The organism is Geobacillus sp. PK12, from assembly GCF_004123125.1.
Classification (GTDB): Bacteria; Bacillota; Bacilli; order Bacillales; family Anoxybacillaceae; genus Geobacillus; species Geobacillus zalihae.
This window is the reverse complement of record NZ_SDKL01000020.1, coordinates 114,214-171,884: the sequence shown is the minus strand read 5'-3', so window position 1 is coordinate 171,884 and position 57,671 is coordinate 114,214. Positions and strand designations below refer to the sequence as shown.

Here is a 57,671-nt window from a genome sequence, read left to right as displayed (position 1 = left end):
CAGCGGCTGACGGCATAACGGCAGATGGCGCCAAAAAAACCCCCCATCATCACCAATAGCGGTGCGGTCATCATGCTATTTCCTCCTTTCGCTTTGGATGGGCGGCAACATATCCCGCCCATGCGGCGGCTAGGCCGCCGAACAGGCTGGCGGCGATATACACGGCCGCCATGCCAAAGCGCCCTTGTTCCATCCATTCCACACATTCGACGCTGAGCGTCGAAAACGTCGTATACGAGCCGATGAACCCGGTCGTCGCCGCTGTTTTCAGCCACGGCGGCCAAGACGGGCGGCGGGTGAACACCACCGTAAGCCAGCTGAGCAAAAACGAGCCGGTCCAGTTCACCAAAAGCGTTCCGAGCGGAACCCCTCCCAACCAGGCAGCGGGCACGACAAGACCAACGACATAGCGGACAAGCGCGCCGATCATGCCGGCTGCGCCGACGGCGAGATAGACCAATAACCATCCCTCCTTCGTAAAATAAACAGACTCCTGCCGCTTTTCATTTGCAGCAGGAGTCATCAGCCGGAAGCCGGCGGTTATGGCGAACTCCATCGCCTATAACGTTTTCTTGTTTGTTATTTTACCATATGTCCCCTTCCCATGTGAAGGACAGCAAACAGGCGGCATTTTGCCAAAAAAGAAGGCTGATTGTGCTAGGCTTCTCTAGTTGAGAAAAGACAGGATTCAGCGGTATTTTTACTCGCCCACCAGTCTTCTAGCGGGCGCGGCGAAATCCGTGCTCTTCGAACATTTGCAACGCTGGACCGCTTGTCAAATACGAGTAAAACTGTTGCGCCTCCTTGAGATGTTTGCTCGTCTTGACGACACCAAGCGGATAGACGATCGGGTCGTGCATGCCGCTTGGCACTGCAGCGACGATATTGACGTTCTCCGAGGCGAGCGCGTCCGTCCGGTACACAAATCCGGCGTCGACGTTGCCGGTTTCCACATACGTCAACACTTGGCGAACGTCTTTCGCGTACACGAGCTTCGGTGCCACCTTCTCCCACAGCCCCGCCTTCTCCAATGTTTGTTTCGCGTACATACCGGCCGGCACCGATTCGGGGATGCCGATGGCGATCCGTTTGGCGCGGATGATGTCATCGAGCGACTGAACCGCTCCTTCCCCTTGTTTTGGCGCAATGAGGACGAGTTCGTTCGCCAGCACTGTTTTTTCGTGTTTGGAATCGATCAACCCTTCTGCTTTCAATTTTTCAAACGGCACAGCGGCCGCCGAAAAGAAAAGATCGACCGGCGCCCCTTCGGAAATTTGCTTTTGCAACGCGCCCGACGCACCGAAATTGTATTGGATGCGGATGTTCGGATGCTTTCGTTCAAACGCCGTTTTCGCTTCTTCCAGCGCTTCTTGCAGACTGGCGGCGGCGGAGACGGTGAGCTCCACTTTATCCGCCGGTTTCGTTTGCCCCTTCCCCTCTTTTGAGCCGCTGTCGCAGCCATACAAGCCGAACAGCAAGAGCAATGCGGCAAGCCATGCGATTTTTCGCATCTGTCTCCCCCTTATCTTTTTATATGTAATGATATCTAATTATAAATAATAATAAGTAGTTAGGAAAGAAAAATTTTTCCCCATGCGTTCTTTGCGCTACAATGAAAGAAAGGAGGATGGCATGATGACGGAGCCGCAGTCATACACGATTGAAGAAATCGCTTCCTTATTAAAAGTGTCCAAACTAACGGTGTACGATTTAGTGAAAAAAGGGAAGCTGCCCGCCTTTCGCGTCGGGCGGCAAATGCGGATTACCGCGGATGATCTTCGCCGGTACATCGACGGGCAAAAAGGGGAGACAAGTCCCGTTTCTTCCGCCGTTTCACGGCCGGTCGAAGCCGCCGTTCGCCCCATCATCATCAGCGGCCAAGATGCGGCGCTCGATTTGCTTGGCGTCCATCTGGAAAAAAACGGCCCTTATCAATCGCTCCGCACCTACACGAGCAGCCTCAATGGGCTGATCGCCCTGTATAAAGGGCAATGCGACATCGTCAGCGTGCATTTGTTTGACGGGCAGACAGGCGAGTACAACCGTCCGTATGTGGAAAAGCTGTTGACAGGCCATGCGTACATCATGGTGAACGTCATGCGCCGGCCGATTGGATTTTATGTGTCAAAAGGCAATCCTCGCAGCATTCAAACGTGGCGCGACTTAGGAAGGAGCGACGTCGTGATCGTCAATCGGGAGAAAGGGGCCGGGGCGCGCGTCCTGTTAGATGAACAGCTGCGCCTGCATGGATTGTCGCCGTCCGCCATTCGCGGCTATGAGCGTGAGGAAACAAGCCATTTGAGCGTCGCCTCCGCGGTGGCGTCAGGTCTCGCCGATGTCGGCATCGGCACGGAAAAGGTGGCGCGAATGGCCGGCGTCGAGTTCATTCCGCTAATGAACGAACAGTATGATGTCGTCATGCTGCGGACGCCGGAGAATGAATCGCTCATCGCTTCCGTGCTCGACGTGCTCCGCTCCGATTCGTTCCGCACCGAACTCGAAGCGCTCGGCGGGTACGATGTGTCGCAAACCGGGCAAATCATCGCCGAACGCGGCTGACAGGGCAGCACAACCGCATCTGTATCGACGCAACGAAAACGTTTACCATCTCCTTAATGGAAAAGCCGCTTGTCCATTTTTTCGACTGCCAAGGCTTGCCTCCATCACGTCTTGGCAGTCGATCCAATGCTTAGGAAAAGCGACGAATCTTAAAGCTTCAAATGGCATCTATATGCATGTTTTGGACATCAGGCGATGATTCAGCGGAACCTTCCAAATCCTATTTCCTTGCTCCGATTCTATGCCATCCATCCAAAAAAAGCTGTTCCAAAAGCGAGTCGCTTTTTGGAACAGCTTTTCGTTTTACCCGCGCAGCACCGCGCCAAATTGTTTCTCGACCGCGGCGAGCACCCGCTCGTGGACGGCGGCGACTTCTTCATCCGTGAGCGTCCGCTCCGGATCGTAGTAGCGGAGCGAGAAGGCGAGCGATTTTTTCCCGTCCGGCAGGCGGTCGCCTTTGTAGACGTCAAAGAGGGAGACGTCTTTAACAAGCGGTTTCCCGGCTTCGGCAATCGCCTGCTTCAAGGCGCCGGCTTCGACCATTTCGTCAACGACCAAGGCAATGTCGCGCACGACGGACGGGAATCGCGGAATCGGCTCGTAGCGGATCGCTTCACTTTCGGCGTTCAACAGCTCGGCCAAGGCGAGCTCGAACACGTACGTTTCTTTTAAATCGTACTCTTTTTGCACGGCCGGATGGAGCTGGCCGACAAAGCCGATCACCTTGCCGTCAAGCGCAATCTCCGCCGTCCGTCCCGGATGCAAATCGGCGCGTTTCGCCGGGCGGTACGCGATGCGCTTGGACAGCCCAAGCAAGTCGAACAACCCGTCAAGAACGCCTTTGGCGACGTAAAAATCAGCCGCTTTTTTCTCGCCTTGCCACAAATGGGCGTGCCATAAGCCGGTGAGAACGCCGGCAAGCCGCTCGTTTTCCGCCGGTTGGACGTGTTCTCCTTTGGACAAGTAGACAGAGCCGATTTCGTACAAGGCGACGTTCTCGACTTGGCGGGCGCGGTTGTAGCTCGCCGCTTCGAGCAGATGCGGAATCAAGCTTTGTCGAAGAACGCTCCGCTCTTCGCTCATCGGCAGCGCCAAGCGGATCGGTTCGGCCGTCTCAAGCGCAAAGCGCGTCGCTTTGTCCGGGCTCGTCAACGAATACGTGATCGCTTGGAACAAGCCGGCTCCTTCCAAATAGCGGCGGACGCGGCGGCGCTTCGCCTGGTACGGCGTGAGTCCGCCCGGTTTCGCCTCGGCCACCGGCAGCGTCGCCGGCAGGCGGTCGTAGCCGTACAAACGGGCGACTTCTTCAATGATATCTTCTTCAATTGCAATGTCGCGCCGACGCGACGGGACGTGGATCGTGAACGTTCCGTTGTCTTCCGTAAACGGAAATTGCAAGTTCGAAAGAATCGCGGCCACTTCCTCTTTCGACATTGCCGTGCCGAGGACGCCGTTGATGCGTTCGAGCGTGACCGTCACCACCACTGAGTCTTGGCGCCACACGCTCGCTTCGACGATGCCGCCGACGACCTCGCCGCCGGCGTATTCCGACATCAACGCCGCGGCGCGATCGAGCGCTTCTTTCGTCCGCGCTGGATCGATCCCTTTTTCAAATCGGGTGCTCGCCTCGCTGCGCAGCCCGTGGTCTTTCACCGCTTGGCGGATGACCGGGCTTGTAAAGTACGCCGCTTCAATGAACACGGTCGTCGTGTCGTCGCGCACTTCCGAATTCGCCCCGCCCATCACGCCGGCTAAGGCGACCGGCTCGCGGCCGTTGGTGATGACGAGATGTTCTTCCGTCAGCTTCCGCTCGACATCATCAAGGGTGATGATCGTTTCGCCCGCTTTTGCACGGCGGACGACAATCTCCTTCGAACCGAGGCGGTCGTAGTCAAACGCATGAAGCGGCTGGCCGTACTCAAGCAAAATGTAGTTCGTAATGTCGACGACGTTGTTGTGCGGGCGAATGCCGGCCGCCATCAAACGCGCTTGCATCCAAAGAGGCGACGGGCCGATCCGGACGTTTTTCACAATCCGCCCGGCGTACAGCGGATTGTCTTCCGGCGCCTCAACGCGCACGGAAATGTATTCATGGACATGTTCGCTGTTTTCCTTGACCGCCGCTTCCGGCAGTTTTACATCGCGGCCGAGAATGGCGGCGACTTCATAGGCGACGCCGATCATGCTTAAACAATCGGCGCGGTTGGGCGTCAAAGACAGTTCGAGCACTTCATCGTGCAAGCCGAGCCATTCCAGTGCATCGGCGCCGACCGGCGCATCGCTCGGAAAGACGAAAATGCCGTCTGCATACTCTTTCGGCACGACTTTCGTTTCGACGCCGAGCTCTTGGAGCGAACAAATCATTCCGTTCGATTCTTCCCCGCGCAGCTTCGCCCGTTTGATTTTGAAATTGCCCGGCAGCACCGCCCCGACTTTGGCGACGGCGACCTTTTGCCCTTTGGCGACGTTCGGGGCGCCGCAAATGATTTGCACCGGCTCGCCTTCGCCAAGGTCAACGAGGCATTTCCGCAGTTTATCCGCGTTCGGGTGCGGCTCGCACTCGAGCACATGGCCGATGACGACGCCGTTCATCCCGCGGTCGAGCGCCTCAACCCGCTCGACTTCAATGCCGCTTTTCGTGATGCGATCAGCGAGTTCCGCGGCGGTGACCCCCGTCAAATCGACGTACTCGCTCAGCCAACGGTAAGACACGAGCATGGAAAACCCCTCCTTTTTCTGTTACACACGCAAAAATTGCCGCAAGAAACGTAGATCGTTTTGATAGAAATGACGGATGTCGTCAATGCCGTACTTCAGCATCGCGATCCGCTCCGGCCCCATGCCGAACGCAAAGCCGGTGTACGTTTTCGAATCAAAGCCGGCCATCTCAAGCACGTTCGGATGCACCATGCCGGCGCCTAAAATTTCGATCCAGCCGGTGCCTTTGCAGACGCCGCAGCCCCGCCCTTCGCATCGGAAGCAGGACACATCGACTTCGACCGACGGCTCGGTGAACGGGAAAAAGCTCGGCCGGAAGCGGATGTCGCGCCCTTCCCCGAACAGCTTGCGGGCAAATTCGCGCAGCGTCCCTTTCAAATCGCTCATCCGGATGTTCCGATCCACAACCAATCCTTCAATTTGCGTAAACTGGTGCGAATGCGTCGCATCGTCCGTATCGCGGCGGTACACTTTGCCCGGACAAATGATTTTCACCGGGCCGCGCCCGCGGTGTTTTTCCATCGTCCGCGCCTGCATCGGCGATGTGTGGGTGCGAAGCAAAATCTCCTCCGTGATGTAAAACGAATCTTGCATATCGCGGGCCGGGTGGCCTTTCGGCAAATTGAGCGCCTCAAAGTTGTAATAGTCGGTCTCGACTTCCGGCCCTTCGGCGACCGTATAGCCCATGCCGATAAACAAATCTTCAATTTCTTCAATGACGCGCGTCAGCGGATGGGGATTGCCAAGACTCACAGGTCGTCCCGGCAGCGTCACATCGATCGCTTCGGCGGCCAGCTTCCGCTCGACTTCCTCCTGTTCCAGTTTCGCTTGTTTCGCCTCGAGCGCCTGCTGAATCGCCGCTCTCACTTCATTGGCCAGCGCGCCGAGTTTCGGGCGCTCTTCCGGCGGCAATGCCCCCATGCCGCGCAGCACTTCGGTGATCGGCCCTTTTTTGCCCAAGTAAGCGACGCGCACGTCATTCAGTGCTTTGACGTCTTTCGCCTCATCGATTCGGCGAAGCGCTTCTTGCTTCAGCTCGTACAGCCGTTCTTTCACTTGAGTCCCTCCTCTATCCAAAATAAAAAACCCGCCCCCCCGGTAAGGGACGAGTTGTTGCTCGCGGTACCACCCTTGTTAACAGCCGAAATGCGCTGTTCACTTCATTGCGATAACGGCCGAAAGCCGGAACACCTTTACATCCCCTTTTGGGATGGTCCCGGTGTCAACTCGGGAGGTGAACTTCACTTGCGTCAGCCATAAAAACGCTCCCAGTCTCCGGCGTTTTCTCCCTGGATGGCGAGCAGCAAGCTACTTTTCTCCGTCATCGTTGTTGTCCGTATGGGAAATTGTCGCTATTCATTATACGCAAATGAGTGGGCAAAGGCAAGGTCAGGCCGAAATTTCTTTGCGCAGCTCATCGTTTACCGCACCGCCTGCAAGGAATAAAGCAAAATTCCGGCCGCGACGGCGACATTCAGCGACTCGGCTTGGCCGTAAATCGGGATGTAGATGGTTTCCGTCGTCATCTCGAGCCATTCGCGCCGGACGCCGCTTCCTTCATTGCCGACGAGCAAGGCGAAGGAAGACGAAGGCGGAACGGTGCGGTAATCGACGGCATTCTCCAAGGCCGTTCCGTACACCGGAATGCCCTGCTCCTTGAAACGCGCGATCCATTGCACCAAATCGCCTTTGACAACCGGAAGATGAAACAGCGACCCTTGCGTCGCCCGCACGACTTTCGGATTGTACACATCGGCGCACCCTTCGCCAAGGATGACAGCATCGATCCCGGCGGCATCGGCGGTGCGAATCATCGTCCCGAGATTGCCCGGGTCTTGCACGGCGTCAATGAGCAAGGCGGTCTTCACACCTTCAAGCTCGGCTGGCAACTTTCGGCACACCGCGGCGATGCCTTGCGGCGTCTCCGTGCTGCTGATCGCCCTCATCACCGCTTCGGTCACGATCACAACCGGGACGCTGACGTCCCAGCCGGGCGGGATGGCTGTCCGCTCGTCCACCATCAGCTCAACAAGCGGCGCGTTGCTTTTTACAGCCTCTTCGACAAGATGAAACCCTTCAAGCAAAAACAATCCGGTCTCATCGCGCCCTTTTTTGGTCAGCAGCTTTTTCCATTGTTTGACGCGCGCATTTTTCGGCGATTCGATCCGCTTCACCGTTTCGTCCCCCAATGTTTGGCGATAAACTCGTCGCGCCCGGACGCGGCGCGGTCTTGTTTGTAATGCTCCGGATTTTTCTTATGGTAGTTTTGATGATACTCTTCCGCCGGGTAAAACGTCGTCGCCGGCAAAATTTTCGTTACAATCGGCTTCGAGAAGCGCCCGCTTTCCTCGAGCGCCCGCTTTGACTGCTCGGCGAGCTGGCGCTGTTTTTCGTTATGGTAAAAAATCGCCGTCCGGTATTGCGGCCCGCGGTCGTGAAACTGGCCGCCGTCATCGGTCGGGTCGATTTGACACCAATACAGCTCCAACAGCCGCTCATACGGAAAGACGTCCGGGTCAAACGTGATTTGCACCGCTTCGTAATGGCCGGTCGTGCCGGTTTTCACTTGCTCGTATGTTGGGTTTTCGACATGCCCGCCCGTATAGCCGGAGACGATGCCGTAAATGCCGTCAAGCTCCTCAAACGGCGTCACCATGCACCAAAAGCAGCCGCCGGCGAATGTCGCTTTTTCCATTGTGTCGTCACCTCATTCGTCAAGTTTCTTCATTTGATTATAACAAAATGTGTGCCGTTGTCATCTTTCACGACCAAAGCCAAGTTCCTTCACAAAGCCAGGCTCGTTCCGTTCCGCACGCCGGCCGCTCATGTCACTGAGTCAAGCTGTCGTTTCATTTCGTCAAGCAAACGGTCAAACAGCGGGATATAGTGTGTACGGATGCGTTCGTAAATGTCCATCGCCGTTTCTTCGTCATACGTATGGGACGTCCGGTTGCGGTCTTCGAGCATGCGAAGCCATGTCTCTCCGTCTTGAATCAACCCTTCCCGAAACGCCTCGCGAATCGTTTTCCTCGGACTCGTCACTTCAGCGTATCCCTGATGCTCCAAATAAAGTTTCATCCATTTCCATGCTAGTTCGTACGTGAATTCAAAGCGTTGAATGGTCGCATCAACAACAAGGTCATCCGTTTGAGCGTCTCTTGCGGCACTTTGCCGGAGTTTGGAGAGCGCCCGTTCGAAATCGTAAAATCGATCCATCAGCCGGCTCATGGTGACCATCACCTTCCCGTGCTCGTTCGTTTGAAAAATCGTCTTTCCTTCTTGGTCAATATTCATTTTTAGCTGTTCGTTGTGAATTTGATTGTAATCAACAACATCGATCGGATAAATGATCGGAAGTTCATCCAAGTCCGATTGCAGGAGGTACAGCGGGCCTCCCGGTTTTCGAAATTGGATCGCCAAATCGATATCCGATCCTTCCTTGTAATCGCCTCGTGCTCTTGAGCCGAACAAAATGACTTTTTCAATGACATCAGCATAACGGGAAAATAGATGGAGCAGTTGGCGAAATACCGTTCGTTCCAATCCATAGAGCGGTTTCTCGTCCATCGTCGCCATCACTCATTTCGGTCTAGTTTTTCCTCTATTATACCATATACGAGAGCCGCTCCATGTATAAATCCGCCGCCATTGGCAAACGATAACGGTGTACAATACGGCCAATGAGGTGAGACAAATGGATTTGAACTTGCGGAAAGCCATTATGCACAACGTCGCCAACAACTCGAAAGAACAGCTCGAGAATACAATCGAGGACGCGATCCAGCGTGGCGAGGAAAAATATTTGCCCGGCCTCGGCGTCCTCTTTGAAGCCATTTGGACGCACGCCAATGAACAGCAAAAAGACATGATGCTCACCACGCTCGAGCAGGCGGTTAAACAATGACGAATACCGGCCGAATTGGCCGGTGTTTTTATTCGTCAAACGTCAGTTGTTTCACTTTGTCGGCGTCAAGCCGTTTGATCACCTCAACAAGCAGCTTGACCGTGTTCTCGTAGTCGTCGCGATGCAAAATGGCGGCGTGCGAGTGGATGTAGCGCGTCGGGATGGCGATCGTGAGCGACGGAACGCCGCTGCCCGTTAAATGAATCGCTCCCGCATCCGTACCGCCGCCCGGCATGGCATCAAAATGGTACGGAATGTTCAGCTCTTCCGCCACTTCGATGACGAATTCGCGCAAGCCGCGGTGCGACACCATCGTCGCGTCGTACAGGACGATGTGCGGGCCGGCGCCGAGTTTGCCCATCGCTTCTTTTTCCGACACGCCCGGTGTATCGCCGGCAATGCCGACATCAACAGCAAACGCGATATCTGGCTGAATGAATTGGGCGGCCGTGCGCGCGCCGCGCAAGCCGACTTCTTCCTGCACCGTGCCGACGCCGTATACCGTGTTTGGATGGTCGACGCCTTTCAGCTGCTTGAGCACATCGATGGCGACCGCACAGCCGATCCGGTTGTCCCATGCTTTCGCGAGCAGCATTTTTTCATTGTTCAATACCGTAAATTCAAAATACGGCACGATCATATCGCCCGGGCGGACGCCCCACTCCATCGCTTCCTCGCGGCTTGTCGCGCCGATGTCGATGAACATATCTTTGATTTCCACCGGTTTTTTGCGCGCCTCCGGCGGCAGAATGTGCGGCGGCTTCGAACCGATGACGCCGGTGATGTCGCCTTTTTTCGTCACGATCGTCACGCGCTGGGCGAGCATTACTTGGCTCCACCATCCGCCAAGCGTTTGGAAGCGGATGAATCCTTTGTCGTCGATTTGCGTCACCATAAAGCCGACTTCATCCAAATGGCCGGCGATCATCACTTTCGGCCCGCCCGATTTCCCTTCTTTTTTGGCGATCAAGCTGCCGAGGCCATCCGTTGTCACTTCATCCGCATACGGAGCTATGTATGTCTTCATCACATCGCGCGCTTCCCGCTCATTGCCCGGGACGCCTTTCGCATCGGTCAGCGCTTTCAGCATCGTCAACGTTTCGTCCAACTTCGCCATCTTGGCACCCCTTTCCGGTTTTGTCCACTTTTTTATTATACTTGAAAAGGCTGACGATTGGCAAAATGAATCATTCGCCACCCGAAAAAAGATCAGTAGCGCTCGTTTTGCCGCTTGTGGTTCACTTCATTTTTCCGCCGATACGCCGCCTCGATGTCGTCGGAAGAAAAACCGAGCGCCACGCCAAGCCGCCAATACTCCGCAAACAGCGCATCATATTCCCCTCGCGCTCTCGTCTCCCCGAACCGCTCGGCGGCGCGAAAGATGGCCAAAAACTGCTCAACAAGCGGCCGCTCGACAGCCGGAAGCTCCCGGCTTTCATAAAACAGCCCGCAATCCAGCCCGAGCGACAGCAAAAAATGCAAACCGTCGACATATTCCTCCAGCACCCGTTCCGCCGGCGCCGACGGTTTCACGCTCCAAAATTTAAAACAGCGCGTCTCATTGGCCAGCTCCCCAAGTTCGACGAGAAACGCAAGCATTTTCCGATTGAACAAGTCCTCATGCATAAGGCCGTGCTCTGTTTCAATCCGCTCATCCAACATGCGCTGCATATCGTAAAGCAAAGGCCAATTCATCCTATTTCGCGCAGGAGACTCCCACTTCAACGACCAAAGGGAGTAAGTGGGAGAGGAATGCGCGTTCCCCCTTTCTTTTGTGTATGATATAATAAAGGCGTGGAGAAAACCGTTCAATAAAGGCACTCCAATAACTGCTACTCGATGTATGGAGTTGGTTACAGGAAACGTTGTAACCGTNNTCTGGGGAGTTGCAAGCCCCCACTTCAAGCGTTAGCTAAGTGGGAGTAGTTGACTCTCTCCTCCCCTTTCTACCTCATCCATCGCCAATAGAGAAACAGCTCCACCGCTGCCAACAGCGGCAAGCCATAGCCAAAAGCCCGATGGCGCGTTTTATGGCGAAACGTGTACATTCCAGCTGCCGCACCGATGGCCCCGCCCGCAAACGCCAGCAGCCAAAGCGTCCGCTCGGCGATGCGAAAGCGGCGGCGTTTCGCTTTTTGTTTGTCGAGCCCCATCATAAAAAAGGCAAGAAGATTGATCGCTATTCCGTATTGTACCATATCCATCCCTTTCCTTGACAGAAAAACAGCAGCGCTGATCGGCTTTCAAGCCCCCCATTTCGTTGCCGAAAAAAAAACGGCCACCCTTTGTTAGGATGGCCGTCATGGTTACTTATTCAAGTTCGCTTTCGCCAAATCGGCGAGTTGAGCAAATGCCGCTTGGTCGTTCACCGCCAAGTCGGCGAGCATTTTCCGGTTCACTTCCACGCCGGCCAGCTTCAAGCCGTGCATCAAACGGCTGTAGGACAAGCCATTTTGGCGAGCCGCTGCGTTGATGCGGACAATCCACAGTTTGCGGAAGTCGCGCTTCCGTTGACGGCGGTCGCGATACGCATACATGAGCGATTTCATCACTTGTTGGTTCGCGACTCTATATAATGCGTGTTTCGCGCCGAAATAGCCTTTTGCGAGTTTTAACACTTTTTTGCGACGTCTGCGCGTCACTGGTCCACCTTTTACGCGTGGCATAATCGTTCCCTCCTATAGTCGGTCGTTATTTCAAGTTGTCAAGCATTTGGCGGATGCGTTTGAAATCGCCAGGCGAGACAAGCGTCGCTTTGCGGAGATGACGCTTTTGTTTTTTCGTTTTATTGGCAAACAAGTGGCTCGTGTACGCGTGGCCGCGTTTTAATTTGCCGCTGGCCGTTTTTTTGAACCGTTTCGCCGAGCCGCGGTGAGTTTTCATTTTTGGCATCGCAGGTTCCTCCTTACTTGTTGTCGTTTTTCGGTGCGAGCACTAAAAACATGTTGCGCCCGTCCATTTTCGGCGCCGTTTCGACAACGGCAATGTCGGCGCACGCTTCCGAGAAGCGGTCAAGGACGCGCTGCCCAATTTCTTTATGGGTGATCGCCCGACCTTTAAAGCGGATCGTCGCCTTCACTTTATCGCCTTTTTCCAAAAACTTGCGCGCATTGCGCAGCTTCGTGTTGAAGTCATGCTCCTCGATCGTCGGGCTGAGGCGCACCTCTTTGACGTTGATCACTTTTTGTTTTTTGCGCGCTTCTTTCTCTTTCTTCTGCTGCTCGAAGCGGAATTTGCCGTAGTCCATGATGCGGCAAACGGGCGGTTTGGCGTTCGGCGCGACAAGCACAAGATCCAAGTTGCGTCTTGCCGCAATCTCAAGCGCCTCCTGCTTCGACTTGATGCCAAGCTGTTCGCCGTTTTGGTCGATCAAGCGCACTTCACGGGCACGAATTTGTTCGTTGATAATAAAATCTTTGCTAATAATGAGCCACCTCCAAGGTTTTTTCCGACTGGCTTGTTTGCCAGCAGAGCCCCACTTCCAGCCAAAAAAAAGCGCAGATGCACAAAGCACCCGCGCAGTACGTCCTTACACTCGCATTGACGAACCGTAACAACCTGCCAACAGCCGTCTTGGCGTCGGTCAGGTGAGAAGCGGGGTGCTTCTGCTTTTGTTACAAACAAGCCATCATTCCACTTTATACACTATACCACCTTGGCGATGGCATGTCAAGGAGCGGATCTTGATAAACACAACGCCCTTTATTATAGCGGATCAACATTCAATTGGCAAGAGAAAATCTTGTTCACGCCGCCATTTCTTTGAAAAACCGCCCATGACATGGGCCATCGCCACCGTTGCTTCCTTGTGGCGCTTGAACGTTTATGTCGCCTGTCAACGGTTTATTGCGCTTTCCCTAATCTTGTCCGTTTTTCCCGCACATCGTCAGCGAGCAAGGCCATAAACTCGTCAAGCCCCATCGTCTGGCTTTCTTTTTCGCCATAGCGGCGGACGTTGACCGCTCGCTCAGACACTTCTTTATCGCCGACAACGAGCATGTACGGGATTTTTTGCATTTGCGCTTCGCGGATTTTATAGCCGATTTTTTCGTCGCGCTCGTCGACTTCGACGCGGAAGCCGCGTTCTTTCAACGTCCGCTGCACGTCATACGCGTAATCGAGGTGCGCCTCCGGCGACACGGGGATCACTTTGACTTGAACCGGGGCGAGCCATGTCGGAAACGCACCTTTATACTCCTCGATGAGGAACGCGACAAACCGCTCCATCGTCGAGACGACGCCGCGATGGATGACGACCGGACGATGCGGCTTCCCATCCTCGCCAATGTACGTCAAATCAAAGCGCTCGGGCAACAGGAAGTCAAGCTGCACCGTCGAGAGCGTCTCGTCTTTGCCAAGCGCCGTGCGCACTTGCACATCGAGCTTCGGCCCGTAAAACGCCGCTTCCCCTTCCGCTTCGTAGTAGTCGAGGCCGAGCTCGTCCATGGCTTCCCGCAGCATGCGTTGGGCTTTTTCCCACATTTCATCGTCATCGTAATATTTTTCTTTGTCATGCGGATCGCGGTAAGACAAGCGGAACGAGTATTCCTCAATGCCGAAATCCTTATAGACTTCCAAAATCAAGTTGACGACGCGCTTGAACTCGTCTTTGATTTGGTCCGGGCGCACGAAAATGTGGGCGTCGTTGAGCGTCATGCCGCGGACGCGCTGCAGGCCGGTAAGCGCTCCAGACATTTCATAGCGGTGCATCGTGCCGAGCTCGGCGATGCGGATCGGCAGCTCGCGGTAGCTGTGCAGCTTGCTTTTGTAAATCATCATATGGTGCGGGCAGTTCATCGGACGAAGCACAAGTTCTTCGTTGTCCATCTCCATCGGCGGGAACATGTTTTCTTTGTAATGGTCCCAATGGCCCGATGTCTTGTACAGCTCGACGCTGCCGAGCACCGGTGTGTAGACATGATCGTATCCGAGCGCCACTTCTTTGTCGACGATGTACCGTTCGATAATGCGGCGGATCGTCGCTCCTTTCGGCAGCCATAGCGGCAAGCCTTGTCCGACTTGTTGCGATGTCGTAAACAGCTCAAGCTCTTTGCCTAATTTGCGGTGATCGCGCTCTTTCGCTTCTTCAAGCAGGCGCAAATAACGATCCAAGTCTTCCTTTTTGAAAAAGGCCGTGCCGTAGATGCGCTGCAGCATTTTGTTGTTGCTGTCGCCGCGCCAGTAGGCCCCCGAGATGCTGAGCAGCTTGAACTCTTTGATTTTTCCAGTCGACGGCACGTGCACGCCGCGGCAAAGGTCGAAAAACTCGCCTTGCTCATAAATCGAAATCGGCTCGCCTTCCGGAATATCGGCGATCAACTCGAGCTTCAACTCATCGCCGATTTCTTCATACAGCCGGATGGCTTCTTCGCGGCTCACTTCTTTGCGGACGATGTCCAAATTTTCTTTGACAATCTTGCGCATTTCCGCTTCGATTTTCGAGAGGTCGTCTGGCGTCAGCTTACGCTCCATGTCGATATCATAGTAAAAGCCGTTTTCAATGACCGGACCGACGCCGAGCTTGACGTTGCCATACAGCCGCTTGATCGCCTGCGCCATTAAGTGGGCGGTGCTATGGCGCAAAATGTCAAGCGCCTCCGGCATGTCTTGGGTAATGATGACAAGCTCGCCATCTTCGTGAAGCGGCGTGCGCAAATCAACGAACCGGCCGTTCAGTTTGCCGGCGATCGCTTTTTTCTTCAGCCCCGGGCTGATCGAGGCAGCGATGTCTTCCGTCGTCGTCCCCTTCGGAAACTCCTTTTCCGCCCCATCTGGGAACGTGATGCGAATGACGTCTGGCATTGGCAATCACTCCTTTGTCATGATGATGAAAATGGAAAAATAAAAAAACTCCTCCCTCCTAAAGGGACGAGTTTTCATCGTGGTTCCACCCTTCTTCCCATGGCAACGCCTCGCCATGCCATGGCTCAACAAGAATAACGGTCGTCCACCGGCGGCAACTACTGGGCGTTGCGTTCGCTGCCGCAGCTCTGAGGGGGTAAGCGCATTTTTCGTGTTAGGAAGGTTCCAGCCGCTGCCTTCCCTCTCTGGAAACCGTAAAAATGCGCCCATGTCCTCGTCATCGCTTGTATTCATCCATATTCATGACGTCATTATAGCGAAAACAGCAGGAAAAATCAAGCTTCTCCCCCATTTCCAGCGTTGGCGGCAAACAAGCGGGAAAAATCGGCGCGGCGGCAGACGATCAGCCGTTCTTGAAACACGTTTTGCAGTGTCTGCACCATGCCGTCATCCGGATGATCGGTGTACAGCTCAATTTCCGCCGGAGCGAGCGAGACAAGCGGAGCGAGCACCGATGCATCAATATACATCGGCTGGCTGAAGACGAGATGGCGGTCGATCAACTGTCTCACTTCCGCCGCCGACAGCTCCCGCCGCTCGCTGTCGTAAAATACGAAGTGCGGCGGATCGTGCACCAAATACAGGCGCGGCCATTGCGGCGTCCGGCCAGCCAGGCAGTCGCGCAGCATTTGCACAAAATTTTGATACTCCTGCTCCAGCTTGTATTCATCAATCGCCAGCTCGACATAATGTTGGAGGCGCTCCATATACGGCTTTAACCGGAACGTAACGAACGAAGAAAACGAAAATGACAAGCCGTCGCGCAAAAAGGAGGCAAAAGCGTCGCGCAACATCACGGTGCGCGAGGCGGCAAACGCCGCGCTTTTCCGGTAATCGCGCCGCTCGCCGTCCAAAAATGAATGAGCGAGGGCCAAAATTTGCTGCTGTTCTTCGACGTCGCGGAAATAAAAAACATTGGCAATGATGGATAGCAGCAGCCGGTCTTCCATCACCTCCTGCATAAACGCCGTCATCGCTGGGATGATATGCTCCTCAAGCACACGCTTCTCCTCGCCCTGTATGTAAACCGCCACGGTTTTGTTCCCGTCATAAGCGGCATGAAACAGCGGACCGTCATCCGGTTGCCGGTGATCTAGCAGCCCAACCAATTTTTCCGCCTCGCTTGCCTCGTCAAAATGGATTTCGATCACCCGCTGTCCCCCCTTTAGCCCGAAAGGCATGCTTGGTTTATATATATGGGGACAACGGGCTGTTTAGACTAAAAAACCACAAAGCTTAGCGGCGTTCATTGTTCGAGGAGAGGGTGCCCCAAAAGGATCGGGACACCCTTTCTTATTACCGTATACAGGCATAAAACAATTAAATTAAGAAACAATATGTTGTGTTTTGTTTAAGGGAAATTACCCTTTTGGGTCAGCCCCAGTCGGCAAACGAACCGCTTGCCGACTACGGCAGAAAAGCTAGAAACAGAACCTGCTCAACTAGTTTTTATGGGTTAATCAACATGCCTGTGCAAACGGCAACGTTTCAAATCGCCTTTATATATTTTGCTCGCGGCGGTTCGGTCCAGTGATTTCAATCGGATAGGCCAAATAGCGGATTCGCTCCATAATGCGCGCCGCCTTCACCTTCTCTTCTTCGCCGCGCTGCGAATACGTCAAATGATGGGCGAGCTGCTGCATATCAAAGTTCGACGTGAAAAACGTCGGCAAGTTTTCAAACATCCGGTATTGCAAGATCGGGCCAAACACATCATCGCGCACCCAGCTTGACATCGCCTCCGCCCCAAGATCATCGAGCATCAGCACCGGCACTTTTTTGATATAATCAAGCTTTTCGTTCATCGTCTGGTCTTGAAGCGAATGTTTCATCTCACGAAACAGCTCGGGCACGTAGACGATCAGCGACGAAACGTTTCGCTTCGCCAGCTCGTTGGCGATCGCGGCGAGCAAATACGTTTTGCCCACCCCAAACGATCCGTGCAAATACAAGCCTTTCATTTTTTTCCCTGGCTCGTATTCCGCCACAAACCGCTCGGCAAATCGGATCGCTTTGATCCGCCCATCGTCATTGAGATCGACGTCAGAGAGCGAAGCACGCAAGATTTCGCGCGGCATGAACATGCTTTGAATGAGCGACTCTTGCCGTTTTCGCTCGTCATGCTGCACTTTTTTTGGGCAGCGGTCGTACTCAACGTCGATCCTTCCACCGTTGACCACCAAATTTGGATGGTACCCCGGCAGCATGTTGTTGCATCGCTCAAGGCCCGGACATTGGCGGCAATTCCCGTGCTGCTCGATGAACTCATACAGCTTCATCAAGCTGCGGTCAACCGCATCGGCCGACAATTGCCGTTCGTGCGCCCGCAAAAACGGCTGCACGTCCGGATGCTCCAAAATGTAGCGTTTCATTTGTTCGTAGCGTTGTTTAAACCGTTGATTGCCAAGCAACCGCTGCAACAGGTGGTTTACTCGTTCCATGGCTTTTCCCTCTATGATTCATCACGGTATTTTTTCAGCCGTTCCTCAAGCTCTTTGCGCGCCTGTTCGACGTCAAAATCATCATCATCCGGCTGGCTGTAATCCATGTTCAGCCAGTCCGGGACGATTTCCGTGCGCACGACTTTGCGCACCGTCCGCGTCCCTTTTTCCTTTTCGTTCGCCCAGTTTTGGTATGTTTTCGCCTCTTCTTTCGCCAGCTCCATGGCTTCCTTCACGGTTTTCACCTTTTTGCGCGCCCAATGGCTGGCGATTTTTTCTACATATTTTTTCGACAGCTTCATATTCGTCCGGAGCATGACATAATAAATGAGCACGTTGACAACCCCGGGGAGCAGCTGTTGCTTAAACATCACATCTTCGATCAGCTGCAAATCAGCAAGCGACGGCTCAGCGCCGCCTGAAATCTCTTTCAGCAGCTGGCGCGGGGAAATTGTTTCCAGCTGTTTCATTAGTTGCTCCTCTTTTGTGCGCGGTTCGATGTTTTCCATCGTCCGGTAGGCGAGCGGCTGCACTCGTTCGACGAGGCGCGGCTCGACACCGCCATGTTCGAGCTCATACCATTCGCGCGCCGCCCGGCGCAACGCGTCAATATCGATATGATAGGCCGGATCGATGACGCCAAGGACCAGTTTTTGCATCTCAAGCGGCGGAATGCCGTATAAAAACGCCAGCTTTTTAATCGCTTCCTTCACTTTCGCTGTCACCGCTCGGCGCGGCACAAGCTGCTTGGACAGGCCGGCAAAAAACAGCTCAAAGTCGAATACATCATCATCAAGCACATACGACGCCTCATCCCGCCTGATGTGATCCTTCCCTTCAAGCAGCTCGGGCCCGGCTTCTTCGCTGAGGCCGGCGACGATTTGTTCAGCGGGCACGGCCGAAAACACGTCGGAAAACGACCGCGTCACCTGGGTGAATTTCGTTTCATCAATGGACGGACGGGCAAAAAAGTTGCTCAGCTGGATAAACAAGTGGCGGCCGACTTGCCGGTGCAAAAAAACGCTCAACATCTCGTCGCGGAAAAACTGGTCTGGCGCCAACGGCGGGCGCAGCTCATAAAGAAACAGCTTCGGTTCATCCGCCTCTTTAGCGTGGACGTATGTGTCGAGCAGCCCGATTCCTTCGAGTTTCAACCGTTCGCTGTAAATGTCCGGCAGTCCGCACTGCATGAGCGCCATAAGCCGATGATGGGTCGCTTCCTGGCCGTCAAGCAGCTCAAGCTCCCCCCAAAGCGTCATATAAAGCGCCAACGCCCGGCAGCCGATGAGCGGCTGGTAAAGCAGCGTCAGCACTTTACGGTCCACCTCTTGCAACACCCCACGGCTTTGCACGGTATAACGGTCGACAGCAATCAGCTCTTTCCAATGGTGTTGCATCGCTCCGACCTTCCATTTCGCCGTATTCGTTTCAAACCGGCTCTCCCCTTTCCTGCCGAAAAGACGTTGAAAAAAAGGGCTTGCCGCCTAACGCCAAAGCCCTTTTTACCGTTGCCCTTTTTTGATCAGCTCTTTCAGTTCTTCAATGAACACATTAATATCTTTAAACTGCCGATAGACGGAAGCGAAGCGGACATAGGCGACCTCATCGATGTGTGACAGGCGCTCCATCACCATTTCGCCGATCGTTTCGCTTTTCACTTCCGAGACGCCTTGATTGCGCAGTTCGCGCTCAATTTCCTGCGTCACTTTTTCAAGCTCCTCGAGCGCCACCGGCCGCTTCTCGCACGCTTTGATCAAGCCGCGCAAAATTTTCTCCCGGCTAAATTCTTCGCGCGTCCCCTCTTTTTTCACAACAATCAGCGGCGGCTCCTCGATCCGCTCAAACGTCGTAAACCGATAATGGCACTGTTCGCACTCCCGCCGGCGGCGGATCGAACGACCCTCTTCAACCGGGCGCGAGTCAAGCACGCGCGTGCCTTGATGATGGCATGAAGGACATCGCATAACATCCACTCCGTTGATCTTCTTATTTTCTATCATACCGGAATGGACGAAAGCAGACAAGATATAGTTAGCTGTTCAGTCCGGAACCGATATAGGGCAGGCGGGCGTCGAGCTTCCGATACAAATCGAGAATGACCGCCCGGCTATGCCCAAAATCAAACGGCAATAGCTTCGTCTCCGTCGTCGCGGAAAAGTCGACCGCCGTTTCAAACGGCCGCACGGAAATGACGGTAGCGACGATAAACAACTTTTTGCCGCGCCTTGTTTGTGCACAAATTTCGCCGCGCTCTTCGGAAACAGAAACGAGCTCGGCGCCAGGCAGCGACGAGAGCAGCTCCTTGACCGCATCGATCACAGCGCGGTTCGTCGCTTTGTAATAATGGCTTCTTAGCTCTTCATCTTCATGATTTTCCCGCGTTTCACAATGGTTTGTGAAGGCGTATTTGAGTGTTTTCCACATGCTCATTGCCACGTCTCCCTAGTCATTCTTTTTCTTCCATCATACCATGATTTTCGCCGCTGTTGTACCGCCGAGGGCGCAAAAAAAGGAGCGTTTCGCTTACGCTCCTTTCGGTTTATCATGATCCAATTACAGCGCCTGCGCCTTTTTCACTTCGATTGGGCGCATGCCGCGCGGAAGTTCAATCGTTTCCCGCGTTTGCGCACCCAGCATTTCGGCAATGTAATCGGCGGCAATCGTCGGGTCTAAATGGCCGCATGTATACACATCAATGCTCGCATAGCCGTGTTCGGGAAACGTGTGAATCGTCAAATGCGATTCCGAAATAATGACGACCCCGCTTACGCCTTGCGGAGCGAATTTATGGAACGCCACTTCGCGAATCTCCGCTCCCGACTTTAACGCGGCGTCAACGAACGTTTTTTCAATAAAATCAATATCATTCAGTTTGTCAAAGTCGCATCCCCAAAGTTCCGAGATAACGTGACGACCCATCGTGTCCATGAAAAGAATCCCCCTTTAACCAATTTTCTCAAACAAATAAAAAAACAGAAGGTGAGTTGCAAAATGGCATGTATAACTACCACGGGGGAAAGTTAGTCCTAAGAGGTCCTAACCCTTTAAGTAGTCACATTACCCTTGCCGTTAAGAAGTTCACGAGACATAGTATACTTTGTTTAGGGGGTTTTTGCAACAGGCTTTTTTAATTTTTTTGCATAAAAAAGAGAAAAAGCGCCCACGCCCGCACCGTGGCCCGATCCGTTTGTGCGGATCGCAAAAGCCATAGCGCAGGCGGCGCGCTTCACATCGAACCGCTGTTACGCATTGACGCTGAGACGCTCATTCATTTTGGCCGCGACAAGATGGGCTAAATCAACGACGCGGCACGAATAGCCCCATTCATTGTCATACCAAGCGAGCACTTTCACTTTTCGCCCTTCCATCACCATCGTCGACAGGCCGTCGATAATCGCAGAATGCGGATTCGTATTGAAATCGATCGAGACAAGCGGCTCCATCGTGAAATCCAAGATGCCTTTCAATGGGCCGTCGGCAGCGCGGATCAGCGCCTCGTTCACCTCATCAACCGTCACATCGCGCTTCAAGTCGACGACCAAGTCGACGAGCGAGACGTTCGGCGTCGGGACGCGGAGCGCCATGCCATGAAGCTTCCCTTTTAAATGCGGCAGCACTAGGCCAAGCGCTTTCGCCGCTCCCGTTGTCGTCGGGATGATCGACTGCGCGCATGAGCGGGCGCGGCGCAAATCTTTATGCGGGTTGTCGATGTTTTTTTGGTCGTTCGTATACGCGTGAACTGTCGTCATCAGGCCGTTTTCAATCCCAAACGCTTCATCGAGCACTTTGACGACCGGAGCCAAACAGTTTGTCGTACACGAGGCGTTCGAAATGATGAAATGGCGGTCGATGTCAAGCATATGCTCGTTGACGCCAACAACGATCGTCACATCTTCATTTTTGCCCGGGGCGGTTAAAATGACGCGCTTCGCCCCTGCCTCAAGGTGAAGGCTCGCCTTTTCGCGGTCGTTGAATTTTCCGGTCGCTTCAATCACAATATCGATATCAAGCTCTTTCCACGGCAGCTGTTTCGGGTCGCGCGAGTTTAACAGCCTCACTTTTTTGCCGTTGACGAGCAGGCCGTCTTCCAAGGCGATGACCTCACCGTCAAATTTACCGTGGTTTGAGTCATATTTCACTAAATGGGCTAACGTTTCCGGCGGATAGCTGGCGTTCACCGCCACAATGTCGAGGTCAGAGGAATTGATGGCGCGCCGGAACACCATCCGTCCGATTCGTCCGAAACCGTTAATCGCCACTTTCGCCTTCATTCACTTTGTTCTCCTCTCATATATGTTATACTATTTTCTTATATTTGTATAAATAGTATATCATATTTTTAGGAAATGTGGAGAACAAAATGACTGAAAGCGAACAAAAAAGACGCCTATTTTTCCAAGGCGTCCCATTGTTTCAAAATAGCCAACAGCTGACGGCGTGTCTCTTCCCTCGTTCCGTTATTGTTGATGACCGCGTCGGCCCGCTTCATTTTTTCCGCCAGCGGCCATTGAGCGCGAATGCGGGCGCGCGCTTCTTCCTCAGTGAACCCGTTCCGCTCCATCAGCCGGCGAAGCTGGATGTCATCGTCAACATACACGACAAGTACTTTATCGACCCAGGATGTCAATCCGCTTTCAAATAAAAGCGGAATGTCCAATACGACCGTTTTCGCCCCGGAACGGACGAGCGCTTCTTTCTCCGCGAGCATTTTCTGACGCACCGCCGGGTGAACGATGGCGTTTAGCTTTTTCCGTTCTTCTTCGTCGTTGAACACGATCGCCCCGAGTTTCGCCCGATCGATCTCTCCATTTGTCTGCAAAATGCCCGGACCGAAGGCGGCGACAATCTGACGGTAGGCGTCTTCCCCCGGTCGGACGACGGCGCGCGCCGCTTCGTCAGCATCAATGACCGGAAGGCCGAGCTCGCGCATCATCGCGCTCACCGTGCTTTTGCCGCTGGCGATCCCGCCGGTCAATCCGATCGTCAACGTCATGGAACTCCTCTCCTTTTTACGCGCCGCCTAGCGCTGGCAGCGCGGGCAATAATGCGTGCCGCGGCCGGCGACGACCGTTTTTTCAATCGGCGTGCCGCATCGTTTGCATGGCTCTCCTTTGCGTCCGTAGACGAACAAGCTATGCTGAAACGCACCCGCTTCCCCTTGCGTGTTCACGTACGTGCGCACCGTGCTTCCCCCTTTCATGACCGCCTCGCCGATCGTCGCCACCATTTCCTCATGCAGGCGCTCGATCTCTTTGCTGGAGAGCGAGGCAGCCGGCCGGCCGGGAAGAATGCCGGCGCGAAACAGCGATTCGTCGACATAAATATTGCCAAACCCAGCCACGACCGTCTGATCAAGGAGCAACGCTTTGACCGACCGTTTCGTTTTCACCGCCCGCTCCGCCAATACAGCTGGGGAAAACGCCGGGGAAAGCGGCTCCGGCCCAAGCTCAGCAAGCGGCGGCCGGCGGTCAGCTTCTTCTTTGGCATAAACGTGCATCGTTCCGAACTTGCGCACGTCGCGGTAACGGAGTTCGCTGCCGTCCGTGAAGCAAAACACGACGTGCGTATGCGGTTCGAGCGGCTCGAGGGCAGAAGCAACGGCGTAGCGCCCTTCCATGCGCAAATGGGAAATGAGTGCATCGCGGTCGAGCAGGAATTTCAAAAACTTCCCTCTCCGTTCCAAACCACGCACCGTCTGTCCGATCATTCTTGCCGCAAACTCCTCGGGGTCTCGCGGATGGCGGATGATGTTCGGCCAAAAGATGCGCACATCCTCAATCGTTTTTCCGACAATAAGCGGCAAAAGCGTACGACGGATCGTTTCCACCTCCGGCAATTCCGGCATGGCGATCCCCCCTTTCCTCCGTTTTCCTGCATCGTTCCCGCCGACGCTTTCGCATTGACGCCGGTTCATCCGCCGAGAGAAAGATTCTCCATGGGGCGGCAGCTGTTTCGCTCCCATTCATCGAGTTGCAGCCGAGAATCGTCGCACCGAAAGATTCTGCCTAGAAGGCCGGTGAGAAACGCTGATTTTCGCAAAATCGGCCATGTTGGTTGAGAAGGACGACTCGATGCTCCAAGGCTTCTCAACTGGAGAAGAGTCGTTGTGAAACTGCTTTTTCATTCCATCACAGGCCTTCTTAAGGGTGCCGGCGATCCACACCAAGACTCCTTTTTATTTCGCGTCATACCATGTCGAGCCGTAATGGTAATCGACTTTGAGCGGCACGCGAAGTGTGACCGCTTGCTCCATCACTTCCGGAACGAGCCGGCACAGCCGCTCCATCTCTTCTTTCGGCGCCTCCAAAATGAGCTCGTCATGCACCTGCAGCAAAAGGCGCGCTTGCAGCCGCTCTTCCTTCAGTCTGGCGTTCAGATCGATCATCGCCTTTTTAATAATGTCAGCGGCGCTCCCTTGAATCGGCGTGTTCATCGCCATCCGTTCAGCAAAGCTGCGGACGTTGAAGTTGCGGCTCGTGATATCCGGCAAATAGCGGCGCCGATGCAGCAGCGTCGTCACATACCCTTTCTGTTTTGCTTCTTGCACAATGTTTTCCATATACCGCTTCACGCCAGGGAAGCTTTCGAAGTAGCGCTCGATGAATTCAGCCGCCTCTTTGCGCGAAATATTTAAGTTTTGCGCCAAGCCGTAATCACTGATCCCGTAAACGATCCCAAAGTTGACCGCCTTCGCCTGACGGCGCATGTTGGGCGTCACTTCGTCCTCGCTCACTTGGAAAATGTCCATCGCTGTTTTCGTATGGATATCCAAATCGCGGCGGAACGCTTCCATTAAATTGTCATCTTCCGCAATATGGGCGAGGACGCGCAACTCAATTTGTGAGTAGTCGGCGGCGAAAATGAGCCAATCAGACTCCGACGGCACGAACGCTTGGCGGATTTTCCGTCCTTCCTCAAGCCGAATCGGAATGTTTTGCAAGTTCGGCTCCGTCGAGCTGAGCCGTCCGGTTTGCGTCAACGCCTGATTGAAAATCGTATGCACCTTCTTTGTATCGGGTCGCACGACTTTCAGCAATCCTTCAATATACGTCGACTGCAACTTGCCAAGCTGGCGGTAATGCAAAATGTTTTCCACGATCTCGTGATAAGGCGCAAGTTTTTCAAGCACATCCGCCGAAGTGGAGTAGCCGGTTTTCGTTTTTTTCAAGACGGGCAGCTGCAGTTTTTCAAATAAAATGACGCCGAGCTGTTTCGGTGAATTGATGTTGAATTCTTGGCCGGCGAGCTCATAAATGCGCTGCTCGACCGTGCCGAGCTGCTCGGCGAGCTCTTTGCCCATCTGTTCGAGCCGCTTCGTATCCACTTTCACTCCGGCAAATTCCATTTCCGCCAAAATCGAAGACAACGGCTGCTCGAGCTCGACGAGCAACCGATCTTGTTCGTTGCGGCGCAGCTCATCCAAAAACGGCCGTTCGAGCTCCCAAATCGCCGCCGCCTTGCGGACGAGATGCTCGGCGAGCACTGGCTCATCCGGCACGGCCCGCTTCGCCCCTTTGCCATACACCGCTTCATCCGGGCGCACCGCTTCGTATTGCTTCATTTTGGCTGCGGCAGCTACATCATCAACACCTTGCGCCGGATCAAGCAAATAGGCGGCCAGCAATAAATCAAAGGAAACGCCGCATAGCTCAATTCCTTTCCATTTCAAGGCGACTGCCGCGCGCTTTGAGTCAAACATGCTTTTTTTCTTCGTTTCATCACCAAGCCAGGCGACAAACTGCGGATCGGCAAGCGCCGTCTCCGGGCGCAGGAAAAACCGTCCATGTTCGTTGACCACAGCGATGCCGACGATCGGCGCATCATGATAATTTTCCTCGACCACTTCAACGACAAGCGCCGCCTTGTCGGCAAGCATCTCCTCCGTCACGCGGTCAGCAAGCGTAAATGCCATCTTGGCAAGCGGTTTTTCCTCTTCTGATGACGGCGATTCCATTTTCTCTAAAAACGATTGAAACCCAAGCTCTTTAAATAAAGCGACCACTTTCTCCCGGTCTTCCCCTTGATAGACGATGTCATCAAGCGAGAGCTCGACCGGGGCGTCGCGGCGAATGGCGGCGAGCTTTTTGCTTAACAGCGCCATCTCCCGGTGTTGGCGCAGCGTTTCTTTCAACTTTTCGCCTTTGATCTCGTCAATGGAGGCAAGCACGTTTTCGACCGTGCCGAATTGCCTGAGCAGCTTGACCGCCGTCTTTTCCCCGATGCCCGGCACTCCGGGGATGTTGTCCGATTTGTCGCCCATCAATCCTTTCAAATCAACGATTTGTTCCGGAGTTAAGCCGTATTTTTCGCGGACCGTCTCCGGCGTGTATGGTTCGATATCGGTAATCCCTTTTTTCGTAATGTCCACCGTCACATGGGGGGAGGCGAGCTGGGTCAGATCGCGGTCGCCGGAAATGACTTTCACCTCAAACCCTTCCTGCTCAGCGCGGGCGGCAAGCGTTCCGATAATATCGTCCGCTTCGTAGTTCTCGAGTTCATAGGCGGGGATGCGATATGCCCTCAGCAGCTCGCGCAACAGCGGAAACTGCTCCGACAGCTCCGGTGGCGTCTGCTGGCGCCCACCTTTATACTCTTGAAACGCTTCATGCCGGAACGTCGTTTTCCCGGCGTCAAACGCGACAAGCATATGAGTTGGCTCTTCTTCCGCCAAAATTTTATTCAACATCATCGTAAACCCGTAGACGGCGTTCGTATGGATGCCTTTGTCGTTATGCAAAAGCGGCAAGGCAAAAAAGGCGCGGTACGCCACGCTGCTGCCGTCGATTAAAACAAGCTTTTTTTTCAATCTCATCCCTCCTCGGATGCTTCCTTGTCCTATTGTACCATGCCTGCGGCTTGCCTTGAACGCTCTCCCACCATGATGGGAGGCGCCGATTCATCCCCTGCTTACGCTCACGCTGAAAAATGGGAGGCTTCTCAGTTGGAGATGATCAAAAGAAGCCGGCTACCGTCCCGGCTTTGGAAAATGGATCGTGAACACGGTGCCGCGCCCCACTTTGCTCGCTACGGTAATATATCCATGGTGAGCCTCAACCAAATGTTTCACAATCGAAAGGCCCAACCCCGTTCCGCCGGAATCGCGGCTGCGCGCCTTGTCGACGCGGTAAAAACGCTCAAAAATGCGCGGGATTTCCTTTTCCTCAATGCCGATTCCGGTGTCTTTCACATGGATCAGCACTTCTTTCTCCGTCTCTTCCGCCTCGACAGCGACCCGTCCGTGCTCCGGCGTATACGTGATGGCGTTGGCGAGCAAGTTCAGCAAAATTTGCTTCATCCGATTTCTGTCACCGCGGATGACAAGCCCGGATGGCGATTCGATATGCAAATCAATTTGTTTTTCCGCCGCTTTTTGGCGAAACACAGCAGCCGCTTCGGCGATGACTTGAGCGATATCCACGTCTTCGAGTTGCAGCTGAAATTCGTGCTGCTCGATTTTCGACAAGTCCAACAGTTCCTCAACGAGCGTTTGCAGCCGTTCGCTTTCTTTTAAGATGATGGTCAAAAAATGTTCGAGCGCCGCTTCATCCTTCATGGCGCCATCCAATAGCGTTTCGGCGAATCCTTTGATGGACGTCACCGGCGTTTTCAATTCGTGCGAAACGTTGGCGACAAAGTCTTTGCGGATTTGCTCAAGACGCTTCAGCTCCGTAATGTCGTGAAACACGACGACAATCCCTTTCCATTCGGCGTTCGTGCCAATGATGGGAGCCCCGTATACATCGAAATGTTTCCGCTCGATGCCAATCGTCAGCCGCATATGCCGGCGCATCGTCGTTTCGGTGATGAAAATATCATCGATAAACCGGACGATGTCGCCATGCGGCAGCACATCGGCGTACGGACGGTGCAAACAATCCGACGGATCGAGATGAAACTGAGTCTGGAACGCCCGATTGATGAGAGAAATATGTCCGCGGTGGTCAATAAACAACAGGCCGCTGCCGACGTTTTCAATGAGCGTGTGAAGCCGATCGGTCTGAATTTCCCGCGCCCTGCTCATCTCCTGCAAATGGCGGGCCAGCCGGTTGATCGAGCGCACAAGCATCCCGGCCTCGTTATATTCACCATCGGGCACACGGGCGGCGTAATTGCCTTTTTCCAGCTCAAACGCCACTTTCGTCGCTTCTTCAATCGGCTTCATATATTGATTGGCGATTTTCCAGACGAGGGCGATGATGACAACGAGCGCCATCCCGAGGCTGCTCGTGAGCACGCCCCAAATTTGCTCGTTTACTTTTTGGAGTGAGCTCGTCGGTGTGCTTAAAACGACGTACCCGCTCCGCTCACCGCGCTCGTACGGGACGATGTAGTAATAGACGTCGTTTGTTTTTTCAATCACGGAAAAACGGGGAAACTGCTTTTTGCGCAAAATCGCGCGGACGATGCGCTCATGGTCTTTGTCGCTGATCGCTGCGACGCGACCGCTGTCAAACCGCACCCGTTCTTCTTTATCGAGCACGGTGATGCGGGACGACAGCTCATTCCCCATTTCCTGCAAATCGGCGCGGATTTGCTCGAGCGGTTCATTTTCAAGCAAAATCGCAAGCGCTTGGGCCTCTTTTTCCATCCGTTTGTTCATCGTCTCGGCGTAAAAATCTTTCAGCAATTGCCCGAGCAAAAGCCCGAGGGCGATCAACACCGTGGCGATGAGCGTCACGAGCCAAAACAAAAGGCGGGTGCGGAAGCTATTCATGCCGCTTCGGTTCCTCCAATTTGTAGCCAAGGCCGCGCACCGTTTTAATGTACATCGGTTTTTTCGTATCGGTTTCGATCTTCTCGCGCAAGTGGCTGATATGGACGTCGACAATGCGTGTATCGCCGGCAAACTCGTAGTTCCACACGGCGCTGAGCAGCTGGTCGCGCGTCAACACCCGCCCTTTATGGCGAGCCAAATAAAGGAGCAACTCAAACTCTTTCGGCGTCAGCTCAAGCGGCTTGCCGCCGATCGTTGCTTCATAGCGTTCCGGAAAAATTTCCAGCTCGCCAACAACAAGCCGCTCGCTCGATTCAGCCGCCGGCTGAACGATCTCCGTGCGGCGCAAAATCGCCTTGACGCGGGCAATGACTTCGCGCGGGCTGAACGGCTTTGTCATATAGTCGTCGGCGCCAAGCTCAAGACCAAGCACTTTGTCAAATTCATCATCGCGAGCCGTCAACATTAAAATCGGCGTCATGATTTGCTGCTGGCGAAGCCGCTTGCACACATCAACGCCGTCAAGCTTCGGCAGCATCAAGTCCAAAATAATGAGCGCCGGCTGCTCGGACGCTACTTTCACGAGCGCCTCTTCGCCATCGTGAGCGGTCACGACGTGAAATCCGGCTTTCTCCAAATTGTACGACAACAGAGTCACAATCGGCTGTTCGTCATCGACAACTAAAATTTTTCGTCCCATGCCGCTCCTCCATCCCGTCCAATGGTTTCTGCCTTTATGATACCACAATTGACGCCATGATTCGGACAAAAAAAGAAAAAAGGGCGGTTTTCCTGCGGACAGGTTGCCCGCGGAAAACTGCCTCTCGCGTTTGGTTGGCTTCCTTTGGCGGAAAGCGGCATAAAACTCCCCCTTTGTTTCGAAGTGGGGGACTGCTTTCAACATGAGGTCAAAAGTTCTCGAGCACCCGCCCGTCTAGGCGCGGCAACGTATGCGGCGGGCAGACAGACAGCGTTCCGTCAAGCACCGTTTCCGCACCGCGCGTCGCCATGACGGACAACGTCACGCAATGGCCCGCCTCATCGACATCGGCGACTTCGAGCAAAAATTCGAGCGTTTCATAATGATAAACGGGGCGGAGAAAGCGAAGATCCTGCCGCGTAATGTAGCTGCCCGGGCCTGGCAAATATTTGGAGACCGCGGACGTGATCATCCCCGTCAACATGACCGGCGGCACGACCGGTTTTCCAAACGGCGTCTGTGAAGCATAATCATGCTGGATATAGAGCGGATTGGCATCATCCGTCAGCCCAAGATAAAGAAGCAAGTCTTTGTCTTCGATGGCGGCTTGGAACACGAGCTTTTCCCCCGCTTGAATTTCCCCGATCCGTCTCCCGAGCTTTCGTTTTTTCAACATGTTCCCACCCCTTCGTTGTCTAGAAAGCGCTTTCATTGACTGTGGGCAAAAATCCGGGGCAATGCCCGAATTTTTGCCTCGCCGCTATTCCAGCATGCGCATGACATTTTTAACGGATTCGACGGATTTGGCGAGCGCCGCTTTTTCCTCTTCGGTCAGCTCGAGCTCGATCACTTTCTCGATGCCGTTGCCGCCGAGGATCGTCGGCACGCCCAAATAAATGCCTTCATAGCCGTATTCGCCTTCAAGGTAGGCGATCGCCGGCAAAATGCGGCGCTGGTCTTTCAAAATCGCTTCGACCATTTCGACAAGCGAGGCGGCCGGTGCGTAGTAGGCGCTGCCGTTGCCGAGCAGGTTGACGATTTCACCGCCGCCTTTGCGCGTCCGCTCAACGATGGCGTCCAAACGATCTTTCGGAATGAGTTTTTCGAGCGGAATGCCGCCGGCGTACGAGTAGCGGACGAGCGGCACCATGTCATCGCCATGGCCGCCTAAAACAAACCCAGTGACATCTTTTACCGAAATGTTCAGCTCCTCGGCGACGAACGTGCGGAAGCGCGCCGTATCCAAGACGCCCGACTGGCCGATGACGCGGTTTTTCGGAAACCCGGACTCTTGAAACACCGTGTATGTCATGGCATCGACCGGGTTCGTCAAGACGATGATGTAGCAGTTCGGCGAGTATTTGACGACTTCCTTCGTCACTTGCTTCATAATTTTTTGGTTCGTCGTCACCAAATCGTCGCGGCTCATGCCCGGCTTGCGGGCGATGCCTGCTGTGATGACGACGATGTCGGAATCGGCTGTGTCAGCGTAATCCGATGTGCCGATGATATTCGCGTCAAAGCCGAGCACCGGGCTTGCCTCGAGCATATCGAGCGCCTTCCCTTTCGTTGGGTTCTCAAGCTGCGGAATATCGACCAACACGACGTCGCCGAGCTCTTTTTGCGCCAAAAGGAACGCCGTCGTCGCCCCCGTGAATCCGGCGCCGATCACCGAGATTTTTTTCCGTTTCATCGCCATCGTTTGCCATCCCTTTCCTTCAAAGGTTAGTCCATATTGCGGATGAGCGCATCAGCAAATTCGGAGCATTTCACTTCCGTCGCCCCTTCCATCAGGCGGGCGAAGTCATACGTGACGATTTTCGCAGCGATCGTTTTCTCCATCGCTTTGATGATCAATTTCGCTGCTTCGTTCCAACCAAGATGCTCAAACATCATGACGCCCGAGAGAATGACGGACGATGGGTTGACTTTGTCAAGCCCTGCGTATTTCGGCGCCGTGCCGTGCGTCGCTTCGAAAATCGCGTGGCCGGTTTCGTAGTTGATGTTTGCCCCCGGCGCGATGCCGATGCCGCCGACTTGAGCGGCCAGCGCGTCGGAAATGTAGTCGCCGTTTAAGTTCATCGTCGCGATGACGTCAAATTCGCGCGGACGCGTCAAAATTTGTTGCAGGAAGATGTCGGCGATGACATCTTTGATAATGATTTTGCCGGACGCTTCCGCATCAGCAAGCGCTTTGTTCGCCGCTTCCTTGCCTTCCGTTTCAACGATTCGGTCGTATTGCGCCCACGTGAACACTTTGTCGGCGAATTCTTCCTCCGCCAGTTCATAACCCCAGTTTTTAAACGCGCCTTCGGTGAATTTCATAATGTTTCCTTTATGAACGAGCGTCACCGACTTGCGGCCGTGTTCGATCGCGTAGTTGATCGCCGCGCGCACAAGCCGTTTCGTCCCTTGTTCGGAAATCGGTTTAATGCCGATGCCGGACGTTTCCGGGAAGCGGATTTTGCGCACGCCCATTTCGTTTTGCAAAAAGTCGATGACTTTTTTCACTTCCGGCGTGCCTTTGGCATATTCAATGCCAGCGTAGATGTCTTCCGTGTTTTCCCGGAAAATGACCATATCGGTGTCTTCCGGGCGTTTCACCGGCGACGGAACGCCTGGGAAGTAGCGAACCGGGCGCAAGCAGACAAACAGGTCGAGCTCTTGGCGGAGCGCGACGTTCAGCGAGCGGATGCCGCCGCCGACCGGCGTCGTCAACGGCCCTTTAATGGCGATTATGTATTCGCGGATCGTCTCAAGCGTTTCATCCGGAAGCCAGCTGCCCGTCAGCTTGTACGCTTTTTCACCAGCGAGCACTTCCTTCCAAACGATTTTTTTCTCACCTTTGTACGCTTTTTCCACCGCTGCTTCGAGCACGCGCGAAGCGGCCGCCCAAATGTCCGGGCCGGTTCCATCCCCCTCGATGAACGGAATGATCGGGTTGTTCGGAACGTTGAGCACACCATTTTGGACTGTAATTTTTTCTCCTTGCGTCACGAGCAAAACCCCCAATGCAGTTTTTTTATAAAAAGGCGTGAAGGCGCGCCTTCACCGCCTTGTCCACTTGTTTTAGCCGCGCTCGTCGATCGGCACGTACGTCCGCTTGCCTGGGCCGGTGTACTCAGCGCGCGGACGGATGAGACGGTTGTTGTCGTATTGTTCCAAGATGTGAGCCAACCATCCCGAGGTGCGGCTGACGGCAAAAATCGGCGTAAACAAATCATGATCGATTCCTAAACAATGGTAAACCGAGGCGGAATAAAAGTCAACGTTTGGCGGCAGCGCTTTTTCCGATGTGACGATTTCTTCAATCTTCGTCGACATTTCATACCAATGCGGCTCGCCGACGAGCTTCGTCAGTTTTTCCGACATTTTTTTCAAATGTTTGGCGCGCGGGTCGCCTTTTCGGTAAACGCGATGGCCAAAGCCCATAATTTTTTCTTTGTTGGCGAGCTTTCTGCGGATGTATGGCTCGACGTTGTCGACCGTGCCGATTTCCGTCAACATTTTCATCACCGCTTCGTTCGCCCCGCCGTGAAGCGGCCCTTTCAAGGCTCCGATCGCCGCCGTGATGCCGGAATACATATCGGACAGCGTGGCTACGCAGACGCGCGCCGTGAACGTCGACGCGTTCAACTCGTGGTCGGCATGCAGCACGAGCGCCTTGTTGAACGCTTCCGTGGCGATGTCGTCTGGTTCTTTGCCGGTCAGCATGTACAAGAAATTGGCGGCAAAGCTCAAATCTTTGCGCGGCGCAACCGGTTCCAACCCTTTGCGCACGCGGGCGAAGGCGGTGACAATCGTCGGGATTTTCGCCTGCAGGCGAATGGCTTTCCGATAATTCGCCTCTTTCGTCATCACATCCGCCTCTTCATCATACAAGCCGAGAAGCGATACCGCGGTGCGCAAAGCCGCCATCGGATGCACCTTGTCAATCGGATACAGCTTGAAGTGTTCAATGATTTCATTTGGAATTTCAGCGTTTTCCGCCAACTGTTTCTTTAATTCCTCAAGCTGCTCTTTCGTCGGCAGTTCGCGATGCCAAAGCAAATAAACGACTTCTTCGAAGGAAGCGTTTTCGGCTAAATCGTCAATGTCATAACCGACATACGTCAACGTGTCATCGATGATCGAACTGATGCTTGAAGTTGTGGCCACAACTCCCTCTAACCCACGGGTTACTGTCATGTTCAATCTCCCCTTCTCTTCATAAGTTCCGGCCATAACGACCGATGGCCGATGAGCGCTTGCTCGAAATGGAGGCAAAAACAAACGCGCGCGCGAAAGTGCTTACATGACGCCGGCGGCAACCGCCCCGTCGCAACAGCTGTACAATGCTTGGCCGAAAACTCACTCACGTTTATTATTATAAACAATTATCAGACTTTTGTCAGCTGTCACACGTCAAAAGAAATGATGATCAGGAATAAAATGGAAATCCATTCATCTCAAAACGGAGGATCCCACACGCCGCCTGGTGATCAAAAATATTCTACCATTTTGATGACCGTATAGGCAATGCCAGCGCCGATCAATGGACCAACCGCCACCCCATGAAACAGCGAAACCGCGAGGATGGTTCCGAGCACAAGCGCCGCTGTCATATGCGGGTCATGGGCAAGGAGCGTTACTCCATTTTTGGCGATCAAGGCGACAAAAATGCCAGATGCGAGCGCCACCCAGGCCGACAACGACTGCAAAGAGCCGACAAGCTGCCGAAAGCCGATCTCCCCAGAGGCGATGGGAGCGAGCACGGCGATCGTAATGACCGTCACTCCCCAGTTGATCCCTTTGGACTGAATGATCGGCAGCACTTTTTGATCCAAGCTGACAAGTTTGATGGCCAACAGCACAACGACGGCGACAATAAGCGACTTGTTTTTCGCAAGAAAGCCGAGCGCAAGCAACAACAATAAAAACAACACCGGTTCGTTCACGGTCGTCCGTCCTTTCCTATGAAACTTGTCTTTTTGCTTCCCCGTAAGAAAACGTGTAATATATCAATATGGAACGTCGTTGGAGGTGAAACATTGTCCCGAGTTTATGTTGATCGCTTTTTGCGCTTTTTTCTTGTCATCGCCGCTGTCGCGCTCGGCGCCATCGCTGCGTACTACATCGCGACGGTGACGTATCCGTTCATCATCGCCTTTTTCATCGCGATGATCATCAACCCGCTCGTCGATGCTTTGGAGCGGAAAGCGAAAATGCCGCGCTGGCTCGCGGTCAGCGTCACGCTCATCATGTTGTTTGCCGCGGTCGCCGGCTTGGTCACGCTTCTTGTTGCCGAAATCGTTTCGGGAACGCAATATTTAGCCCGCGTCGTGCCGGAAAAATTTCAAGCATTGATCACGTATATGGAGACGTTCGTCGCCGACCAAATCATCCCGATTTACAAAGATTTGGCCGGGATGTTTAAAAGTTTAAGCGCCACCCAACAGGATACGATTATGCAAAACATTCAAGCCGTCGGAAAAAAAATGGGGACGACGGTTGGTGAATTTGTCCAAAGCATCCTGCAAAACATTCCGCAGCTTCTCGCCTGGCTGCCGAATGCCGCGACCGTGTTTATTTTTTCGCTGTTGGCGACGTTTTTTATCAGCAAAGACTGGCGGCGTCTCGTGCGCATGGCGCAGCAATGGCTGCCGACGAAAGCCCGCACAAGCGGAAAAACGGTGTTTCTTGATTTAAAGCGGGCGCTGTTTGGCTTTATCAAAGCGCAGGCGACGCTCATTTCGATTACGACGGTCATCGTGTTGATCGGCTTGCTTATTTTGCGCGTCGATTACGCCATTACGATCGCATTGATCATCGGGTTCGTCGATCTTTTGCCATATTTGGGAACGGGGATTGTATTTGTTCCTTGGATCATTTACACCATGGCTAGCGGCGACATTCCGTTTGCCATCGGATTGGGCGTGCTGTATGTCGTCGTCCTCGTCCAACGGCAAATCATGGAGCCGAAAGTGCTTTCTTCAACGATCGGCCTCGATCCGCTCGCCACGCTCATCGCCTTGTTCGTCGGCTTCAAGCTGCTCGGCTTTCTCGGCTTGATTGCCGGCCCCGTCGCGCTTGTCATCATCCGCACGCTCCATAGCGCCAATGTTTTTCGTGATCTTTGGCGCTTTATTATCGGCAAGCCGACCACGTAATCGAAGGGAGTTGTCTCAAAAGCTCGGCTTTCTATAATAGGAATACAATCTTTCGTTTCACAAAGATGTTTAATGGGTATACAGGACGATGCGAAAGGGTGTCCCGCTGCTTTTGGGACACCCTGTTTTGCTGCAACGTCCGTTACAACACGCTCGCATGGCCGCGGTAGACGGCGCCAAAGCCGCCATCGACCGTGATCTCTTGCCCATCTTTAAACAAGCTTGTGGCATTTTCCACCCCGACGACGACCGGAATGCCAAGGCTTAAGCCGACGACCGCCGCATGGCTCGTCAACCCGCCTTCCTCAGTAATGATCGCCGCTGCTTTTTCGAGAGCCGGCATCATATCGGCATCGGTGCTGATGGTGACTAAAATGCCGCCCTCTACCATTTTTTGGCACGCCTCTTCCGCCGTTTTGGCGACGACCGCCTTGCCGAATGCCGACTTGCGGCCGATGCCTTGCCCTTTGGCAAGCAAGTCGCTGATGACGTGCACTTTCATTAAGTTCGTCGATCCCGTTTCGCCGACCGGCACGCCGGCCGTGATGACGACCAAGTCGCCGTGCTTCACCAAGCCGGAGCGCACTGCCGCGTCGACCGCCACATCGAGCATTTCATCGGTTGTATTGACATGCGGTGCTTCTTTCGTATACACGCCCCAAATGAGCGCCAGCCGCCGCGAGACCGCTTCGTTTGATGTCACCGCGATGATCGGGGCTTTCGGGCGGTATTTCGCCACCATCTGCGGCGTTTTTCCGCTCACCGTCGGCGTCACGATCGCCGCGACATCCAAATTGAGCGCCGTGTGGGCGACCGATTGGCCGATGGCATCGGTGATCGTCGTTCGGCTCTCTTTCGTGCGCTGGGACAAAATGTCGCGATGCTCCAGCGCCTGCTCGGTGCGGAGCGCGATTTGGTGCATCGTCCTTACCGCTTCGACCGGATACTGACCGGCTGCGGTTTCTCCGGAAAGCATGACGGCGTCGGTGCCGTCAAAAATGGCGTTGGCGACATCGCTCGCCTCAGCCCGCGTCGGCCGCGGATTGCGCTGCATCGAGTCGAGCATTTGCGTCGCCGTGATGACCGGCTTGCCAAGCATGTTGCACTTTTTAATGAGCATTTTTTGAATGAGAGGCACTTCCTCAGCCGGAATCTCAACGCCAAGGTCGCCGCGCGCCACCATGAGGCCATCGGCGGCTTCCAAAATTTCATCGATGTTGGCGACGCCTTCTTCATTTTCAATTTTCGCGATAATTTGGATATGTAAGGCGTCATTCGCCTCGAGCAGCTCGCGGATTTCGAGCACATCAGACGCCCGGCGCACAAACGAGGCGGCGATGAAGTCGATGCCTTGGCGGATGCCAAATAAAATATCGGCTCGGTCCTTCTCGGTGATGCCCGGCAAATTGACACGCACGCCGGGGACATTGACCCCTTTTTTGTTTTTGAGCACACCGCTGTTTAAGACGGTCGTGACAATTTCTCCAGCTTGCTTGTCGACTGCGTTGACTTCAAGGCCGATCAACCCGTCGTCCAGCAAAATTTTCGAACCAACGGACACATCATCGATCAGCCCCGGATAGGTGACGGAAATTTTTTCCGGCGTGCCGAGCACTTCGCTCATCGAAATGATGAGCTTTGCCCCTTCCTTCAGTTCGACGGCGCCGTTCTCCATATTGTGCGTGCGGATTTCCGGGCCTTTCGTATCGAGCAAAATGGCGACCGTTTGGCCCGTCCGCCTCGCCGCCTCGCGAATGTTGGCGATGCGCCGCCCGTGTTCCTCATGATCTCCGTGCGAAAAGTTGAGGCGCGCCACGTTCATCCCCGCTTCGATCAATTGCACGAGCTTGTCTACGCTCTCGCTTGCCGGCCCGATCGTACAGACGATTTTCGTTTTCCGCTTCATCACTTCTTCTTCCTTTCCCCTCGGGAATTAAATCGACAGCTCTTTCGACAATGTATACATCCGCTGATCGACCGTATGTGTTTTCGCCAACGCTTCGGCAATGTCATGGTCAACGATTTGGTTGTTTTGAATGCCAACGCAGCGGCCGCCTTTGCCTTCAAGGAGCAGCTCGACCGCACGGGCGCCGAGGCGGCTCGCTAACACGCGGTCAAACGCCGTCGGCGATCCGCCGCGCTGCACGTGGCCAAGCACCGTCACGCGCGTCTCAAAGCCGGTCGCCTCTTGAATTTGCCGGCCGAAGTCGACGCCGCTGCCGACTCCCTCGGCGACGATGATGATGCTGTGTTTTTTGCCGCGTTCATGGCCGCGCTTCAAGCGAGCGACGATGTCGTCCATGTCGTAGTCCGCTTCCGGAATCAAAATCGTCTCCGCCCCTCCGGCAAGCCCCGACCATAGCGCAATATCGCCGGCATGGCGGCCCATCACTTCGACGACGTACGTCCGCTCATGCGACGTCGCCGTGTCGCGGATTTTGTCAATGGCGTCAATGACCGTATTGAGCGCGGTGTCAAAACCGATCGTAAAATCGGTGCCTGGAATGTCGTTGTCGATCGTCCCGGGCACGCCGACGCACGGGAAGCCGTGCTCCGTCAATTTTTTCGCCCCTTGATACGACCCGTCGCCGCCGATGACGACCAGCCCTTCAATACCGTGCTTTTTCAGCTGCTCGATCCCCTTTTTCTGTCCTTCTTCCGTCTTAAACTCCGGGCAGCGCGCGGTATAAAGGATGGTGCCGCCGCGATGGATGATGTCCCCGACGTCCCCGACTTCCAGTTTTTTGATATTGCCGGCGATCAACCCGGCATACCCGTGGTAGATTCCGTACACTTCCACCCCATGGTAAATCGCTTTGCGGACGACAGCGCGAATGGCCGCATTCATGCCCGGCGAGTCGCCGCCGCTTGTCAACACACCAATCCGTTTCATCATTTCCACCTCGTTTGCATCGAATTGCACACGTCCGACCTCATGCGTCTTCTTGAACATCCCTAATGTACCATGAACGACAGCGGAACACAATATAGAAGCGATCGCTGAAACGGCTTACAAAAGTGGATTTTTTCACGATAGAACAAAGCTGTCCCGCGACGGAGACAGCTTTTTCCTTATCTTGCCCGAATCGTTTCCGGCAAAAACGACACTTGGCCCATTTGTTTAAATTTTTCATAGCGCTGCCGGACGAGCTCTTCGCCGTCAAGCGCCAACAGCTGTTTGAGCGAACGGCGCAGCACGCGGTCAATTTCTTTTGCCTGCTCGTCGGCGTTGCGATGAGCGCCGCCTTTGACTTCTGGAATGATTTCATCGATGACGCCGAGCGCCTTTAAGTCATGAGCGGTGATTTTCATCGTTTCCGCCGCCCGCTGCGCCAATGAGGCGTCTTTCCACAAAATCGCCGCCGCCCCTTCCGGCGAGATGACCGAGTACGTCGAGTTTTCAAGCATATGGATATGATTGCCGACGCCAAGGGCAAGCGCCCCGCCGCTTCCGCCCTCTCCGATGACGATGCAGACGACAGGCACCGTGAGCCCAGCCATTTCAAACAAGTTGCGGGCGATCGCCTCGCTTTGCCCGCGCTCTTCGGCCGCTTTGCCCGGGTAGGCGCCTTTCGTGTCGATAAAGCAGATGATCGGCCGCGAAAACTTTTCTGCCTGCTTCATGAGCCGCAACGCCTTCCGGTATCCTTCCGGATGCGGCATGCCAAAGTTGCGGCGCAAGTTTTCTTTCGTATCTTTGCCGCGCTGATGACCGATGACCGTCACGGGGAGTCCGTCGTATTTGGCGATGCCGCCGACGATCGCCTCGTCATCGCCAAAGCAGCGGTCGCCGTGGCACTCAAGAAAGTTCGTAAACAACCGCTCGATGTAATCGAGCGTCGTCGGCCGCTGCGGGTGGCGGGCGATTTGCACGCGGTCCCACGGCGTCAAATTCGCATAAATCTCGTTTTCCAGCTTGGCGAGGCGCGCCTCAAGCTTTTCGATTTCCGCCGATAAATCGACGTCCGCCGTTTTCATGAACTCTTTCAACTCTTGAATTTTGCGGCGCAGCTCGACAAGCGGCTTTTCGAATTCTAATTCCGCCACCATCCCTCTTCCCCTCCTTTTTGATGAAGATCCAAGACGACCGCAAGCGTTTCTTTCAGCTCGTGGCGGTGAATGACGGCATCAAGCTGCCCGTGCTTCAGCAAAAACTCCGCCGTCTGGAAATCGTTCGGCAGCTCTTCGCGCACCGTCTGCTCGATGACGCGGCGGCCGGCAAAACCAATGAGCGCCCCCGGCTCGGCAAAGTTATAATCCCCAAGCGAGGCGAAACTCGCCGATACACCGCCGGTCGTCGGGTGGGTCATGACGGAGATGAACAAGCCGCCGTCGTTGCTGAACCGTTTGAGCGCCGCGCTTGTTTTCGCCATTTGCATGAGGCTCAACACCCCTTCCTGCATGCGGGCGCCGCCGGAAGCGGTGAAAATGAGAAACGGCATCTGCTGTTTGTGCGCCCGTTCGACGGCGCGGGTGATTTTTTCGCCGACGACCGAGCCCATGCTGCCCATGCGAAACGATGAATCCATGACAGCAATGACGAGCGGATGGCCGTCAAGCGCCCCTTCGCCGGTGACGACCGCCTCGTTCAGCCCTGACTTGCGCCGGTCTTCTTCCAGTTTTTCGATGTAGCCCGGAAAGCCGAGCGGATTGACCGAGATCATATCGGCGTCATACTCGCGGAAGCTGCCGTCATCAAGAAGGCTTGCAATCCGTTCACGCGCCGGCATCGGATGATGGTAGCCGCAGCTTAGGCAAACGCGCAAGTTTTTGATCAACTCTTTTGTATACATAATTTTCTTGCATTGCGGACATTTCGTCATCACGCCTTCCGGCACTTCATGCCTCGCTTGTTCTGAAAGCAGCGGTGCATACTTTTTCTTTTTCACAAACAAGTCTTTCCACACGAGGGAGCCCCTCCTTTGCGTTTTCGCCTCTCTACTACTTTATCGAAAATGGACATCATTGTTTGTCAAACGATGTCCGGCCCGTTTCGACAACGGCGAAGGCCGTTGCGCCTCCCAGACGGCGACAGTCTCCGCCGGATCTTGCCTTTCCAAAGCGGCGAGCAGCTGTTCATAGCTGGCGTCGGCAAGGGGCGGCTCGGGCGCAAATGAAGCGGCAAACCCCGACAGCACCCGCCAAATGCGGGCGAGCAAAACATTGCCAGCCGCTTCCACCACCGTCTCGAAAAACCGCGCGAAATCAATCGGTTTTTGACGAACGATTTTTTTCAACTCGTCTACGTCCTCCGCGCTCCGGCGCCGACACGCAAGCGCAAGCAACAGGCGCTCGATGAGCCATTTTGTTTCCGCCAAATCGGCCTTCGCCCGTTCGTTTTCCAACAAAAACATCGCCAACAGGTCGATCAGCTGGTGGCTGCCGACCTCACGCCTATACCTCCCCTCGCCGCGCCGCGTTTCAATCAAGCCGAGAAATTCAAGCGCCCGCAACGCCTCGCGCACCGATGAACGCCCGACGCCGAGCCGTTCGGCCAGCTCGCGCTCCGACGGCAGCTTGTCGCCAGGGGCTAGGTTGTCTTCCGCCATCATGCGGTGGATGTGTTTCAACGTCTCGGCATACACGTTCTCCTCTTTGATACAATGACCCCTCTCCTTCGCTTCATCCACTGGTCTGACCACCTAATGGTTATACGATATAACAAAATAGCGAAATAGTAAAGGGTGACTTATTTGACAGCGACGCGCCCAGCACCGAATAGAGAGAGCAATTCGTCGACAAGCGGCGCGGTGAAGTCAACCGCATACCGTTCCGGCAGGCGGAGAAGCTTCCGCTTCGCTTCATCGTACAAATACACCGGAGTGCGGCCTTGGTGTCGTTCCAACAGCGGCTTCAGCGCGGCAAGACGCGCCTTGTCTTGGCGGCTGGCGTCGATATACAACGCCGACGCCGTCAAGCGTTCGGCCCGGCGGATGATGAGCTGACGCCGTCCGCCGCGCACCTCAATCGTTCCGGCAAGCAATACAAACTGCCCTTCTTTCAATATGTCCGCCGCGCGGCGGTAAACGTTCGGAAACGCCACCGCCTCCAATTCCCCGCTCTCATCGCCGACGGTGAAAAACGCCATTTCTTCACCCTGCTTTGTTCTCGTTTTCCGTATGCGGACGACCGCTCCCCCGACTACAGTTGACGGACCTTGTACATCGGCAACACACACCGCCCCCGCCGCTTGCAGCAACGGGCGGCACACCGCCGCCGGATGCGGGGTGACGGCGAAGCCAAGAAACTCCGCTTCCCGCCGCCGCCGTTCGGACAAAGGCCACGAATGTGCGGCAGCATATTTCGGTTTTAACGACAGCCCTCCGGCTTGCAGCGCCTGAACCCATTGCGCATGTTCGATCGCAATGTCAATGCTGGCAAGAAGCGAAGCCCGATCTGCACCGAACTCGTCAAACGCCCCAACGGAAATGAGCGCCTCGAGCGCCGGGCGCCCGAGCCCTTTTGGCAGCAGGCGGGCAGCGAAATCAAAGAAGTCGGCAAACGGTCCGTTCGCTTTCCGCTCCTCGACAATCAGCTTCGCCGCCGAGCCGACTTGCTTCACCATCGCGAGCCCAAGGCGAATGGCGCTCCCCTCCACGGAAGAGCGAAAACCGCTTTTGTTGACCGACGGCAAAAGGACGTTGATCCCTTTTCGCGCCGCCTCCCAATAGTATACCGCCGCTTTTTCTCGGTCGCCGGAAGCATTGGTGAGCATGACCGCATAAAAACAAAGCGGGTAATGAGCTTTCATATACGCCATCGCATACGACAACAGCGCATAGCTGACCGCGTGGCTTCGGTTGAAGCCGTAATCGGCAAAGCGGACGATGTGTCGGTACAGTTCCTCGGCGACTGCTTTCGGATAGCCGTTCGCCACGCAGCCGGCGACAAACGCCTGACGCTGCTCAGCAAGCAGCGCTTTCTCTTTTTTCGCCACCGCCCGGCGAAGCACGTCCGCTTGTCCGAGCGAAAATCCGGCAAGCCGGGCGGCGATTTGCATAATTTGCTCCTGGTAGATCAACACCCCGTATGTGGGCGCCAAAATCGTCTCAAGATCAGGATGGGCATAGGACACCGGCTCTTCCCCGCGCTTGCGCCGGATGTAAACGGGGATCATTTGCATCGGCCCCGGCCGATACAAGGCATTGACGGCGACGACATCTTCCAATTGCGACGGCCGCAGCTCGGCGAGCACACGCTTCATCCCGCTTGATTCGAGCTGAAAAATGCCGTTTGTATCTCCAGCGCCAAGCAGCGCGTACGTTTTTTCATCATCAAGCGGCAACGTGCGGATGTCAAACGGCTTTCCGGTCTGCCGCTCGATCAAACGCACGATCTGCTCGATCAACGTGAGCGTGCGCAAACCGAGAAAATCAATTTTCAGCAATCCAAGCGCTTCAAGCGCCCCCATCGCGTATTGCGTCAGCGGCCATTCGCCATGGCTTGGTTGCAGCGGCACGAAGCGAACGAGCGGCTCCGGGCTGATGATGACACCAGCAGCGTGGATCGACGTATGGCGCGGCAGCCCTTCCAGTTTTTGCGCAACAGCCAGCCACTCTCTCCCTTGCGGAACCGCTGCCACCGCGCGCCGAAAAGCGGCGGACTCGGCATGCCATTGGCGGAGCGTCACACTTTGTTTGCTCGGCAAGAGCGCCGCAACCTGTTCCGCCTCCCGCCCAGGGACGCCAAGCGCTTTGGCCGTCTCGCGCAGCGCCGCTTTGGCGCCGAACGTGCCGAACGTAATGATTTGCGCAACGCGGTCGCGCCCGTATTTATCCGCCACATAGCGAATCACTTCTTCGCGCCGGTCATCAGGAAAATCCAAGTCAATATCCGGCACCGACGCCCGCTCCGGATTTAAAAACCGTTCAAACAAAAGCCCATACTTGATCGGATCGACATCGGTGATCGACAATGCGTAGGCGACAAGCGACCCGGCCGCCGAACCGCGGCCCGGGCCGGTTAAGATGCCGCGCCGGCGGGCGTAGGCGAGCACATCGGCGACGATCAAAAAATAGTCGCTGAAATGAAGCGACTGAATCACATCCAGCTCATGCGAAAGCCGACGCCAGTAGCGCTCATCGGCCGACGGCACGCGTCGGGCGAGCCCTTGTTCCGATAAGCGGCGCAAATAACTGTCGGCCGTCTCTCCGTCCGGAACGGGATACGCCGGCAGCCGCCAGCCGCCAAACTCGATCTGCAACTCGCATTGATCGGCGATCGCCAGGCTGTTCTCGAGCGCCTCCGGCAAGTCCGCAAACCGGCGCGCCATCTCCTCTGGCCCCGCCAAATAGCGGCCGTTATCGTCCTCAATGTCAGCGAGCAGCGCGCCGCGGCCGATGGCCTGCAAGCAACGCCACGCCACGGCATCGCTGCGCTCCACGTAACGGACGTCGTTCGTCGCCACGATTGGGACGCCGGTTTCCTCCGCCAGCTGCAACAACCCGGCTTCATATGGGGCTCGCGTTTGCTCGCCGCGCTGAACGGCGACATACAGCCGTCCTGGAAACAGCTGATGATAGCGGCCAAGCGCCTCTTTCGCCCGCTCCCATTCGTCGGCGGCCACAAGCGACTCGACGCGTCCCTCGCTTCCGGGAGTGATGGCGATGATGCCGCCGCTTAAGCGCACAAGAGCGGCTTCCTCCATATGCTTTGTTTCCCCCATTTGTATCATGGTGCTGATTTCAAGCAAATGGCGATACCCCTCTTCATTGGCGGCCAACAGCACGAGCGGGAACGCTTCCTCCCCAGAAAGAGCGACATCAGCCGTCACGCCGATAATCGGGCGAATGCCGTTCTGCTTGCATTCCCGGTAAAACGGAATAGCGCCATACAACACATTCCGGTCCGTAAGCGCGAGCGCTTGATAGCTGAGCTGTTTCGCCCTCGCTGCAAGCGCCTCCACCGCCGCCGCACTTTGAAACAAACTGTATCCGCTCAACACATGCAAGTGAACGAACATCATGACCATCCCTCCCTCATCCGTGCGCTTGACGGGCGAAAACTTTTCTTTCGGCTACATACTCCGTCCACCCTATTGATATACATAGATAAGAGAGAAAGAAAGGGCGGGGAAACGCATGAACGAAAAAGCAGCCTTCTTGCCGGCGTTTATTCAAAGCTATTTTATCGCCGTCGGCGTGCTGCTTGGCGGCGCCATCATCGGCGCGCTCGGCGCGTTTTTGAGCGGCGGCCAGCCGCTGACGGCCATGTACCGATTTGCCGGCGATTTGCGCATTTGGGCGGTCGTCGCCGCCATCGGCGGGACGTTTGACACGTTTTACGTCGTTGAGCGAGGGCTGTTTTTAGGGGAAACGAAAGACATCGTGCGGCAATTTTTGCTCATTTTGTCCGCCATGGGCGGAGCACAGACCGGAGTGGCGATCATCACGTGGCTGACACAGGAGCACATTTCGCCATGAGAATTCCTCCGTATTACCAATACCCGTCATGGCAGCGCTTTTTTGCCGGCGCGGCGATCGGAGCGCTCATCAGTTGGTTTGTCTTTTTGTATATGTTCGGCGTCTTGCAGGAAAAACAAGTGCGGCACGTCAATGAGCTCAACGAACAGATCGCCGATTTGCAAAACGAAATTCGCATTTGGCAGGAAGACTATATTCATTACAATAAGGAAATGAAAAAAAAGCTGACCGTTCAGGACGTTTCCGTCCATCTCGCCAACGCCGAGCAATATAAACTTGATTCATACACGACGTTTCGCATTGAAGACAGCGTCAAAGAAGATTTGTCCCATTTGATTACGAAAGATATCGAAACGGTGTACAACAGCCGCGAACTGATTGAGCGGGCAATTGAAAACAAAACGTATACGATCCACGAGAAGACATACCGGCTTGAACTTCACACACTCACGATCTTTACCTTGTTGGCCGTCGAAGTGAAACTGACGCCGCTTTCGTAGAGCGCGCCTTGCCGCCCCATTCCGCCGCGGTGGAGTGCCAAACAAGCGCGTCTTGCGGGAAAAGAGGGTGTCCCGAAAGCCTTCGGGACGCCTTCTCCTATCAACATGACGCTTCATTTGAAACAACAACTTTGTGACATACTCCCACCACCTACGCTTCGCTTAGAGGTGGGGGCTTCTCGGGTAATCCCCTCTCATGATGGGAAGTTGACCGAGCGATCCCCGTGTGCCCCACGGTTTTACTGAAATTCACCTCCCACTTTCACTTCGTTTAGAAGTGGGAGACTTCTTTCGGAAAGATGTTAAAACCACCCGTTTCCGTCACCGCTCAGCCCGACAGACCGCTTTTACGTCTTCAATCACGCGATCCGCTTCCTCCCAAGAAGCAATGGACGCACCGGCTGCGAGCGGATGGCCGCCGCCGCCGTAGCGTTTGGCGACCACATTGATGACCGGCCCTTTGGAACGGAAGCGGACGCGGATTTCCCGTTCTTCCTCAATGAAAAACACCCAGGCGACAATGCCGTCAATATTGCCGAGCAAACTGACGAGCTGCGACGCCTCAAGCGGGGTGACGCCGTATTCCTCAAGCAGCGCCCGCGGCATTTTCACAGCCGCCACCCCTTCCTCGATCATAAAGTTCGACAACACATAACCGCTTAAGCGGGCGAGCGGCAAGTTCGTCCGATACAATCCGTCGTACAATTCCGTCAGCGAAAAGCCGTACGAAATGAGCTCCCCAGCGTAGCGGAACGTTTTTTCACTTGTGCGCGGAAACAAAAAGCGGCCCGTATCGCCGACAATGCCGGCGTAAATGAGACGCGCCGCCTCAACGGTCATCGTCAACCCTTCCTCTTTCCCCGCCAAATAAAACTCATAAATCATCTCGCTTGTCGAACTGGCGGCGGTATCGACCCACATAATGTCGCCATACGGCGTGTCGTTCGGGTGATGGTCAATTTTAATGAGCTTTCGCCCGAGCCGATAGCGGCTGTCGCAAATCCGCTCCTCATTAGCTGTATCGCAGACGATCACGAGCGCCTGCGCGTACACAGAATCATCAATGACATCCATGTTCCGCAAAAACGACAGCGACGGATCGTCCGTTCCGACCGCGTACACCCTTTTTTTCGGAAACGACGCCCGAAGCAACGCCGCCAACCCGCCTTGCGACCCGTACGCGTCCGGGTCCGGGCGAACGTGGCGGTGGATGATGATCGTGTCAAATTCACGAATCGCATCAAGAATTTGTTGATGAACCGGTTTCATTCGTTCTTCCCCTTTAGTCACCTGTCATATTCAACCGCTGGCATTTTTCCCTGCTTCTATGTACAATGAAAAAAGAAATGAACAACGGAGGGACCCAACCATGCCAGCCTTGGTTATTTTCATTATATTTTCCTTTTCGTTTTACGTCTATTATAAAATCCGCTACGTCCGCTCCCATCGTCCGATGGAACGCCGCTTTCTCTCAGCGAAATCGAGCATGGCGCTTGGACTGTTCGTTGCCTTGTTCGGGATCAACCAATTGTTTTTGTATCAGACAACCGTGACCTATATCATCTGCGCCATTTTTATCGCCTTAGGCTTCGGGAGCGTTTGGGCCGGCTACCGCGCCTACCGCTGCTATCTGCCGCAGGCGGTCGAAGAGGCAAAGGAAGCGGCAAAACAAGGGTAATACCGTTTGGCGTATGCGCCGGCCAACGATAAAGGAAAAGGATGTTCCCATAAGGAAGTGGACATCCTTTTTTTCCTTTACCGTTTATCGGTCGATCAGCTGGCACATCATCATGGCTTTGCCGACAAGATCGCCTTCGTTATACACTTCGACATCCACTTTGCCGAACTTGCGCCCGAGCTCTAAAAGCTTTGCCCGCACGTCGACCGTGCTGTCGATTTGCACCGGCTTGATGAAGTAAATCGTGATATTTTCCATCACCAAATCGCCGCGTTTGTACGCGCGAAGCATGCGCGCCGCTGCTTCGGTGACGATTGTCGTAAACACGCCGTACGAGAGCGTCCCTAAATAGTTCGTCATCTGCGGCGTAATCGTGCAGCGAAACAGCGTTTCTTTGTCGCCTGACTCACGAAACTGGGCGGTGATGAGATCATCGATCGTCTCCCCGACTTGCGGCTGACGCTGCGCCATTTGCAGCGCTTTTAACACGTCTTGGCGGCTGATGATCCCTTGCAGCCGGTTATAGTCATCCACCACCGGGAGAAGCTCAATTCCTTCCCATACCATAATATGAGAAGCAAACGCCACTGACGTTTTTCCGTTCACCGTAATCGGCTGCTTCGTCATCACCTTTTCGATCGGCAGCTGCCGGTCGACATCCAGCACGTCTTTTGCCGTCACAACCCCTTGCACTTTCAGCTCATCATCGATGACCGGGAACCGGCTATGGCGCGTCTCTTTGTTCAACGCATACCACCGCTCAATCGGATCATGGATGCGCAAGTACGCTGTTTTGTCAAGCGGAATGAGAATATCCTCGACCAACACAATTTCTTTTTTGATGAGCTGGTCGTAAATCGCCCGGTTGATCATCGTCGCGACCGTAAACGTGTCATAGCTCGTCGAAATGATCGGCAGCTGCCGCTCATCGGCGAGCTTTTTCACGTGGTCGGCCGTGTCAAACCCGCCGGTGATGAGCACGGCCGCCCCCGCCTGAAGCGCCAGCTCGTGCGCCTTCGTCCGGTTGCCGACGATAAGCAAATCCCCTGCGCCCGTATAGCGCATCATCGCCTCCAGCTGCATGGCGCCGATGACAAAACGGTTGAGCGTCTTATGCAGCCCTTCACGTCCGCCAAGCACTTGGCCGTCCACAATGTTGACAACCTCAGCGTACGTAAGCTTCTCAATGTTTTCCTTCCGTTTCTTCTCAATCCGGATCGTGCCGACGCGTTCAATCGTGCTCACATACCCTTTGTTCTCGGCGTCCTTGATCGCCCGGTACGCCGTCCCTTCGCTTACGCCCATTTCCTTGGCGATCTGCCGGACAGAAATTTTCTCGCCGATCGGCAGCCGGTGAATGTATTCCAAAATTTGCTCGTGTTTTGTCGCCAACGGTTCTTCACCCTTTACGCATTGTTACCTCCATTATACAGGGCGCAGCGGCGGGGATTCAACGGTCGCGCCGGCCATCAGAAAGCGCCCTTCCCGAAGCGGGAAGGGCGCCTCTGTTACAGCTCGATGCTTTCCCCCGGTTTCAACGCGCGGCCGACGCCCGGCGGGAGGAGCGAGACGAACCGCTCGGGGTCTTGGGCGATCGGCGGGAACGTGTTGTAATGGATCGGCACGACGAGTTTCGCCCCGAGCCACTCGGCGGCGACCGCCGCGTCTTCCGGCCCCATCGTGAAGCTGTCCCCAATCGGCAAAAAGGCGACATCGATGTTATGGCGCTCGCCGATCAGCTTCATGTCGGAAAACAGCCCAGTGTCGCCGGCATGGTAGATCGTTTTGCCTTCGGCCGTGAACAAAATGCCGGTCGGCATGCCTAAATAAATGATTTGCTTGTCGTCCGTCACAAACCCGGAGCTGTGGAACGCCTGCGTGAACTTGACCGTGCCAAAGTCAAATTCGCGCGCCCCGCCGATGTTCATGCCAAACGTCTCGACGCCTTGCCAGCTTAAATACGTCGCCAGCTCAAATGTGGCCACGACAAGGGCGTTGTTCCGCTTGGCGATTTCAACCGTATCGCCGACATGATCCCCGTGCCCGTGCGTCAACAAAATGACATCCGCTTTCACATCCGCCGCGTTCAAATCGGTCGTCGTATTGCCGGTGATGAACGGGTCGATCAAAATCGTTTTTCCGTTCGTCTCAATGCGGACGACCGAATGGCCATGGTAGCTGATTTTCATCGTCACATCTCTCCTTTCCACTACACATGATTCGCCGCCGCCCATCCATTTCCTTCTTTTCCCGCCTGTCCATTTACAAACGGCCCGTTTCTTGATACGCTCAAAATGGACGATCACGAAAAAAGGAAGGAAGGGAACGATGAACCAACGGCTGCAAGCATTTTCCTCTTGGCTTCAACAACAACATAGTTCATTCGCCTTCATCACGTCAAGCGCCAACGTCTTTTATTTGAGCGGATTTCGGTGCGACCCGCACGAGCGGCTGCTGGCGCTTTTGGTTTTCCCTGACAGCGAGCCCGCGCTCGTCTGTCCGCAAATGGAAGCGCCGCGCGCCCGCCGGAGCGGCTTTGGGTATACGGTGATCGGCTACGACGACAGCACTGACCCGTGGAACGAGATCCGCCGCCATCTCGAAGCGCGCGGCATCAAGGCCGTCTCGATTGCCGTTGAGAAAAACGATTTGTCGTTCGCCCGTTTCGAGCGTCTCTCGGCATTGTTTCCAAACGCCAAGTGGCACGACGCCGAAGAAAAGCTGCGCCAGCTTCGCCTGATCAAGGATGAGCAGGAAATGAAGGTGTTGCGCCAGGCGGCGGAACTTGCCGACAAAGCGATCGAAATCGGCGTCTCGGCCATCCGCCCGGGCGTGACAGAGCTCGAACTTGTCGCCGTTATTGAATATGAGCTGAAAAAACTCGGCGTTGAAGGGATGTCGTTTCCCACGACCGTGCTCACGGGCGCAAAATCAGCCGATCCGCACGGCGTGCCGGGAACGGCGGCGGTCGCACCGGGGGATTTCGTGCTGTTCGATTTAGGCGTCATCGTCGATGGGTATTGCTCCGACATTACCCGCACCGTCGTCTGTCAGACGGCAAGCGACGAACAGCGGCTCATTTACGATACCGTTCGGCGCGCCCAGCAGGCGGCGATCGACGCCTGCCGCCCGCAAACCGCGATGAAGAAGATCGACCGCGCCGCCCGAAACGTCATCGAACAAGCCGGCTACGGAGACTATTTCACCCACCGCGTCGGGCACGGCTTAGGGATCGAGATCCACGAATACCCATCGCTTCATGGCGCCAACAACGAACCGCTCGCCCCCGGCATGGTGTTTACAATCGAACCGGGCATTTACGTCCCATCCATCGGCGGCGTGCGCATTGAAGACGACGTCGCGGTCACGGATCATGGGGTTGAGGTATTGACGTCGTTTTCGAAGGAGTTGATCATGGTTTAACATCTTTCCGAAAGAAGTCTCCCACTTTGAAACGAAGTGAAAGTGGGAGATGAATCTCGGTTGGCGTCAGCCAACGAATAGGATAGAATATGGCTAGAACNNAGCCCCCATCTCTAAGCGAAGCGTAGGTGGTGGGTAGTTCACCGAGAGAGGCCATTGGCAAAAGCTGTCCACCGGCTCGATCCCCAAGCCGATTCGGACAGCTTTGTTTTCTCATCGCCATCAAGGCGGCTCCATCTTCATGGTTTCATCCCTGCAGCAACGAATGAACATCCGTATACGGCATGTTGTGCGCCGCCGCGACCGCTTCGTACACGATATGCCCGTCGAGCGTGTTGATCCCTTTTAACAGCGCCGGGTTATCCAAGCACGCGGCGCGGTAGCCTTTGTTGGCGATTTGCAAGGCGTATGGGATCGTGACGTTCGTAAGCGCGAATGTCGACGTGCGCGGCACCGCGCCCGGCATGTTCGCGACGGCGTAATGGACGACGCCGTGCTTGACGTATGTCGGATCGTCGTGCGTCGTGACGCGGTCGGTCGTTTCGAAAATGCCGCCTTGGTCAATGGCGACGTCGACCAACACCGAGCCTGGCGTCATCGAGCGCACCATCTCTTCCGTCACAAGCTTCGGCGCTTTCGCCCCCGGGATCAAGACGGCGCCGACGACCAAATCCGATTCCCGCACGCATTCGGCGATATGATACGAGTTGGACATCAACGTCGTCACTTGGTCGCCGAACAAATCATCGAGCTCGCGCAACCGCTCGGCGTTAATGTCCAAAATCGTCACGTCCGCCCCGAGGCCGACCGCGATTTTCGCCGCGTTCGTCCCCGCTGTGCCGCCGCCGATGATCGTCACTTTGCCGCGACGCACCCCGGGCACGCCGCCAAGCAAAATGCCTTTCCCACCGTGCGGCTTCTCGAGAAACTGGGCGCCGACTTGCACCGACATGCGGCCGGCGACTTCACTCATCGGCGTCAACAGCGGCAGCGAGCCGTTCGCAAGCTGCACCGTCTCGTAAGCGATGCCGACCACTTGCTGCTCGACGAGCGCTTTCGTGAGCGCTTCGGCCGCGGCTAAATGCAAATACGTAAATAAAATGAGCCCTGGACGGAAATATCGGAACTCCTCAGGCAGCGGTTCTTTCACTTTCAACACCATCTCCGCCGCCCAGGCATCTTCCGCTTTTGTCACGATCACTGCCCCGGCTTTTTCATATTCAGCGTCAGAAAACCCCGACCCAGCGCCGGCTTCCGTCTCCACATACACGTCATGCCCCGCTTTGACGAGCGTCATCACGCCTGCCGGAGTGATGGCGACGCGGTTTTCATTGTTTTTGATTTCTTTTGGAATGCCGATCTTCATCACTTTTTCCTCCTTTTTCCTTCCCGCTTCTCCTTTTATTGTGCCCCGTTTCGCGCAAAAGCAAACGAAAAAAGGAGGAGGCGCTGTTCTCAACGGAAAAGGTGGCGGTAAATGACGTTCGCTCCGCCGGTGACGTCAATGACGGCGCCGGTGATGAAATCCGAGTCGTCCTCGCATAAAAACGCGATGACGCGGGCGATATCTTCGCCAGTCCCCGGGCGCCCGACCGGCGTTTCCGCATCCCTTCTCACGCGGGCGTCGGCGATCCCCGCCTCTTTCATGGCGCCGACAATGTTGCCTGGGCACACCATATTGGCGGTAATTCCATATTCCGCCTCTTCCAGGGCGATCGTTTTCGTCAGCGACACCAACCCGACTTTCGCCGCGCCGAACGCCGAACGGTGCACCCAGCCGGGGGCATCCGCCGCTCCTTGAAATCCGTACGTAATGATGCGGCCAAACCGCTGTTTTCGCATAATCGGGATCGTCCGCCTCACTAAATGGAAGACCGAGCTCAAATTGCCTTCAATCATTTCGTACCATTCGTCTTCCGTATAATCGGCCAGCTTTTTCCGCTCGAAAATGTAGGGGCCTGCGTTGTTAATAAGGCAGTCAATGCGGCCGAACCGCTCCATGGCTGCATCCACTAACCGCTCCAAATCCTCTTTTCTCGTCACATCCCCTTTCACAAACTGAAGGCGGTCGGCGGCGCTGCGGTGCTTCTCGGCAAGCGAGCGCACCGCCTGCTCATCGCTCCGGTAGTTCACCGTCACCGAGTAGCCTTGATCAAGCAACAGCTCCGTCACCTTTCTCCCCAATCCTTTCGCTCCGGCCGTGATCAACGCATGCCGCACCCTTCTCCCTCCTCGTCGCGATTTGCGGTCTCATTTTTACTTTACTACAAACAAGGGGGAATACAAAAAAATAACCATAGCGCATGGGCGCCATGGTTATTCGCCGACTTCGCGGCGCGGGTCGTAATACGATTCGTCATCGTCAATGATGCCGCTCTCGTACGATTCGGTAATTTGTTCGGTGATCGTCCGTACTTCCTCTTCATCGTACTGCCAGTCGTTATGCCGCTTTTCCATCGCCCTTCCTCCTTCTTTCACAAAATCTCAATATATGGCCTAGTTTCTCGTCAAAGGGCGATGGGTATACCATATATAGAGATAGCATTTTTCACCAAAGGGAGGGGAGAACATGACCATGACCTACCAAACGATCGTCGTCGCCGTCGATGGCTCGAAGGAAGCGGAATGGGCGTTCAAAAAAGCGGTTCAAATCGCCAAGCGAAACGGGGCGAAACTCATTTTGACCCACATCATCGACTTGCGCGGCTTTACGACCGTTGAAGCGCACGATTATGCCCTCGCCGAACGTTCGGAACAGTATGCGAACGAATTGCTTGAGCGGTATAAAAACGAAGCCGTCGCCGCGGGACTCGACGATGTGGACACCGCGGTCGAATTCGGCTCGCCGAAAGTGAAAATCGCCAAAGACGTCGCTCCGAAATACAAAGCCGACCTCATCATTTGCGGGGCGACCGGGTTGAACGCGGTCGAGCGGTTTCTGATTGGCAGTGTCTCGGAAAACATCGTCCGCCATGCGAAATGCGATGTGCTTGTTGTGCGGACGCCGAAAGAATAGCCTTCCGCGCTCAACGAATGCATCCATTCTCTGTGCCGCCGGCAAATGCCAAAAAAGAACACCCCGCCGTTACGGGGTGTTTAGCTTTTCTTTCGCTTTTTCAAGCGCCGCCCGCACTTCGGCAAAACCGGTGCCGCCGGCGCTGTTGCGGCGGTTGACGGCCGTGCGCGGGTTCAAGGCGTCATAAATGTCTGCGTCAAAGAGCGGCGACGCCTCCTTATACACGTCAAGCGGCAAGTCGGCCAAAAAGACGCCTTTCTCAATGCAAAGCAGCACGAGCTTGCCGACGACCTCATGCGCCTCGCGGAACGGCATGCCTTTTGCCGCCAAGTAATCGGCAAGCTCGGTCGCGTTCGAAAAGTCTTGTTTCGTCGCCCGCTCCATCACGTCCGTGCGCACGTTCATCGTTTCAATCATGCCGGTGAAAATTTTCAGCGACCCGATGACCGTCTTTACTGTATCAAACATGCCTTCTTTATCTTCTTGCATATCTTTGTTGTAGGCGAGCGGCAGCCCTTTCATCACCGTGAGGAGCGCCATCAAGTGGCCGTACACGCGGCCGGTTTTGCCGCGGATGAGTTCGGCCATGTCCGGGTTTTTCTTTTGCGGCATGATGCTGCTGCCGGTCGCAAACGCATCATCCAGCTCAATGAACTGGAACTCTTGGCTTGACCAAAGAATCAACTCCTCGGCCAACCGCGACAGGTGCATCATGAGCATCGAACTGTTGCTTAAAAATTCGATGATGAAATCGCGGTCGCTCACCGCATCAAGGCTGTTTTCGTAAAGATCGGCAAAGCCCAAAAGCTCCGCCGTCCGATGCCGGTCGATCGGAAACGTCGTCCCGGCGAGCGCCCCGGCGCCGAGCGGCGAGCGGTTGATGCGCTTTTGCGACTCGGAAAACCGCTCATAATCGCGCTCGAGCATCCAAAAATAAGCCAGCAGATGGTGGGCGAACGAAATCGGCTGCGCCCGCTGCAAATGCGTATATCCAGGCATGATCGTTTCGACATGCTTTTCGGCTTGAGCGACAAGCGCCCGCTGCAGCCCGCGGATGAGGCCGAGAATCTCTTCAACCCGCTTGCGCAAGTATAGATGCATATCGGTCGCCACTTGGTCGTTCCGGCTCCGTCCAGTGTGCAGCTTGCCGCCGACCGGTCCGATGTCGTCGATCAACATTTTTTCAATGTTTAAATGAATGTCCTCGTAGGCAATGGAAAATTCGAGCTCCCCTTGCTTCGCCTTTTCCAACAGGCGGATGAGCCCGCCTTTGATCTGCTCCACATCGTCTTCAGGCAGGATGCCGCATTCGCCAAGCATCGTCACATGGGCAAGGCTGCCTTCAATGTCTTCTTCAACGAGCTCTTGGTCGAATGGGATCGACGCGCCAAACTCGTCGACCCATTCTTCCGCTGTTTTCGTAAACCGTCCGCCCCAAAGCTTTTTCACGAATCTCGCCGCAGAGGAATGCGACTTCCTCCTTCCTTTCATGAAGTTCCCTTCATTTTCCTTCATTGGCCGGTCGGCACCGACGCCTTGTTTTGCTTGTTCACGATGCTGTTGACTTTCGTCGGCAGGCCGTACAGCGAAATGAATCCGACCGCCGCTTGATGGTCAAATTCATCTTCGGACGTGTATGTTGCCAATTTTTCATCATAGAGCGAGAACGGCGATTTGCGCCCTTCGACGATCGCATGGCCTTTAAACAGCTTCACGCGCACGACGCCGGTGACGTTTTTCTGCGTTTCTTTCAAAAACGCGACCAACGCGTCTTTCAGCGGTGAGAACCAAAGACCGTTGTAAATGACTTCGGCGATTTTTTGTTCGATGATCGGTTTGAAGTGCGCAACTTCCCGCACCAATGTCAAGTCTTCGAGCTCTTTATGCGCTTTGATGAGCGTGATCGCCCCCGGGCATTCGTACACTTCGCGCGACTTGATGCCGACAAGGCGGTTTTCGACGTGGTCGATGCGGCCGACGCCGTGCTTGCCGGCCAACGCGTTCAGCTCCAAAATGAGCTGCGCGAGCGGATACGCCTTCCCGTTTAACGTCACCGGCACACCTTGTTCAAAGCCGATCTCGATGACATCCGGCACATCCGGCGCGTTCTCAAGCGAAGCCGTCAGCTCATACGCCTCTTCCGGCGGCGCCGCCCACGGGTCTTCCAAAATGCCGCACTCGTTGCTTCGTCCCCACAAGTTTTGGTCGATGGAAAACGGGCTGTCAAGGTCAACCGGAATCGGAATGCCGTGCTGTTTCGCGTATTCGATTTCTTCCTCGCGCGACCAGCTCCACTCGCGCACCGGGGCAATCACGTCCAAATCCGGATTGAGCGCTTTGATCGACACTTCAAAGCGCACTTGGTCGTTCCCTTTCCCCGTGCAGCCGTGAGCCACCGCCACCGCGCCTTCGAGCTCGGCGATTTCAACGAGTTTTTTCGCGATGAGCGGACGCGACAGCGCCGAAACGAGCGGATATTTCCCTTCGTACAACGCGTTCGCCTGCAAGGCGATGAGCGCATACTCGTTCGCAAATTCGTCTTTGACGTCGATGACATACGATTTGATCGCCCCGACTTTGAGCGCTTTTTCTTTCACGAAATCGAGGTCTTTCCCTTCCCCAAGGTCCAAGCAGCACGCGATCACATCATATCCGCGCTCCTGGAGCCACTTGATCGCGACTGATGTATCTAAACCGCCAGAGTATGCCAGCACCAATTTCGGATTTGCCATGGTCGTTCTCCTCTCCTGTCACATAAATATACTTAAATATAAATAAATATTCAAATTTAATACATTATCACTTTATCAGCTTTCCCGTGATTTTTCAATACTTATTCAACAAAAAGAATAAAAATTCCTCACCGATATGCGGAAATGTTTCGTATAATAGAAAAAAAGGAGGCGGCAAGAATGAACGGCATCTTCATCGACGACAAACGGCTCGGCATCCGCCTGCCGCATCTGGACAAGCCTTGGGAGGACTACAGCCCAAACGAACAAGAGGCGATTTTACTGGAATGGGAAACGATCCGCGGCTTGATCCCCGACCGCATCGCCGAACTGGAGCGGGAAATCAACAAAAAACAAGACGAACTCGGCCAAGAAGCGGATTTCGCACGCTCGTGCCAGCTCAATGCTGACATCGCCGAACTCGCTTCGATCGTCAACGATTTGTGGATTTGGTATCGCATTGCTCCATCCGTTTCATCGCGACACGGAAAAAAGCGGGTCGAAAAACCATAACACCCCATAACAAATGAGCGCTGATGCCGCTTGTCCCCTTTTTAGACGGCAGACAAACCATGCGGCTGCAACGATTTTGACCAGAAGATCGGGGATTGATGCGGCGGATTCCGCCGTGATGACGAAGGATACGCTGCCGCAAACGAAAGCTTTCTTGGCGATTGAGAGGAGCGCTCAAGCTGGGGAGCTCCTCTTTTTTCATTCTATCCCCTTTCTCCAATGGGTTCCATTTATTATCCTTCAAAAATATATTGAATTTTATTTTTATTTCAATTATTATTGATTTGACTCCTTTTCACACAACGGAGGGATCAGACATGGCCAACCATCTATCACCTGCCTCACTCATTCAATCATTTTCTTGGGATCAGGCATTCGCTCATTACGACTGGGATCCCCGCAGCCGGTTCAACGCCGCCCACGAAGTATGCGACCGGTATGCCGAGGATCCGAACCGCATTGCGCTGTTTTATGAAAACGCTTTAGGAGAGCAAAAAACGATCACCTATCGGCAATTGCGCGATTGGTCGAACCAAATGGCGAACGTGTTCCGCAAGCTGGGCGTGAAAAAAGGGGATCGCGTCTGCGCGCTCATGCCGAAAAACCCGGCCCTTGTCGTCTACATTTTGGCGGCTTGGAAGGTCGGCGCCGTGTATGTGCCGCTCTTTACCGCGTTTGGCCCGCAGGCGATTGAATATCGCATCAACCATTCCGAGGCGAAAGTCCTCTTGACGAACAAGGAACAGCGCGCCAAACTGCCGCCGCGGGACAACATGCCGACATTGGAATACATTTTTGTCATTGACGGACCGTCTCATGATCAAGACCAGCCATTTTGGGAAGCGCTTTCGAAAGAGTCGACTGAGCACTCGATCGAAGAAACGACGGTCGACGATCTGCTCGCGATTCAGTATACGTCCGGCTCGACCGGGATGCCAAAAGGCGCCATGTGGCCGCACAACGTGCTCATCAACATTTATCCGTATATGCGCTATGCGATTGGCCTGCGCGATGACGATGTCTTTTTCGGCGGGGCGGATCCGGGCTGGGCGTACGGGCTCGTCTTTTGCACCTTTGCGCCGATGGCCTTTGGCGTGCCGATCGTCTTTTACGAAGGGCCGTTTAAGCCGGAGACGTGCTATTCCTTGATGGAAAAATACCGGGTGACCAATTTCGCGTACGCCCCGACCGCGTATCGGGCGATGGCGGCGGCCGGCGCGGACGTCATTCGCCGCTATCAACTGAACGTGCGCGCCATGAGCTCAGCGGGCGAACCGCTCAATCCGGAAGTCATCCGCTTTTTCCAAGAGCACGTGGGCGTTACGATCCACGACCATTAT

56 protein-coding genes, 1 riboswitch and 3 other annotated features (2 of these 60 only partly in view) are annotated in these 57,671 nt (G+C 54.8%); of the genes, 10 read left to right on the top strand and 46 right to left on the bottom strand.

Features of this window, described 5'->3' with window-relative positions; all coding sequences use genetic code 11:
- From crcB to modA, 3 genes are all read right to left on the bottom strand, one after another.
- A protein-coding gene (gene crcB, locus ETR37_RS09100) for a fluoride efflux transporter CrcB (protein ID WP_033006429.1) crosses the window boundary here: on the bottom strand, positions 1–71 show its 5' end (the start). The gene continues 280 nt to the left of window position 1, outside the view; only the first 71 of its 351 coding nucleotides appear in the window; it begins with the start codon at positions 69–71; the stop codon falls past the left edge of the window.
- Positions 71–460: a fluoride efflux transporter FluC gene (locus tag ETR37_RS09095; protein WP_033006426.1), complete on the bottom strand. Its 390-nt coding sequence runs from the start codon at positions 458–460 to the stop codon at positions 71–73. Before ETR37_RS09095 ends, crcB begins: the two co-directional genes overlap by 1 nt.
- Positions 461–506: 46 nt before the next feature.
- Positions 507–569: riboswitch (Fluoride riboswitch) on the bottom strand.
- A gap of 150 nt (positions 570–719) precedes the next feature.
- Positions 720–1,511: a molybdate ABC transporter substrate-binding protein gene (gene modA / locus ETR37_RS09090; RefSeq protein WP_020756292.1), complete on the bottom strand. Its 792-nt coding sequence runs from the start codon at positions 1,509–1,511 to the stop codon at positions 720–722.
- Between the two features lie 124 nt (positions 1,512–1,635).
- Between modA and ETR37_RS09085 the strand changes: the two genes are divergently transcribed.
- Entirely contained in the window at positions 1,636–2,559 is a 924-nt protein-coding gene (locus tag ETR37_RS09085; protein WP_129447161.1) for a helix-turn-helix transcriptional regulator, read from the top strand.
- Positions 2,560–2,862: 303 nt separating this feature from the next.
- On the opposite strand, the gene pheT is transcribed toward ETR37_RS09085, so the two are convergent.
- The 5 genes from pheT to ETR37_RS09055 form a co-directional block, all read right to left on the bottom strand.
- Positions 2,863–5,277, bottom strand: a complete 2,415-nt coding sequence (pheT, locus tag ETR37_RS09080) for a phenylalanine--tRNA ligase subunit beta (protein WP_129447160.1) — start codon at positions 5,275–5,277, stop codon at positions 2,863–2,865.
- A gap of 21 nt (positions 5,278–5,298) precedes the next feature.
- Positions 5,299–6,333 (bottom strand): phenylalanine--tRNA ligase subunit alpha, encoded by a 1,035-nt coding sequence (gene pheS / locus ETR37_RS09075; RefSeq protein ID WP_015375576.1) that lies wholly within the window; start codon positions 6,331–6,333, stop codon positions 5,299–5,301.
- Between the two features lie 42 nt (positions 6,334–6,375).
- Positions 6,376–6,611 (bottom strand) — a binding site (T-box leader).
- An 87-nt stretch (positions 6,612–6,698) separates the two neighbouring features.
- Positions 6,699–7,451: a TrmH family RNA methyltransferase gene (locus ETR37_RS09070; protein WP_060788427.1), complete on the bottom strand. Its 753-nt coding sequence runs from the start codon at positions 7,449–7,451 to the stop codon at positions 6,699–6,701.
- Entirely contained in the window at positions 7,448–7,972 is a 525-nt protein-coding gene (msrA, locus tag ETR37_RS09065) for a peptide-methionine (S)-S-oxide reductase MsrA (RefSeq protein WP_013144533.1), read from the bottom strand. Before msrA ends, ETR37_RS09070 begins: the two co-directional genes overlap by 4 nt.
- Before the next feature lie 128 nt (positions 7,973–8,100).
- Positions 8,101–8,844: an HI0074 family nucleotidyltransferase substrate-binding subunit gene (locus ETR37_RS09055; protein ID WP_015375578.1), complete on the bottom strand. Its 744-nt coding sequence runs from the start codon at positions 8,842–8,844 to the stop codon at positions 8,101–8,103.
- A gap of 127 nt (positions 8,845–8,971) precedes the next feature.
- On the opposite strand from ETR37_RS09055, the gene sspI reads away from it, so the two are divergent.
- Positions 8,972–9,181 (top strand): small acid-soluble spore protein SspI, encoded by a 210-nt coding sequence (sspI, locus tag ETR37_RS09050; RefSeq protein WP_015375579.1) that lies wholly within the window; start codon positions 8,972–8,974, stop codon positions 9,179–9,181.
- A gap of 28 nt (positions 9,182–9,209) precedes the next feature.
- Here the strand turns inward: sspI and ETR37_RS09045 are convergent, their stop codons facing one another.
- The 24 genes from ETR37_RS09045 to ETR37_RS08930 all read right to left on the bottom strand — a co-directional run bounded on the left by ETR37_RS09045 (position 9,210) and on the right by ETR37_RS08930 (position 33,835).
- Complete coding sequence (locus ETR37_RS09045; RefSeq protein ID WP_015375580.1) at positions 9,210–10,298, bottom strand: M42 family metallopeptidase; 1,089 nt, start codon at positions 10,296–10,298, stop codon at positions 9,210–9,212.
- A 92-nt stretch (positions 10,299–10,390) separates the two neighbouring features.
- Complete coding sequence (locus ETR37_RS09040) at positions 10,391–10,876, bottom strand: dUTP diphosphatase (protein WP_025039320.1); 486 nt, start codon at positions 10,874–10,876, stop codon at positions 10,391–10,393.
- Between the two features lie 251 nt (positions 10,877–11,127).
- Positions 11,128–11,379: a DUF1294 domain-containing protein gene (locus ETR37_RS09035; protein ID WP_041470570.1), complete on the bottom strand. Its 252-nt coding sequence runs from the start codon at positions 11,377–11,379 to the stop codon at positions 11,128–11,130.
- A gap of 108 nt (positions 11,380–11,487) precedes the next feature.
- Entirely contained in the window at positions 11,488–11,847 is a 360-nt protein-coding gene (rplT, locus tag ETR37_RS09030) for a 50S ribosomal protein L20 (RefSeq protein ID WP_011232190.1), read from the bottom strand.
- 25 nt (positions 11,848–11,872) lie between these two features.
- On the bottom strand, positions 11,873–12,073 hold the full coding sequence (gene rpmI, locus ETR37_RS09025; protein WP_011232191.1) for a 50S ribosomal protein L35: 201 nt from the start codon (positions 12,071–12,073) through the stop codon (positions 11,873–11,875).
- Between the two features lie 13 nt (positions 12,074–12,086).
- Positions 12,087–12,608, bottom strand: a complete 522-nt coding sequence (gene infC, locus ETR37_RS09020; RefSeq protein WP_074044349.1) for a translation initiation factor IF-3 — start codon at positions 12,606–12,608, stop codon at positions 12,087–12,089.
- 56 nt (positions 12,609–12,664) lie between these two features.
- Positions 12,665–12,798 (bottom strand) — a sequence feature (ribosomal protein L20 leader region).
- A 226-nt stretch (positions 12,799–13,024) separates the two neighbouring features.
- The gene (thrS, locus tag ETR37_RS09015) at positions 13,025–14,983 is read right to left on the bottom strand and encodes a threonine--tRNA ligase (RefSeq protein ID WP_129447159.1); all 1,959 of its coding nucleotides are present in this window, start codon (positions 14,981–14,983) and stop codon (positions 13,025–13,027) included.
- Between the two features lie 59 nt (positions 14,984–15,042).
- Positions 15,043–15,273: a binding site (T-box leader), on the bottom strand.
- Positions 15,274–15,318: 45 nt separating this feature from the next.
- Positions 15,319–16,194 carry a putative sporulation protein YtxC gene (gene ytxC, locus ETR37_RS09010; protein WP_011232194.1) on the bottom strand — a complete coding sequence of 292 codons (876 nt, stop codon included), beginning with the start codon at positions 16,192–16,194 and terminating at the stop codon, positions 15,319–15,321.
- Positions 16,195–16,542: 348 nt separating this feature from the next.
- Complete coding sequence (gene dnaI / locus ETR37_RS09005; RefSeq protein WP_013144524.1) at positions 16,543–17,484, bottom strand: primosomal protein DnaI; 942 nt, start codon at positions 17,482–17,484, stop codon at positions 16,543–16,545.
- A gap of 11 nt (positions 17,485–17,495) precedes the next feature.
- A complete protein-coding gene (locus ETR37_RS09000) occupies positions 17,496–18,881 on the bottom strand; it encodes a replication initiation and membrane attachment family protein (protein WP_011232196.1) in 1,386 nt (461 codons plus the stop codon).
- Between the two features lie 105 nt (positions 18,882–18,986).
- Complete coding sequence (nrdR, locus tag ETR37_RS08995) at positions 18,987–19,448, bottom strand: transcriptional regulator NrdR (RefSeq protein WP_013144522.1); 462 nt, start codon at positions 19,446–19,448, stop codon at positions 18,987–18,989.
- A 67-nt stretch (positions 19,449–19,515) separates the two neighbouring features.
- A complete protein-coding gene (locus tag ETR37_RS08990; RefSeq protein WP_011232198.1) occupies positions 19,516–19,914 on the bottom strand; it encodes an aminotransferase class IV in 399 nt (132 codons plus the stop codon).
- A 123-nt stretch (positions 19,915–20,037) separates the two neighbouring features.
- Positions 20,038–20,412 carry an adenosylmethionine decarboxylase gene (speD, locus tag ETR37_RS08985; protein WP_011232199.1) on the bottom strand — a complete coding sequence of 125 codons (375 nt, stop codon included), beginning with the start codon at positions 20,410–20,412 and terminating at the stop codon, positions 20,038–20,040.
- 314 nt (positions 20,413–20,726) lie between these two features.
- Positions 20,727–21,755, bottom strand: coding sequence for a glyceraldehyde-3-phosphate dehydrogenase (locus ETR37_RS08980; protein ID WP_014196517.1), 1,029 nt, complete (start codon positions 21,753–21,755; stop codon positions 20,727–20,729).
- 116 nt (positions 21,756–21,871) lie between these two features.
- Positions 21,872–22,477 carry a dephospho-CoA kinase gene (gene coaE, locus ETR37_RS08975; RefSeq protein WP_014196518.1) on the bottom strand — a complete coding sequence of 202 codons (606 nt, stop codon included), beginning with the start codon at positions 22,475–22,477 and terminating at the stop codon, positions 21,872–21,874.
- Positions 22,478–22,504: 27 nt separating this feature from the next.
- Positions 22,505–23,329 (bottom strand): DNA-formamidopyrimidine glycosylase, encoded by an 825-nt coding sequence (gene mutM, locus ETR37_RS08970; RefSeq protein ID WP_025039134.1) that lies wholly within the window; start codon positions 23,327–23,329, stop codon positions 22,505–22,507.
- Between the two features lie 330 nt (positions 23,330–23,659).
- Positions 23,660–26,296, bottom strand: a complete 2,637-nt coding sequence (gene polA, locus ETR37_RS08965) for a DNA polymerase I (RefSeq protein WP_011232204.1) — start codon at positions 26,294–26,296, stop codon at positions 23,660–23,662.
- Positions 26,297–26,449: 153 nt separating this feature from the next.
- Positions 26,450–28,198: a two-component system histidine kinase PnpS gene (gene pnpS, locus ETR37_RS08960; protein ID WP_063193133.1), complete on the bottom strand. Its 1,749-nt coding sequence runs from the start codon at positions 28,196–28,198 to the stop codon at positions 26,450–26,452.
- Positions 28,191–28,898 carry a response regulator transcription factor gene (locus ETR37_RS08955; protein WP_011232206.1) on the bottom strand — a complete coding sequence of 236 codons (708 nt, stop codon included), beginning with the start codon at positions 28,896–28,898 and terminating at the stop codon, positions 28,191–28,193. The genes pnpS and ETR37_RS08955 overlap by 8 nt, the downstream gene beginning before the upstream one ends.
- A 208-nt stretch (positions 28,899–29,106) precedes the next feature.
- Complete coding sequence (locus tag ETR37_RS08950; protein ID WP_011232207.1) at positions 29,107–29,574, bottom strand: MaoC/PaaZ C-terminal domain-containing protein; 468 nt, start codon at positions 29,572–29,574, stop codon at positions 29,107–29,109.
- An 84-nt stretch (positions 29,575–29,658) separates the two neighbouring features.
- A complete protein-coding gene (gene mdh / locus ETR37_RS08945) occupies positions 29,659–30,597 on the bottom strand; it encodes a malate dehydrogenase (RefSeq protein WP_011232208.1) in 939 nt (312 codons plus the stop codon).
- 26 nt (positions 30,598–30,623) lie between these two features.
- Positions 30,624–31,895, bottom strand: a complete 1,272-nt coding sequence (gene icd / locus ETR37_RS08940; protein ID WP_011232209.1) for an NADP-dependent isocitrate dehydrogenase — start codon at positions 31,893–31,895, stop codon at positions 30,624–30,626.
- Between the two features lie 72 nt (positions 31,896–31,967).
- A complete protein-coding gene (gene citZ / locus ETR37_RS08935) occupies positions 31,968–33,086 on the bottom strand; it encodes a citrate synthase (protein ID WP_129447158.1) in 1,119 nt (372 codons plus the stop codon).
- A gap of 293 nt (positions 33,087–33,379) precedes the next feature.
- Complete coding sequence (locus tag ETR37_RS08930) at positions 33,380–33,835, bottom strand: DUF441 domain-containing protein (RefSeq protein WP_015375587.1); 456 nt, start codon at positions 33,833–33,835, stop codon at positions 33,380–33,382.
- Positions 33,836–33,928: 93 nt separating this feature from the next.
- Between ETR37_RS08930 and ytvI the strand changes: the two genes are divergently transcribed.
- On the top strand, positions 33,929–35,047 hold the full coding sequence (gene ytvI, locus ETR37_RS08925; protein ID WP_015375588.1) for a sporulation integral membrane protein YtvI: 1,119 nt from the start codon (positions 33,929–33,931) through the stop codon (positions 35,045–35,047).
- Positions 35,048–35,189: 142 nt separating this feature from the next.
- Here the strand turns inward: ytvI and pyk are convergent, their stop codons facing one another.
- The 6 genes from pyk to dnaE all read right to left on the bottom strand — a co-directional run bounded on the left by pyk (position 35,190) and on the right by dnaE (position 44,012).
- Positions 35,190–36,953: a pyruvate kinase gene (gene pyk, locus ETR37_RS08920; RefSeq protein ID WP_060788532.1), complete on the bottom strand. Its 1,764-nt coding sequence runs from the start codon at positions 36,951–36,953 to the stop codon at positions 35,190–35,192.
- A gap of 27 nt (positions 36,954–36,980) precedes the next feature.
- Positions 36,981–37,940: a 6-phosphofructokinase gene (gene pfkA, locus ETR37_RS08915; RefSeq protein ID WP_025039132.1), complete on the bottom strand. Its 960-nt coding sequence runs from the start codon at positions 37,938–37,940 to the stop codon at positions 36,981–36,983.
- Positions 37,941–38,119: 179 nt separating this feature from the next.
- Positions 38,120–39,097, bottom strand: a complete 978-nt coding sequence (gene accA, locus ETR37_RS08910; RefSeq protein WP_011232215.1) for an acetyl-CoA carboxylase carboxyl transferase subunit alpha — start codon at positions 39,095–39,097, stop codon at positions 38,120–38,122.
- Positions 39,082–39,954: an acetyl-CoA carboxylase, carboxyltransferase subunit beta gene (accD, locus tag ETR37_RS08905; protein ID WP_129447157.1), complete on the bottom strand. Its 873-nt coding sequence runs from the start codon at positions 39,952–39,954 to the stop codon at positions 39,082–39,084. The genes accA and accD overlap by 16 nt, the downstream gene beginning before the upstream one ends.
- Before the next feature lie 39 nt (positions 39,955–39,993).
- Positions 39,994–40,677 carry a FadR/GntR family transcriptional regulator gene (locus ETR37_RS08900; RefSeq protein WP_031213151.1) on the bottom strand — a complete coding sequence of 228 codons (684 nt, stop codon included), beginning with the start codon at positions 40,675–40,677 and terminating at the stop codon, positions 39,994–39,996.
- A 59-nt stretch (positions 40,678–40,736) separates the two neighbouring features.
- Positions 40,737–44,012 (bottom strand): DNA polymerase III subunit alpha, encoded by a 3,276-nt coding sequence (gene dnaE / locus ETR37_RS08895; protein ID WP_164977993.1) that lies wholly within the window; start codon positions 44,010–44,012, stop codon positions 40,737–40,739.
- 115 nt (positions 44,013–44,127) lie between these two features.
- Between dnaE and ytrH the strand changes: the two genes are divergently transcribed.
- Both ytrH and ytrI read left to right on the top strand, forming a co-directional pair.
- Positions 44,128–44,469 carry a sporulation membrane protein YtrH gene (gene ytrH / locus ETR37_RS08890; protein ID WP_011232219.1) on the top strand — a complete coding sequence of 114 codons (342 nt, stop codon included), beginning with the start codon at positions 44,128–44,130 and terminating at the stop codon, positions 44,467–44,469.
- A complete protein-coding gene (ytrI, locus tag ETR37_RS08885) occupies positions 44,466–44,969 on the top strand; it encodes a sporulation membrane protein YtrI (protein ID WP_081132764.1) in 504 nt (167 codons plus the stop codon). Before ytrH ends, ytrI begins: the two co-directional genes overlap by 4 nt.
- 321 nt (positions 44,970–45,290) lie before the next feature.
- Here ytrI and ETR37_RS08880 read toward each other — a convergent pair whose 3' ends face one another.
- Entirely contained in the window at positions 45,291–46,238 is a 948-nt protein-coding gene (locus ETR37_RS08880) for a DHH family phosphoesterase (protein WP_129447156.1), read from the bottom strand.
- Positions 46,239–46,338: 100 nt separating this feature from the next.
- Here ETR37_RS08880 and ETR37_RS08875 point away from each other — a divergent pair, with 100 nt between their 5' ends.
- Positions 46,339–46,647 carry a YtpI family protein gene (locus ETR37_RS08875; RefSeq protein ID WP_013144507.1) on the top strand — a complete coding sequence of 103 codons (309 nt, stop codon included), beginning with the start codon at positions 46,339–46,341 and terminating at the stop codon, positions 46,645–46,647.
- Positions 46,648–46,731: 84 nt separating this feature from the next.
- Here ETR37_RS08875 and ETR37_RS08870 read toward each other — a convergent pair whose 3' ends face one another.
- Together ETR37_RS08870 and ETR37_RS08865 are read right to left on the bottom strand one after the other, a co-directional pair.
- Complete coding sequence (locus tag ETR37_RS08870) at positions 46,732–48,039, bottom strand: CBS domain-containing protein (protein ID WP_129447155.1); 1,308 nt, start codon at positions 48,037–48,039, stop codon at positions 46,732–46,734.
- Between the two features lie 116 nt (positions 48,040–48,155).
- A complete protein-coding gene (locus tag ETR37_RS08865) occupies positions 48,156–48,836 on the bottom strand; it encodes a metal-dependent hydrolase (RefSeq protein ID WP_021322125.1) in 681 nt (226 codons plus the stop codon).
- A 139-nt stretch (positions 48,837–48,975) separates the two neighbouring features.
- Between ETR37_RS08865 and ETR37_RS08860 the strand changes: the two genes are divergently transcribed.
- A complete protein-coding gene (locus tag ETR37_RS08860) occupies positions 48,976–50,070 on the top strand; it encodes a M24 family metallopeptidase (RefSeq protein ID WP_129447154.1) in 1,095 nt (364 codons plus the stop codon).
- A gap of 247 nt (positions 50,071–50,317) precedes the next feature.
- Here the strand turns inward: ETR37_RS08860 and ald are convergent, their stop codons facing one another.
- The 3 genes from ald to ETR37_RS19110 form a co-directional block, all read right to left on the bottom strand.
- Positions 50,318–51,436: an alanine dehydrogenase gene (ald, locus tag ETR37_RS08855; protein WP_129447153.1), complete on the bottom strand. Its 1,119-nt coding sequence runs from the start codon at positions 51,434–51,436 to the stop codon at positions 50,318–50,320.
- Between the two features lie 89 nt (positions 51,437–51,525).
- Positions 51,526–52,290, bottom strand: coding sequence for an SDR family oxidoreductase (locus ETR37_RS08850; RefSeq protein WP_129447152.1), 765 nt, complete (start codon positions 52,288–52,290; stop codon positions 51,526–51,528).
- A 96-nt stretch (positions 52,291–52,386) separates the two neighbouring features.
- The gene (locus ETR37_RS19110; RefSeq protein WP_164977992.1) at positions 52,387–52,527 is read right to left on the bottom strand and encodes a hypothetical protein; all 141 of its coding nucleotides are present in this window, start codon (positions 52,525–52,527) and stop codon (positions 52,387–52,389) included.
- A gap of 112 nt (positions 52,528–52,639) precedes the next feature.
- On the opposite strand from ETR37_RS19110, the gene ETR37_RS08845 reads away from it, so the two are divergent.
- The gene (locus ETR37_RS08845; RefSeq protein WP_033014467.1) at positions 52,640–53,086 is read left to right on the top strand and encodes a universal stress protein; all 447 of its coding nucleotides are present in this window, start codon (positions 52,640–52,642) and stop codon (positions 53,084–53,086) included.
- Positions 53,087–53,155: 69 nt separating this feature from the next.
- Here ETR37_RS08845 and argH read toward each other — a convergent pair whose 3' ends face one another.
- Both argH and ETR37_RS08835 read right to left on the bottom strand, forming a co-directional pair.
- Positions 53,156–54,535, bottom strand: coding sequence for an argininosuccinate lyase (gene argH, locus ETR37_RS08840; RefSeq protein ID WP_033006568.1), 1,380 nt, complete (start codon positions 54,533–54,535; stop codon positions 53,156–53,158).
- A 62-nt stretch (positions 54,536–54,597) separates the two neighbouring features.
- Positions 54,598–55,818 carry an argininosuccinate synthase gene (locus tag ETR37_RS08835; protein WP_015375604.1) on the bottom strand — a complete coding sequence of 407 codons (1,221 nt, stop codon included), beginning with the start codon at positions 55,816–55,818 and terminating at the stop codon, positions 54,598–54,600.
- A gap of 180 nt (positions 55,819–55,998) precedes the next feature.
- On the opposite strand from ETR37_RS08835, the gene ETR37_RS08830 reads away from it, so the two are divergent.
- Entirely contained in the window at positions 55,999–56,331 is a 333-nt protein-coding gene (locus ETR37_RS08830) for a hypothetical protein (RefSeq protein WP_015375605.1), read from the top strand.
- 317 nt (positions 56,332–56,648) lie between these two features.
- On the top strand, positions 56,649–57,671 hold the 5' portion of the coding sequence (locus ETR37_RS08825) for an acetate--CoA ligase (RefSeq protein ID WP_033006570.1). It continues 636 nt past the right edge of the window; only the first 1,023 of its 1,659 coding nucleotides appear in the window; it begins with the start codon at positions 56,649–56,651; its stop codon lies beyond the right edge, outside the window.

Coding starts and splice junctions, on each gene's coding strand:
- ETR37_RS08950 (WP_011232207.1), bottom strand. CDS start 29,574: ATGTTGAAAAAACGAAAGCTCGGGAGACGGATCGGGGAAATTCAAGCG.
- ETR37_RS08980 (WP_014196517.1), bottom strand. CDS start 21,755: ATGAAGGCGAAAGTGGCGATTAACGGTTTCGGACGAATCGGACGGATG.
- ETR37_RS08955 (WP_011232206.1), bottom strand. CDS start 28,898: ATGGGACGAAAAATTTTAGTTGTCGATGACGAACAGCCGATTGTGACT.
- ETR37_RS09085 (WP_129447161.1), top strand. CDS start 1,636: ATGACGGAGCCGCAGTCATACACGATTGAAGAAATCGCTTCCTTATTA.
- citZ (WP_129447158.1), bottom strand. CDS start 33,086: ATGACAGTAACCCGTGGGTTAGAGGGAGTTGTGGCCACAACTTCAAGC.
- rpmI (WP_011232191.1), bottom strand. CDS start 12,073: ATGCCAAAAATGAAAACTCACCGCGGCTCGGCGAAACGGTTCAAAAAA.
- ETR37_RS08845 (WP_033014467.1), top strand. CDS start 52,640: ATGACCATGACCTACCAAACGATCGTCGTCGCCGTCGATGGCTCGAAG.
- pnpS (WP_063193133.1), bottom strand. CDS start 28,198: ATGAATAGCTTCCGCACCCGCCTTTTGTTTTGGCTCGTGACGCTCATC.
- ETR37_RS09055 (WP_015375578.1), bottom strand. CDS start 8,844: ATGGACGAGAAACCGCTCTATGGATTGGAACGAACGGTATTTCGCCAA.
- dnaE (WP_164977993.1), bottom strand. CDS start 44,012: ATGATGTTCGTTCACTTGCATGTGTTGAGCGGATACAGTTTGTTTCAA.
- modA (WP_020756292.1), bottom strand. CDS start 1,511: ATGCGAAAAATCGCATGGCTTGCCGCATTGCTCTTGCTGTTCGGCTTG.
- dnaI (WP_013144524.1), bottom strand. CDS start 17,484: ATGGAACGAGTAAACCACCTGTTGCAGCGGTTGCTTGGCAATCAACGG.
- pfkA (WP_025039132.1), bottom strand. CDS start 37,940: ATGAAACGGATTGGTGTGTTGACAAGCGGCGGCGACTCGCCGGGCATG.
- mutM (WP_025039134.1), bottom strand. CDS start 23,329: ATGCCGGAATTGCCGGAGGTGGAAACGATCCGTCGTACGCTTTTGCCG.
- ETR37_RS08830 (WP_015375605.1), top strand. CDS start 55,999: ATGAACGGCATCTTCATCGACGACAAACGGCTCGGCATCCGCCTGCCG.
- ETR37_RS09045 (WP_015375580.1), bottom strand. CDS start 10,298: ATGGCGAAGTTGGACGAAACGTTGACGATGCTGAAAGCGCTGACCGAT.
- ytrI (WP_081132764.1), top strand. CDS start 44,466: ATGAGAATTCCTCCGTATTACCAATACCCGTCATGGCAGCGCTTTTTT.
- coaE (WP_014196518.1), bottom strand. CDS start 22,477: ATGACGTTGACGATCGGATTGACCGGCGGGATCGCCAGCGGCAAAAGC.
- sspI (WP_015375579.1), top strand. CDS start 8,972: ATGGATTTGAACTTGCGGAAAGCCATTATGCACAACGTCGCCAACAAC.
- ETR37_RS08875 (WP_013144507.1), top strand. CDS start 46,339: ATGCCAGCCTTGGTTATTTTCATTATATTTTCCTTTTCGTTTTACGTC.
- ETR37_RS09040 (WP_025039320.1), bottom strand. CDS start 10,876: ATGAATTGGCCTTTGCTTTACGATATGCAGCGCATGTTGGATGAGCGG.
- pyk (WP_060788532.1), bottom strand. CDS start 36,953: ATGAAGCGGAAAACGAAAATCGTCTGTACGATCGGGCCGGCAAGCGAG.
- ETR37_RS19110 (WP_164977992.1), bottom strand. CDS start 52,527: ATGGAAAAGCGGCATAACGACTGGCAGTACGATGAAGAGGAAGTACGG.
- ETR37_RS09035 (WP_041470570.1), bottom strand. CDS start 11,379: ATGGTACAATACGGAATAGCGATCAATCTTCTTGCCTTTTTTATGATG.
- ETR37_RS08865 (WP_021322125.1), bottom strand. CDS start 48,836: ATGAAAATCAGCTACCATGGCCATTCGGTCGTCCGCATTGAGACGAAC.
- accA (WP_011232215.1), bottom strand. CDS start 39,097: ATGGTGGCGGAATTAGAATTCGAAAAGCCGCTTGTCGAGCTGCGCCGC.
- pheT (WP_129447160.1), bottom strand. CDS start 5,277: ATGCTCGTGTCTTACCGTTGGCTGAGCGAGTACGTCGATTTGACGGGG.
- ytrH (WP_011232219.1), top strand. CDS start 44,128: ATGAACGAAAAAGCAGCCTTCTTGCCGGCGTTTATTCAAAGCTATTTT.
- ETR37_RS08835 (WP_015375604.1), bottom strand. CDS start 55,818: ATGGCAAATCCGAAATTGGTGCTGGCATACTCTGGCGGTTTAGATACA.
- ETR37_RS08990 (WP_011232198.1), bottom strand. CDS start 19,914: ATGAGCATGTGGAAAACACTCAAATACGCCTTCACAAACCATTGTGAA.
- speD (WP_011232199.1), bottom strand. CDS start 20,412: ATGGACACGATGGGTCGTCACGTTATCTCGGAACTTTGGGGATGCGAC.
- ETR37_RS09000 (WP_011232196.1), bottom strand. CDS start 18,881: ATGCAACACCATTGGAAAGAGCTGATTGCTGTCGACCGTTATACCGTG.
- mdh (WP_011232208.1), bottom strand. CDS start 30,597: ATGGCGATGAAACGGAAAAAAATCTCGGTGATCGGCGCCGGATTCACG.
- ETR37_RS08880 (WP_129447156.1), bottom strand. CDS start 46,238: ATGAAACCGGTTCATCAACAAATTCTTGATGCGATTCGTGAATTTGAC.
- polA (WP_011232204.1), bottom strand. CDS start 26,296: ATGAGATTGAAAAAAAAGCTTGTTTTAATCGACGGCAGCAGCGTGGCG.
- thrS (WP_129447159.1), bottom strand. CDS start 14,983: ATGCCAGACGTCATTCGCATCACGTTCCCAGATGGGGCGGAAAAGGAG.
- msrA (WP_013144533.1), bottom strand. CDS start 7,972: ATGGAAAAAGCGACATTCGCCGGCGGCTGCTTTTGGTGCATGGTGACG.
- nrdR (WP_013144522.1), bottom strand. CDS start 19,448: ATGCGATGTCCTTCATGCCATCATCAAGGCACGCGCGTGCTTGACTCG.
- rplT (WP_011232190.1), bottom strand. CDS start 11,847: ATGCCACGCGTAAAAGGTGGACCAGTGACGCGCAGACGTCGCAAAAAA.
- ald (WP_129447153.1), bottom strand. CDS start 51,436: ATGAAGATCGGCATTCCAAAAGAAATCAAAAACAATGAAAACCGCGTC.
- ETR37_RS08860 (WP_129447154.1), top strand. CDS start 48,976: ATGAACCAACGGCTGCAAGCATTTTCCTCTTGGCTTCAACAACAACAT.